Genomic DNA, 55,389 nt, shown 5'->3' with positions numbered 1-55,389 from the left:
GAGCACCATGCCCTTCCCGGCGCGCAGCTTCAGGACGGTCTCGCGGGCGACGGCCGCCGGGACGCGTTCGCCGACCTCGACACCGAGCGTGCGGGCCGTCTCCGCGTATCTGATCGGGGCGCTCATGCCGTCCGCGTCCTCCAGCGCGAAGCGCACGCGCAGGACCACATAGCGCTCGGGGTCGGCCTTGAAGCGGCTGTGGCGGTACGAGAATCCGCACTCCTCGTTCCCGAGGGTGACCGTCTCGTCGGTCCTGCGGTCGTAGGCGACCACTTCGGTGATCGTCTGGGAGACCTCCTGGCCGTACGCGCCCACGTTCTGGATCGGCGTCGCGCCCGCGGAGCCGGGGATCCCGGCGAGGCACTCGACACCCGCGAGGCCGGCCGCGACGGTCCTCTCCACGGCGTCCGTCCACACCTCGCCCGCCGCGAGCTCCAGCGTCGTGCCGTCGAGCGCGAAGCCGGTGGTGGCGATGCGCAGGGCGGTCCCGGCGAAGCCCTTGTCGCCGATGACCAGGTTGCTGCCGCCGCCGATGAGCAGCAGCGGCGTACCGGATGCGTCGGCCTCGCGGACGGCGGCGACCACCTCGGCGTCGGACGTCGCGGTGACGAGGCGGGTGGCGGGGCCGCCGAGCCGGAAGGTGGTCAGCGGGGCGAGGGGGGCGTCGTGAAGTACCTGCACGCACACCAGGGTATGCGGGCCCGCTCCGGCCCCCGGGCGCCGGGCCTCCGGGACGCGGGAACCCACCCGCCGGAAGGGCGGGTGGGTTCGGGGGAAGGCCTCACGCGGCGACCGGCACCCGCTCCTGCGCCGGAGCGGCGGCGTCCGTCCGCCCCGGCCGGCGGCGGGGCAGCAGCGCCGCGGCGGCGGCCGCGAGGGCGACGCCCCCCGCGCCCACCCACAGCGCGGGCTGGAGGCCGTCCACGAACGCCGACGGCGACGCGTATCCGCCCTGGGCGGAGAAGACGGAGGCGAGGACCGCGATGCCGAGCGCGCCGCCCACTTCGCGCAGCGCGTTGTTCGCCCCGGAGGCGATGCCCTGCTCGGAGGGCCGGACGCTGGCCATGACCAGGCTCGCGGCCGGGGCGAAGAACAGGGCCATGCCGATCCCGCTGATGATCAGGGCGGGGAGCTGGGCGGCGTACGACACGTCCGGGCTCACGATCAGCGCGAACCAGCCGAGGCCCACGGCCTGCAGTGCGAGGCCCGCGGTGACGATCGGGCGGCCGCCGATGCGGTCGGAGAGGTATCCGGCGATGGGCGCGACGATCATCGGCATGCCGGTCCAGGGCAGCATCCGGAGGCCCGCCTCGGTCGGCGAGTAGCCGAGCACGCCCTGGAGGAACTGGGCGAGCAGGAAGATCGAGCCGAACATCCCGACGAACATCAGCAGGCTGGCGGCGTTGATCGCGGAGAAGGCGCGGTTGCGGAACAGCCGCATGGGCAGCATCGGGGCCGGGTTCCGGATGCCGTGGTGCACGAATCCGGCGAGGAGTGCGCCGCCCGCGATCAGGCCGGTCAGGACGGGCGCGCTGGCCCAGCCGTCGATGTTGCCGCGGATCAGGGCGTAGACGATGCCGAAGAGGCCACCGCTGGCGAGCAGGGTGCCGGCGGCGTCGAGCCGGGCGCCGGTGCCGTGGGACTCGGTGAGGCGGAGGCGGGCGAGGGGCAGCAGGGCGATGCCCAGCGGAACGTTCAGCCAGAAGATCCACTGCCAGGACACGTGTTCGGTCAGGGTGCCGCCGATGAGCGGCCCGCTGGCGACCGCGAGGCCGTTGACGGCCCCCCAGATCCCGTACGCCATCCCGCGCTTGGCGGCGGGGACGGCGGCCGTGAGCAGGGTCAGGGTGAGCGGCATCATGACGGCCGCCCCGACGCCCTGCACCGCGCGGGCCGCGATCAGCTCCTCGATGCCGGGCGCGAGGGCGGCCGCCGCGGAGGCGCCGGTGAACACGGCGAGGCCGATGCCGAAGAGCTTGCGGCGCCCGAACCGGTCCCCCAGGGCCGCGCCGAACATCAGAAGCACGGCGAAGGTGAGCGTGTAGGCGCTCACCGTCCATTCCAGGTCTTCGAGCCCGCCGCCGAGGTCCTCGCGGATGGAGGGCAGCGCGGTGGTGACGACGAGGTTGTCGAGGGCTGCCATGAACCCGGCGACGCTGGTGATGACGAGGGCCCACACGAATCCCCCGCGCGGTGCTGCTTGCTGTTCCATCGCTCCCCCAGATACTGAGTGCTGGTTAGTAATTGATGACTAACTTTCCCGGACAGAGAAATGCCCGGGAACCGGACGATCGCTCTTACTGCGGCTGCTCCGCCGGGGGCCGACCCGCGGGCCGCGCATCCTCCGGCTGCCCCGCGAGCCGGGGCCTTCGGACCTCCTCCGGAGGCTGAGCCGATGCGTAGAACCCCTCCCACACCCGGTGCTCGGGCGGGAAGCCCATGGCCGACAGGGCGTTGACCAGCATCCCGTAGGCCAGGAAGGCCGTCGTCTCGCCCACGTCGGCGCCGAGCGGCAGGTGCACGGTCTCCCACAGCTCCATCCAGCCGGCGCGCACCATCTCGCCGAACTCGTGGTCCCCGGCCTCCTCGGCGGCGGACACGGCCACGTACGTCTGGAGCTGCATGTGCAGCTTGTCGGGGTCCTCCGCGATGAGGCGCTGGTACGCCCGGGCCATGGAGTGCAGGGCCTCTTCGCCTTCGAGCCCCTCGCTCGCGGTCTCGAACACCTTCCGGACCTCCTCGCAGCAGCGCGCCGACGCCGCGAGGAACATCGCCTTCTTGCCGGGGAAGAGGCGGAAGAGATACGGCTGCGAGACCCCGACGCGCTTCGCGATCGCCTCGGTGGACGTCCCGTGATAGCCGCCGCGGGCGAACTCGCTCATCGCCGCCCGGATGACGCTCTCGCGCCGCTCCTCCGCACTCATCCTGACCATGCGAGTAAGTTAGTACTCAATCACTAACTAGGTCAAGAGGGGTCGGGGCCCCATGCGTAAGGGGCGCCCGCAATGGAGGACGCCCCTTACTTCTTACTTCGTCACCTGGTCTCGCGGTCTCGCGGCCGGGCCTTCTCAGGCCAGCCGTACGACCGCGCGCGACATCCCGAGGACCTTCTGTCCGGCGCTGGTCGCCAGCAGGTCCACGCGGACCTTGTTGTCGTCGAGCTTGGCCGCGACCTTGGCGCTGACCTCGATCGTCGCGCCCTTGTCGTCGTTCGGGACCACGACGGGCTTGGTGAAGCGCACGCCGTACTCGACGACGGCGGCCGGGTCACCGGTCCAGTCGGTCACGACGCGGATCGCCTCGGCCATGGTGAACATGCCGTGCGCGATGACGTCCGGCAGGCCGACCTCCACCGCGAACTTCTCGTTCCAGTGGATGGGGTTGAAGTCCCCGGACGCGCCCGCGTACCGCACCAGCGTGGCGCGCGTCACCGGGAAGGTCCGGGCCGGCAGCTCCGTGCCGACCTCGACGTCGTCGTATGCGATCTTCTCGGTCATCGCCTCACGCCTCCTCGGTCCCGGCCGCCCGCGCGACGAGCTTGGTCCACGCGGTCACCACGTGCTCGCCCGCCTCGTCGTGGACCTCACCGCGGATGTCCAGGATGTCGTTGCCCGCCATCGACTTGATCGCCTCGATGGTCGAGGTGACGGTGAGCCGGTCGCCGGCGTACACGGGGCGCGTGTACGCGAACTTCTGGTCGCCGTGCACGACGCGGCTGTAGTCGAGCCCCAGCTGGGGGTCCTCGATGACCTGGCCCGCGGCCTTGAACGTGATGGCGAACACGAAGGTCGGCGGGGCGACGACGTCCCGGTGACCGAGCGCCTTGGCGGCCTCCGGGTCGGCGTACGCGGGGTTGGCGTCGCCCACCGCGACCGCGAACTCGCGGATCTTCTCGCGGCCGACCTCGTACGGGTCGGTGGGCGGGTAGGTCCGCCCGACGAAGGACTGGTCGAGCGCCATGGCTCGGCACCTCCTGCAGCTGGGTTCCAACGGGCTCGGATTCTCGCGAGCCCGGTTCCACCGGTGGCATGCCCGGACTGATCCACGACCTTGCCGCGCAGGGGCTGAGGCTGAGTTCCGGACCGGGCGGAGACGCTACCGGCGATCCACAAAGACTGGGTCCCGCAGATCTCTTCTGGATCTACTGGATCTACAAATGACTGGAGGCCGCCCCCGAATCAACGGGGGCGGCCTCCAGCTCTAGCCTGTGCTTTATCGCGTCTCGCGGTGCGCAGTGTGCGAGTTGCAACGCGGGCAGTGCTTCTTCATCTCAAGACGGTCCGGGTTGTTACGCCGGTTCTTCTTGGTGATGTAGTTCCGCTCCTTGCACTCCACGCAGGCCAGCGTGATCTTCGGGCGGACGTCGGTGGCAGCCACGTGAGTGCTCCTATGACGGACGGATGGACGGATGAACGCATAAAGAGTAGCCGATCGAAGGACCGACCCCGCAATCGGCTACTGTGTGTAGCGGTGACCGGACTTGAACCGGTGACACAGCGATTATGAGCCGCTTGCTCTACCGACTGAGCTACACCGCTGCGATGTGATGCAGATCCTCGCCGAAGCGAGGAACCTTTCACATCAGAGCCCCAAAACGGAATCGAACCGTTGACCTTCTCCTTACCATGGAGACGCTCTACCGACTGAGCTATTGGGGCGAGCGATGAAGACATTACACGGTCGGCAGCCGTTCGCCCAAATCCGTTTCGCGAGGCCCGTCCGGGGTCGTGGCAGCCGCCCCGATCAGCCCGTCTCGTACGCATCGCGACGCCCCGCGACCGGTCACGGCACACTCGCGCCACACCAGCTACGCGCGTCCTCTGGCGCCCCACCAGTAACTGTGCTCGCCGACCCCGCACCAGCACGCCCGAGCCACCTGAGCACGCCCGCAGCGGAGCGGCACGGCGCCCCGCACCACAGCGGTACGACTATTGCGCTCCTCCGCGAAGCGGGGCCACCGCCGTCCTAGGCTCGACTCACGCTGCGTGATCTTGCGCGCCTCGAAGCCGCGTCCGCGCCGCCCACGAGCCACAGGAGCGCGATGCCCGACAGTCAGCCGCAGCAGCCCCACTCCGCCGAGCCCGGCGCCGCGTCCGGAGCCCTGCTGCTCTGCGGGGCGCGACTCACGGACGGCAGGACCGTGGACGTCCGGCTCGGCGCCGGACGCATCGAGGCCGTCGGCACGGCGGGCAGCCTCAGCGCGCACGCCGCGCGCGTGGACCTGAGCGGCTATCTGCTGTTGCCCGCCGCCGCCGAGCCGCACGTCCACGGCGACACCGCGCTGTCGGCGCTCCGTGAGGGGCCCGTCTCGTACGACGCCCGGGACGTCCAAGCCCGCGCCACCGAGGCGGCGTTGCTCCAGCTCGGGCACGGCGCGACGGCGCTGCGCGCGCACGTACGCGTCGGGGACGTGCAGGGCCTGAGCTGTCTGGAGGCGGTGCTCAAGGCGCGCAGGTCGCTGCGCGGGCTCGTCGATCTGTCCGTCGTCGCGGTGCCGCGGCTCCTGACGGGCGCGGCCGGGGCCGACGGGGTCGCGATGCTGCGGGACGCGGTGCGGATGGGGGCCTCCGTCGTGGGGGGCTGCCCGGATCTGGACCCCGATCCCACGGGCTACGCGGAGGCGGTCCTCGACCTCGCGGCGGAGTACGGCCGCCCCGTCGACCTGCACACGGACGGCGGCGACCCGGCGCGCCTCGGCCGGTTCGCCGCGATGGCCGGTGGCCTGCGGCCCGGCGTGGCGATCGGCCCGTGCGGCGGTCTGGGGCGGCTGCCGTCCGACGTCGCGGCGCGCGCGGCGGAGCAACTCGCGGCAGCCGGGGTGACGGTCGTGTGCCTGCCGCAGGGCGGCTGCGGCACCCTGCCGGGCGACTCCGGCACGGCTCCGGCGCGCCTGCTGCGGGCCGCCGGGGTGCGGGTCGCGGCGGGCAGCGGCGCGCTGCGGGACGTCGCGAACCCGGTGGGCCGCGGGGATCCGCTGGAGGCGGCGTACCTCCTGGCCTCGCGCGGTGAGCTGCGCCCCGACGAGGCGTACGCCGCGGTGAGTTCGGCCGCCCGCGAGGCCATGGGCCTGCCTCCGGTCAGGATCGAGGCGGGCTTCCCCGCCGAACTCCTCGCCGTCCGCGGCGAAAGCCTCGAAGGCGCGCTGTCCCTGGCGTACAGCCGTGTGGTGGTGCACCGGGGGCGCGTGGTGGCCCGGACCAGCGCGGTACGCGAGTACTGCGACTCCGCGGCCTCGGTGGCGCTGGATCTGCCGCGGCAGGGCCGGGGGGCGTGACCGCGTACGACGGTGGCGGCGGGGGCGCCGTGAGCGCGTACAACGGGGGCAGCGGAGGCGCCGTGAGCGCGTATGACGGGGGCGCGGGGGTGCCGTGAGCGCCGTCCGAGGCCGAGCGGCCGGATCTGCCGTACCGTCGGAGACATGCGCATTGTCATCGCTGGAGGCCATGGACAGATCGCCCTGCGGCTGGAGCGGCTGCTCGCCGCGCGCGGGGACGAAGCCGTAGGGATCATCCGCAATTCGGCGCACGAGGCCGACCTGCGGGACGCCGGTGCCGAGCCGGTGCTGTGCGACCTGGAGTCGGCGTCCGTCGAGGAGGTCGCGGCGCACCTGGAGGGCGCGGACGCGGCCGTGTTCGCCGCGGGCGCGGGCCCGGGCAGCGACGCCGCCCGGAAGGACACCGTGGACCGCGCGGCCGCCGTCCTGTTCGCGGACGCGGCGGAACGGGCGGGCGTGCGCCGGTACATCGTGGTGTCGTCGATGGGCGCGGATCCGAACCACGCCGGGGACGAGGTCTTCGACGCGTACCTGCGCGCCAAGGGCGAGGCCGACGCGGCCGTGCGCGGCCGCTCGGCCCTCGACTGGACGATCCTGCGGCCCGGGATGCTCACGGACGACGCCGGCACGGGGCTCGTACGTCTGGAGGCGTCGACGGGGCGCGGTCCCGTCCCCCGCGACGACGTGGCGGGGGCCCTCGCCGAACTCCTGGAGACCCCGGCGACAGCGGGTCTGACCCTGGAACTGATCAGTGGTTCGACGCCGGTGTCGGTGGCCGTGAAGTCGGTGGCCGGAAACTGACCCGTCGACAGCGGCTGACGGGGCCTCAGAACAGCGGCAACTGCCCGGGGAACTCCGGCACCACATAGCCGTCGAGCGCGGGCTGCGCGGCACCGATCTGGGCGAACCGGCGCGAGCCGGGACACGAGACCAGGTCCTCCCCGCCGCGCGGCCCGGGCGGATCATGGCGGGCGAACCGCCCGCCGACAACGGCGATTTCGCGGCGGCACTCCGGGCAGTGTCTGCGGCGCGCTGAGCTGGACGACATGACACCAGTGTGCCCATGGGGCCCGCTTCCGCCGCGCACCACTCCCGGCTCCCGACTCCCGGCTCCCGGCGGCGCGCTTCGGCCGGTCGGGCCCGGAGTTGCTCTCCTACGGAAGGCCGCGCACGACGAGTTGTTCGTCGTCCTCGGGGTAGATGGCCACCCGCCCGTGGTGGTCCAGCCTCAGGGGCGCTCCGGGGCCCAGCGCCTCGAAGCCCATGTGCTCGTACCAACCGACCAGGCCGGGCTTGTCGAGGTCGACTTGGGCGAACACGACTTCGTACTGGGCCGCGGCGTACTCGTCGACGAAAGCCCGCACCAGAGCCGCTCCGATACCGCCGCCTTTGCGCTCCGGCGCGACGGCCACGGCCTTGAGCTTCCCGACGCTGCGGGCCACCCCGTTCACCGCCGATTGCGGGATTCCGGCCTCGCGGAGCCGGTGCAGGAGGGCGCCGGGCGGCAGTGCGAGCAGGGCGCCCACCACGCTCGGCCCGTCCGTGGCCTCCGCGACCAGGGCGCGGCGCAGGCCGGGCCCGGAGGTCTCGTAGACACCTGTGTCGATCCGGTCAGCGGCGTAGTCGAGATCTTCGTAGTCGGTGTCGATCGCCGACAGCACTTCTCGGATGCGGCGCCCTTCGCCACGCCGCGCCCGCCGCACCCGTACACCTTCGACGTGGCACTCGTAGCCGCCGCTCGGCCCTTGATCGACCGGGCGACGCCGACGCGGCTTGTTCTTCTTGGGCCTGCCCATGGCTGAGGAACGTAGGGGCGCAGGGTCGTCGGCGCCAGACCTTGGACAGCCTCAGAATCCAGGCGCCGCACTGTGTGGCAAGTCACCTGTTTTCGATTGCACCAAGAGGCTCCGAGAGACACGAAAAGACCCTCCCCGACCTTGCGTAATCGCAGGTCGGAGAGGGTCTCTCTCAGCGTGGCGGCGCCAGGATTCGAACCTGGGAAGGCTGAGCCGGCAGATTTACAGTCTGCTCCCTTTGGCCGCTCGGGCACACCGCCGGGTTTGCTGCCTCGCTCCGCTTTCGCGGCGCTCCGTGGCAACGACGTAAACGATACCTGATGCCCGGGGGTGCTTCGCCACCCGATTGATCGGCACCCCGCGCGGGGGCAGTGGCTAGGCTTTGCGGATGCGGTCGGCGACTGAAGGCCGTGCACCCGCTGAGTACGCAGTTACCGATACAAGGAGCCACAGGACATGGCCGACTCCAGTTTCGACATCGTCTCGAAGGTCGAGCGGCAGGAGGTCGACAACGCCCTCAACCAGACGGCCAAGGAGATCTCGCAGCGCTACGACTTCAAGGGCACGGGCGCCTCGATCTCGTGGTCCGGCGAGAAGATCCTGATGGAGGCGAACGGCGAGGACCGCGTGAAGGCGATCCTCGACGTGTTCCAGTCCAAGCTGATCAAGCGAGGCATCTCGCTGAAGTCGCTGGACGCGGGCGAGCCGCAGCTGTCCGGCAAGGAGTACAAGATCTTCGCGTCCATCGAGGAGGGCATCTCCCAGGACAACGCGAAGAAGGTGGCGAAGATCATCCGCGACGAGGGCCCCAAGGGCATCAAGGCGCAGGTGCAGGGCGAAGAGCTGCGCGTCAGCTCCAAGAGCCGTGACGACCTCCAGACCGTGATCGCCCTCCTGAAGGGCAAGGACTTCGACTTCGCGCTCCAGTTCGTCAACTACCGGTAGGTAGGGCGCAGGACGTCAAAAGGGGGCGGGCACCCGGATCGGGTGCCCGCCCTTGCTGCTGGCTGCGGTCTGTGTGGGGAACTCGTAGGTGTTCCGTAGGTACCGGTGGGGACGTCTTCGGGTGGTCGTCTACGGACGGTCGTCTTCGGGCAGTCGGCGGAGTCAGCGCCGGGAGTGGCCGAAGAGGATGCGGTAGGCGATGAGCAGGACGAGCGAGCCGCCGATGGCCGCCATCCAGGTGGCGCCGTCGTAGAAGTGCTCGGCTATGGGCCGGTCGAGGAAGCGCGCGGAGATCCAGCCGCCCACGAAGGCGCCCGCTACGCCGATCACCGTCGTGCCGATGAAGCCGCCCGGGTCGCGGCCCGGGAGCAGCAGCTTGGCGGTGGCACCGGCGAGGAGGCCCAGAATGATCCAGCTGATGACACCCATGCGGTGACCTGACCTTTCGTGCCTTTTCGTGCGTTGTTGTCCTGGAGGACGCCGCGCGGGCCGGGGGCGGTTCCCGCGCGTCGGTAGGGTGCGGGCCCATGACAAGGCGGACGGGGCGGCGGGGGCCGTCGGAGGCTGTTGGGCTGCGGCGGACGCTCGGGGTCCGCGACGCCGTGGTGATCGGGCTCGGCGCGATGGTGGGGGCCGGGATCTTCGCGGTCCTCGGGCCCGCGGCGGACGCGGCCGGGTCCGGACTTCTGATCGCGCTCGCGGTGGCCGCCGTGGTCGCGTACTGCAATGCTGTGGCCTCGGCTCGGCTCGCGGCGCGCTACCCCGCGTCCGGCGGGACGTACGTGTACGGGCGGGAGCGGCTCGGGGAGTTCTGGGGCTATCTGGCGGGCTGGGCGTTCGTCGTCGGCAAGACGGCCTCGTGCGCGGCCATGGCCCTGACGGTCGGGGCGTACGTGTGGCCTGCGCAGGCGCACGGCGTCGCGGTGGCGGCCGTGGTGGCGCTGACGGCCGTGAACTATCTGGGCGTACGGAAGTCGCTGTGGCTGACCCGGGTGATCGTGGCCGTGGTGCTCGCGGTCCTCGTGCTGGTCGTCGCGGTCTGCCTGGGCTCCGCCGAGGCCGACGCGGCCCGTGTGGACGTGGGGCTTTCCGGCGGCGGGGTCGGCGGGGTTCTGGAGGCGGCGGGGCTGTTGTTCTTCGCCTTCGCCGGGTACGCGCGCGTGGCGACGCTCGGCGAGGAGGTACGGGATCCCGCGCGCACCATTCCGCGCGCGGTTCCGCTGGCGCTGGGCATCGCGCTCGCGGTGTACGCGTGCGTGGCCGTGGCGGTGCTCGCCGTCCTGGGGACGGGAGGGCTCGCGGAGGCTTCGGCTCCGCTGGCGGACGCCGTACGGGCCGCGGGGGCGCCGGGCCTGGTGCCCGTGGTGCGGGCGGGGGCGGCCGTGGCGGCCCTCGGATCGCTGCTCGCGCTGATCCTGGGGGTGTCGCGGACGACGCTCGCCATGGCGCGCGACCGCCATCTGCCGGGGGCGCTGGCCGCCGTGCACCCCCGCTTCCAGGTACCGCACCGGGCGGAACTCGCCGTGGGCGCGGTGGTGGCGCTCCTAGCCACGACGGTGGACGTACGCGGCGCCGTGGGCTTCTCGTCGTTCGGGGTGCTCGTGTACTACGCGATCGCCAACGCGTCGGCCTGGACGCTGAGCCGGGCCCCACGCGCGCGCGTGGGGCCGGTGGTGGGCGCCACGGGGTGCGTGGTGCTGGCGTTCGCGCTGCCGGGGGATTCGGTGGTGGCGGGGGCGGTGGTGCTGGTGGTGGGGAGCGGGGTTTATGGGGTGCGGTGGTGGAGGGCGGGGCGGGGCTGAGGAGTCCGTCCAGCAGGCCGCCGCGACCCGCCTGGCCGCCTGGCCGCCTGGCCGCCTGGCCGCCTGGCCGCCTAGGCGATGGTGTCGCGTCGACGGCGCGGGGGCGCTCCTTCGGGGACGGTTACCAGCCCTGGTGACCGGCGGGTGCCGGGCGTACCGCGGGGGCGCCGAACGGCTCGTCCGTGGGCACGATTTCGCGGCCCAGCGGCATCAGGGAGATCGGGATCATCTTGAAGTTGGCGAGGCCCAGCGGGATGCCGATGATCGTGACGCACAGCAGGACGCCCGTGATGATGTGACCGAGGGTCAGCCACCAGCCCGCGAGGATCAGCCACACCACGTTGCCGATCAGGGACGGCGCGCCCGCGTCGGACCGCTCGACGGCCTTGCGGCCGAAGGGCCACAGCGCGAAGAGGCCGATACGGAAGGCGGCGAGGCCCAGCGGGATGCCGATGATCGTGACGCACAGGATCACGCCCGCGACCAGGTAGGCGAAGCACATCCACAGTCCGCACAGGATGAGCCAAATGAGGTTCAGGACTACTTTCATCGCGGGCGACCTGCCATCTTTTCGAGCCGGGCGATGCGCTCCGCCATCGGCGGGTGAGTGGAGAACATCTTCGACATACCCTGACCCGGCCGGAACGGGTTCGCGATCATCATGTGGCTCGCCGTTTCCAGCCGCGGCTCGGGAGGGAGCGGCAACTGCTTCGTACCGGCGTCGAGTTTACGCAAAGCGCTCGCGAGGGCCAGGGGGTCGCCGGTGAGCTGCGCGCCCGAGGCGTCGGCCTCGTACTCCCTGGAGCGGCTGATGGCGAGCTGGATGATGGACGCCGCCAGCGGGCCGAGCAGCATGATCAGGAGCATGCCGAAGATGCCGGGGCCGTCGTTGTCGTTCGACCTGCCGATGGGAATCAGCCAGGCGAAATTGACCAGAAACATGATGACCGACGCGAGGGCACCGGCGACCGAGGAGATCAGGATGTCCCGGTTGTAGACATGGCTCAGCTCGTGGCCGATGACGCCGCGCAGCTCGCGCTGGTCGAGGATGCGCAGGATGCCCTCCGTGCAGCAGACCGCGGCGTTGCGCGGATTGCGGCCCGTCGCGAAGGCGTTCGGCGCCTCGGTGGGTGAGATGTACAGGCGGGGCATGGGCTGGCGGGCCTGGGTGGAGAGCTCGCGCACCATGCGGTACAGCTCGGGGGCCTCGAATTCGCTCACCGGGCGGGCGCGCATGGCACGCAGGGCCAGCTTGTCGCTGTTCCAGTACGCGTACGCGTTCGTCCCGATGGCTACGAAGAGCGCGATGACCAGGCCTGTACGCCCGAAGAAACTGCCGATGACGAGGATGAGTGCCGACAGTCCCCCGAGGAGTACGGCGGTTTTCAGCCCGTTGGTTCGGCGGTGCACGGTACGCCCTCCTGGTGGTGCGCGGGGGAACCCTCTGTTTGCAGGTGCTTCCACTGTTCAGTGGACCCTCCCTTCCTGGTCAACGCCAGGCGGGAGGAGCTAGTTCCCTTGTGCGCGCCGGAGCCGCTGTGGGCCGCCCGGGTGACGCGTCGCGTCGGGGCGGTACGGCTCCCGTGAAGGCGTCAGAACGGACTGACGTCGGTGAACCTCAGGACGAGCTGAGGCGCTCCGGAGAGGGCGATGCCGAGCACCGCGGTCGCGGCGATGGCCGCGGTGAGGGGGGCGGGGACCCGGTGCCGTCCGGGCTCGCCCTCGGGGGCGCGGAACAGCAGCGCCGTCCACTGGAGGTAGTAGTACAGCGCGATCACCACGTTGACAGCCATGATCACGGCGAGCCAGCCGAGGCCCGCGTCGACGGCCGCCGAGAAGACGGTGACCTTCGCGAAGAGGCCGATGATGCCGGGGGGCAGGCCCGCGAGGCAGAGCAGGAAGAAGGCCAGGGTCAGGGCGGACAGCGGACTCTTGGCGTACAGACCCCGGTAGTCGCTGACGCGGTTCTTGCGCTTCGTGCGGCCGACGAGCGCGGCGACGGCGAAGGCTCCGAGGTTCACGACGGCGTACATCAGGGCGTACGCGACGGTGGCGCCGACGGCGTCCGTGGGGTCGTCCTCGCCCCTCCCGTTGTCGAATCCGGCCGACGCGATCGGCACCAGGAGGTAGCCCGCCTGGGCGACCGACGACCAGGCGAGCAACCGGACCGCACTGTACGCGCGCGTGGCCTGCTGCCGGAGGGCGGCGACGTTGCCCGCCGTCATGGTGAGCGCGGCAAGGGCCGCGATGGCCGGGCCCCACACGTCGTCGTACGACCGGAAGCCGACGACGGTGACGAGGATGAGGCCGGTGAAGCCGACCGCCTTGCCGACGACCGAGAGGTACGCGGCGACGGGCAGCGGCGCGCCTACGTAGGCGTCGGGTACCCAGAAGTGGAAGGGGACGGCCGCCACCTTGAAGGCGAATCCGACGAGGGTGAGCACGACACCGGCCTGGACGAGCGTCTCCAGCTCCCCGTCGACCTGCCCGAGCTTCTCGTCGAGCTCGGTGAGGTAGAGGGTGCCCGTGGCCGCGTACACGAAGCTCACGCCCAGGAGGGTCACCGCGGTGGCGGCGACCGAGGAGAGGAAGAACTTCAGGGCCGCCTCGGAGGACCGCTTGTCCCCGCGCTTGAGGCCGACCAGGGCGAAGGCGGGCAGGGACGCGACTTCGAGGGCGACGACGAGGGTGGCGAGGTCGCGGGACGCGGGCAGCAGGACGGCGCCCGCGACCGACGACAGGAGCAGGAACCAGAACTCCCCTTCGGGGAGTTCCCTCTTGGCGGCCCGCGCGTCCTTGAGGGTGCTCAGGGACAGGAGCCCGGCGAGCAGTGCGCCGCCGAGGACGAGGAGCTGGATGGCGAGGGTGAACTCGTCGACCGTGTAGCTGCACACGGTGCCGCCCGTGCCGACGACACAGAAGGTGTCGCGGTGGTGGGAGCCGGCGATCGGCAGCATGGAGACCGCGGCGGCGGCCAGGCCCGCGAGGGAGATCCAGCCGAGGAGCGCCTTGCGGTGCTCTCCTACGAAGAGGTCGATCACGAGCACGGCGAGCGCGACGACGGCCGTGATGGTGGGCGGCAGGATCGCGGGCCAGTCGACGCTCTGGACGACGCTGGCCGCGCTCTCGACGAAGGCGCTGTCGGTGGGGGCCACGGTCACGACTTTCCTCCCGCGAGGAGCTGCTGCACGGCCGGGTCGGTGAGGCCGAGGAGGGCCGCGGGCCAGAGTCCGGCGAGAACGGTGAGGGCGACGAGCGGGGTCCAGGCGGCGAACTCGTAGCCGTGGACGTCGGCGAGCCGGGGCGCGCCGGGCTCGGCGGCCGGGCCCATGCACACGCGGCGTACGACGACGAGCATGTACGCGGCCGTGAGGAGGGTGCCGAAGGCGGCGATCGCCATGAACGTGAGGTACGCCGGACGGCTGAGTTCGTCGGCCGGGTCGAACGCGCCGAACAGCGCGAGCATCTCGCCCCAGAACCCGGCGAGCCCGGGAAGCCCGAGCGAGGCGACGGCGCCGAAGGCGAGCAGGCCGCCGAGGCGCGGGGCCTTGCCGTAGAGGGCGGCGCCTGACCCCTCGGCGAGGGCGTCGAGGTCACTGGTGCCGGTGCGGTCCTTGAGGGCGCCGACGAGGAAGAACAGCAGGCCGGTGATGAGGCCGTGGGCGATGTTCGCGAACAGGGCGCCGTTGACGCCGGTCGGGCTCATCGTGGAGATGCCGAGCAGCACGAAGCCCATGTGGCCGACGGACGAGTACGCGATGAGGCGCTTGAGGTCGCCCTTCGCGCCGGGCCGCGCGAGCGCGAGGCAGGCGAGCGATCCGTAGATGATCCCGACGACGGCGAAGGCGGCGAGGTAGGGCGCGAAGGTCCGCATGCCGTCCGGCGCGATCGGCAGCAGGATCCGGACGAACCCGTACGTACCCATCTTCAGCAGGACACCGGCCAGCAGGACCGAGCCGACGGTCGGCGCGGCGGTGTGGGCGTCCGGCAGCCAGCTGTGCAGCGGCCACATCGGCGTCTTGACCGCGAGCCCGATCCCGATCGCCAGAACGGCGATGACCTGCACGGACTTGGTCAACCCCGAGTGATTGTCAGTGGCGAGTGCCACCATGTCGAACGTGCCGGACCTGAGACCGATGAGGAGGAGGCCGAGCAGCATCACGACGGAGCCGAGCAGCGTGTACAGGATGAACTTCCAGGCCGCCTGAGCGCGTTGGGCACCGCCCCAGCGGGCGATGAGGAAGTACATCGGGATGAGGACCATCTCGAACGCGACGAAGAACAGCAGCAGATCGAGGACGGCGAAGGTCGCGAGGGTGCCGGACTCGAGCACGAGGATCAGCGCGACGAATGCCTTGGGTGACGGGCCCTCAGGCATCTTGAAGTAGCTGTACAGCGCGCACAGGAAGGTCAGCAGCGCGGTCAGGACCAGAAGGGGGAGGGAAATGCCGTCGATGCCGAGGTGGATGCGCACGTCGAGTGCGGGGATCCAGCTGATGTCGGTCGTGGCCTGCATCTTCGACGGGTGGTCGTGGTCGAAGCCGAGCGCGAGGACGATCGCGGCGAGCAGGATGGCGCCGGTCACGGTCACGCCGTGGCGCAGCACGGCCTGGTCGGGCGACTTCCCCTTGAGGCCGGGCGGCGCCGGCAGGAGGGCGGCCACGGCGCCGACGAGCGGACCGACCACGATCAACGCGAGAAGGAACTGCATCACGGACTCACTGATACCGATCACGGCTGCTCACGCTCCGGCGGTGGCGACGAGGACGGCGGCGACCGCCAGGACGACAGTGCCCGCGAGCAGCGCGCTCAGATAGGTCTGCACGTTGCCGGTCTGCGCGCGCCGGACGGCGGCGCCGAGCAGGCGGGGTGCGGTGCCCGCGCCGCGTACGTACGTGTCGACGACCTCGCGGTCGAGGAAGCGGACGAGGCGCGCGGCCGCCTGGACGGGGCGGACGAACAGGGCGGCGTAGACGGCGTCCAGGTGGAAGCCTGCGGCGGCGTGGCGGTGCAGCGGGCCGAGCAGCAGTCGGCCCGGGTCCGCCGGGTCGGGGGCGCTCGCGATGTCGCCGTACGCGGGGGTGTGGGTGGCGATGGCCTCCGCCTCGACCTCGCCTCCGTCCGCCTGGGGGTGGGCGGCGACGGCACCGATCGGTACGCGCGCGGCGAGGGCCGTGGTGTGCCGCCAGGCGCCGTAGGTGACGAGGGCGCCGGCGAGGGCGAGGCCGGTGCCGAGGACGGAGGTGGTGAGCTTCGGGGCGAGTTCGTGGCCGTCGAACCAGTCCGGCAGGGTGCCGACGGCGAGCCCGAAGGCGAGCGAGGGGACGGCGAGCACCCAGAGCACGGCGGTCATCGTGACGGGCTGGCGGCCGTGGTCGGGGGCCTCCGCTCCCTGCCCGTGGAAGGCCAGCAGCCACAGGCGGGCCGCGTAGGCGGCGGTGAGGAGGGCGCTGAGGAGGCCCGCGACGAGGACGATCCAGCCCGCCGCTCCAGGGACGGAACCGGCGTGCCCGGTGGCCGCGTGCTCGGCGGCGCCGAGGACCGCCTCCTTGGAGAAGAAGCCGCTGAACGGCGGGATCGCGGCGAGCGCGAGGAGCGCCACGGTCATCGTCCAGTAGGCGTCGGGAACGCGGGCGCGCAGGTTCCGCATGCGGGACATCGCGGCCAGGGAGTTGGTGCCCGCCGCGTGGATGATCACGCCGGCGGCGAGGAAGAGGAGCGCCTTGAAGGCGCCGTGGGACAGGAGGTGGAAGACGGCGGCACCCCGGTCGCCGACGGCGAGCGCGCCGGTCATGTAGCCGAGCTGGCCGATCGTCGAGTACGCGAGGACGCGCTTGATGTCGTCCTGGGCGAGGGCGGCGAGGGCCGAACCGGCCATGGTGGCGGCGGCCATGACGGCGAGGACGACCAGGGCCGCCGACGAGGCGGCGAAGACCGGGAGGAGCCGGGCGACGAAGTAGACACCGGCGGCGACCATCGTCGCGGCGTGGATCAGCGCGGAGACGGGCGTCGGGCCCGCCATCGCGTCGGGCAGCCAGGTGTGCAGCGGGAACTGCGCGGACTTGCCCGCCACGCCCGCGAGGAGCAGCAGCGCGATCAGCGTCGGGTGGTCGAGGCCGCCGTCCGCGACGGTCGCGAGGACGGTGGTGATCCGGAACGAGCCCGCGTCGACGGCGAGCGCGAACAGGCCGATCAGGAAGGGGACGTCGCCGAGCTTGGTGACGAGGAAGGCCTTCAGCGAGGCGGCGCGGGCCTCGGGGGTCTCCCAGTAGTGGCCGACGAGGAAGTACGAGCAGATGCCCATGACCTCCCAGCCGACCAGGAGCACCATCAGGTCGCCGGAGTAGACGACGAGCAGCATCGCGGAGGTGAACAGCGACACGAGGGCGGCGTACGAGGGGTAGCGCGGGTCGTCGCGCAGATAGCCCGTCGAGTAGATCTGCACGCACGTGGCGACGACGCCGACGAGGACGGCGACGAGCGCGGCGAAGCCGTCGATGTGCAGGGCGAGGTCGATCGGCACCGAGCCGGTGGGCGTGAGCTGGGTGGCCGCGTCCACGGCGGAGTCGCCGCCCTGGCGGGCGGCGACGACGGCGGCCAGGACGAGCGACGTCAGGGTGGGCAGCACCGCGAGGGGCCGCACCAGGCCGGGGACGGTGCGGCCGAGCAGCAGACCGGCGCCGGCACCGAGGAACGGCAGGAGGGGGACGAGAACGGCGAGGGTGGTCGTGGTCACGCGGTGGCCTCGGCCTTCTGCGACTGCTGAGACGTCTGTGGCTTCTGGGATGCCTCGTCCGGGTCGGACCCGGGCTCGTCGAGGGCGGCTGCGTCCGTGCCGTCGCCGTCGTCGCCGTCGTCATCGTCGTCCGGGTCGTCGGGGTGCTCGGCGGTGTCGCGGAGGTCGTCGACAGCGGAGGTGCCCCGGTTGCGGTAGACGGCCAGGACGATCGCGAGGCCGATGCCGATCTCGGCGGCGGCGATGGCGATGACGAAGAGCGTCAGGGCCTGGCCGGAGTGCAGCTTGTCGCGCAGCCAGACGTCGAAGGCGACGAGGTTGAGGTTGACGGCGTTGAGCATGAGCTCGACGGACATCAGGACCAGGATCGCGTTGCGGCGGGCGAGCACGCCGTACAGGCCGACGCAGAAGAGGAGGACGGCGAGGACGGCGGGGTAGGCGAGGTGCATCAGCGGGTCCTCTCCTGCTGGGCCTGCTGGGCCTGCTGGGCCTGCTGAGCCGTCCGGCCCTTCGGTTCCTTCGGGGGCTTGCCGTCGGGGTCGTCCTTGGCCTTGCGGGACAGCACGATCGCGCCGACCAGGGCGGCGAGGAGCAGCACGGAAAGGGCCTCGAAAGGCAGCACCCAGTTACGGAAGAGGATCGCGCCGGTCACGTCGGTGGTGCCCTGAGGGGCACCGTCCAGGTCGATCCACTGCGTACGGAACGCGTCCACGACGACCCACACCAGGGCGGTGGCGGCGGCGAGGGCCACGGCGAGCGCGACCCAGCGGTTGCCGGAGTCGGCGTCCGGGGAGCGGCCGATGGGGGCCCTGGTGAGCATCAGGCCGAAGAGGAGGAGGACCACGACGGAACCGACGTAGATGAGGACCTGCACCCAGGCGATGAACTCGGCGGTCAGGAGCAGGTACTCGACGGCGAGCCCGCCGAGCGCCACGACCAGCCAGAGCGCGGCGTGGACGAGCTGCTTGGTGGTGACGGTGACGATCGCGGCGCCGAGGGTGACGAGGCCGACGAGGAGGAAGGCGATCTCGACGCCGATCGGGGACAGGAAGCCGTGGGGGGCCGCGGCGGCGACGGTGGCGTTCACGCGTCCCCCTCGGCCTTGGTGTCCTGCTGCTCGGCCGCCTGCTGTTCGGCGGCCTCGGCGGCCTGGGCTGCCTCGGCGGCCAGTTTGTCGGCGGTCTTGCGGGCGGCGCCCAGTTCCTTGGGTTCCTCGGCGGCGGGGTCGAGGGCGGGCGGGGCCGGGACGGTCCACATCCACTCGCGGAGCTTGTCGCGCTCGTGGGTGAGCTCGCGGATGTCGGTCTCGGCGTACTCGAACTCCGGGGACCAGAACAACGCGTCGAAGGGGCAGACCTCGATGCAGATGCCGCAGTACATGCAGAGGGAGAAGTCGATGGCGAAGCGGTCGAGGACGTTGCGGCTGCGCTCGCGGCCGCCGGGCGCCGCGGCCGGGACGGTCTCCTTGTGGGAGTCGATGTAGATGCACCAGTCCGGGCACTCGCGGGCGCAGAGCATGCAGACCGTGCAGTTCTCCTCGAACAGGCCGATGACGCCGCGGGTGCGGGGCGCCAGATCGGGCTGGACGTCCGGGTACTGCTCGGTGACGGACTTCCGCGTCATCGTGCGGAGGGTGACGGCCAGGCCCTTGGCCAGGCCGCTTCCAGGGACCGGGGGCATCAGTTGATCGCCACCTTCACGATTCCGGTGAGCGCGATCTGCGCCAGGGCGAGCGGGACGAGGAGGGTCCAGGAGAGCTTCTGGAGCTGGTCCTCGCGGAGCCGGGGGTAGGTGACGCGCAGCCAGATGACGACGAAGGCGAGGACGCCGGTCTTCAGGAGGGTCCACACCCAGCCGAGCCCTTCGGCGCCGCCGGGGCCGTGCCAGCCGCCGAAGAAGAGGACGGTGGTCAGACCGCACAGGACGACGATCCCGGCGTACTCGGCGAGGAGGAACAGCGCGAAGCGAAGGCCGGTGTACTCGGTGTACGCGCCGAAGATAATTTCCGAGTCGGCAACCGGCATGTCGAAGGGCGGGCGCTGGAGTTCGGCGAGCCCGGCCACGAAGAAGACCAGGGCGCCGACGATCTGCCAGGGCAGCCACCACCACTCGAAGGCGTTGAGGATGCCGGGCAGCGAGACCGTGCCCGCGGCCATCGCGACGGAGGCGGCGGCGAGCAGCATCGGCAGTTCGTACGCGAGCAGCTGGGCCGCGGTGCGCAGGCCGCCGAGCAGGGAGAACTTATTGGCGGACGCCCAGCCCGCCATCAGGGAGCCGAGCACGCCGACGCCCATGACGGCGAGGACGAAGAAGATGCCCGCGTCGACGACCTGGCCGACGGCGCCTTCCTGCGGGCCGATGGGGATGGCGACGAGGACCAGCAGGTAGGGCAGCAGCGCGACGGCCGGGGCGAGCTGGAAGACGCGGCGGTCGGCGTCGGCGGGGACGACGTCCTCCTTCTGCGCGAACTTCACGCCGTCGGCGACGAGCTGGGCCCAGCCGTGGAATCCGCCCGCGTACATGGGGCCGAGGCGGCCCTGCATGTGGGCCATCACCTTGTGCTCGGTCTGGCCGACGATCAGGGGCAGCGCGAGGAAGGCGACGAAGACGACGAGGAGTCGCAGGGCGACGTCGAGGGCGTCGTTCACTGCGGGTCTCCTTCACTGCCGGTGTCGCCGGTGCCGTCGGTGCCCCCGGACGTCCCGGAGTCCTCGCCGCTGGCCGCGTTCTCAGCCGGCGCTGCGTTCTCTGTCCGTGCCGTTCGGGGTTTCCCCTCCGGTTCCGGCTCCGGGGTGTCGAAGGCCGGGCGGGCGTGGTGCCACGGGGCGTCGGAGCCGCGCGGGGCGGGCTGCGGCTTGTCAGGGGTCGGTGCCGGGGCATCGGCGGCCGGGACGTCGGGGGTCTGCTCCGGGTCCGCGGGCGTACGCTGCGACGCCGATCCCTGGCTCGCGCTGCGCGCGCGGCGGGGCGGCCGGGCGGGCGGGGCGGCCTGGTCGACGGCCGGGGTGTCGACGGCAGGGGTGTCAGCGGCCGGGGCGGGGCTCTGGCTCGCCGAGCCCGCGCTCGCCGTACGCGTCCGCCGTGCGGGACGCTCCCCCGCGGCACCCGCACCCGCGCCCGCCGCGCGTCCCGCTCCCGCCGCGCGCCCCGCGCCGCGAGCGGGGCGGGCCGGGGCGGCCGGAAGCTGGCCCTTCAGCGGGCCCCACTCGTTCGGGTCGGGCACGCCCGGCGGCAGCATCTGACGCCGCTTGGGGCCGCCGTGCTCGGATTCCCCGGGCTCCTTCGCGCCGGGCCACGCCTTCGCGACCCGGGCCGCGAGCACGAAGTCCTTGCGCAGGGGGTGGCCTTCGAAGTTCTCCGGAAGCAGCAGCGGCACCAGATGGGGATGGCCCTCGAAGCGGACGCCGAACATTTCGTGGGTCTCGCGCTCGTGCCAGGCCGCGCCCGCGTAGACGTCGACCGCGGAGGGCAGGACGGGTGCCTCGTGCGGAACCGTCGTACGGACGAGGAGGCGCCGCACCGGGGACAGCGCCACCACGTGGGCGCTCACGCGAAAGCCGGTGCCCGGTTCGTCGACGGCGCTCAGCCAGTCGAAGTACGTGCAGCCGAGGGTGTCCCGGGCGGTGCGCAGGGCCTCGGGCCACGACGCGGACGGCACGTCCACGGTCAGGACCTCGTACGACTCCTCGGCGGTCGCCTCCGCGCCGAACAGCTCCTCCACGGGGGCGGACAGCCAGCCGGTCATCTGCCGTCCTCCTGTACCGAGGGCGCGGACGGTACCGAGGGCGCGGGCGGTGCCACCAGGTCGCTGCGCAGCGCGGCCGTGGAAGGCCGCGCCCCGTTGCCGCCGTACCGCTCGCTGAGCGACTCCCGCGCGATCTTCTCCTGGAGCTTGAGGATGCCCTGGAGCAGCGCCTCGGGCCGGGGCGGGCAGCCGGGGACGTAGACGTCGACGGGGATGATCTGGTCGACGCCCTTGGTGACGGAGTACGAGTCCCAGTACGGGCCGCCGCAGTTGGAGCAGGCGCCGAAGGAGATGACGTACTTGGGCTCGGGCATCTGCTCGTACAGGCGCTTCACGGCGGGCGCCATCTTGTCCGTGACCGTGCCGGACACGACCATCAGGTCGGCCTGGCGCGGGCCCGGTGCGAACGGGATGACGCCGAGCCGGATGAAGTCGTGGCGGGCCATGGAGGCCGCGATGAACTCGATGGCGCAGCAGGCGAGCCCGAAGTTGAAGACCCACAGGCTGTAGCGGCGGCCCCAGTTCAGGACCACCTTCATCGGCTCGGGGGCGAGCCGGGACAGGACGCCCAGCTTCTTCGGCTCCGGGAGGAGCACGGGCTCGGGCGGCCCCGCAGGCTCCTGGTTCACGTCCATGTGAGGACGCCCTTCTTGTAGGCGTACAGCAGTCCCACGGCGAGGAAGCCGAGGAAGATGAACATCTCGACGAGGGTCGTCGCGCCGTAGCCGGACTCGGCGAAGACCGTCGCCCACGGGAAGAGGAAGATCGAGTCGACGGCGAAGATCACGTAGAGGAAGGCGTACACGTAGTAGCGCACCTGGGTGTGCGCCCAGCCCTCGCCGACCGGGTCCACGCCGCACTCGTACGTGAGGAGCTTCTCGGGGGTCGGCACGACGGGCCGCAGCAGCCGCCCGGCTCCGAAGGCGACGGCGACGAACAGCACGCCGACCACGGCGAGCAGTCCGACGACGGAGTACGACTCGTAGTAGCTCGCCGCGACGTACGTCGTCCCTGGCACGTCAGCCCCTCGCTCCCTGCACTCCGCGTCTCGCCTGTTCGACGATCTGTACGCACGGGAGTCTAGGGCCTGCTAAAGGCGAGGTAAGCAGACCGTCACGGACCGGTTCGTCGCGGACCCGTCATCGGCCGGATCCACCGGATCGATCTGCGCGGGCACACCGGATCGATCTGGTGGGGTTATCCACAGTTCGGTTCGGCGGTCCCCCTCATGGCGCGCGGGACCGCGCTCCGGGCACTCTTACTCATATGACCCCACGTCCCACGTCTTCGCAGGCCACGCCGGAGCCACTGCCGCCTGCCCGGTTCGCGTACGACGCGCACACCTGGAAAGAGATCCTGCACCTTCTGGTGAACCTCCCGGCGGGTCTGGTCGGTTTCACATACGTGGTGACGGCGGGGTTCATCGGCGGATTCCTGTCGTTCACGGTCATCGGTCTGCCGCTGCTCGCGCTCGCGCTGTACGGGGCGCGGCTCTTCGGCAAGTTCGAGCGCGCGCGGGCGCGGACGCTGCTCGGGGTGCACATCGACGAGCCGAGCCCCATGCCGTTGAGATCGCGGCGCGGCGGCGGGGTGCTCACCTGGCTGTGGTCGACGCTGAAGGACCCGGTGGGCTGGCGAGCGGTGCTGTACGGCTTCATACGTCTGCCGTGGGGCATCGCGACGTTCACGCTGACCCTGTGCGGCCTGTTCGTGCTGTGGCCGGTGCTGCCGTTCGTCGTGCGGGCGCTCGCCAACGCCGACCGGGCGATGGCCCGCGGACTGCTCTCGCCGTCGGACGAGCTGGAGCGGCGCATCGCGGAGCTGGAGTCGGACCGGGGTGTCGTCGTGGACACCGCGGCGGCGGACCTGCGGCGCATCGAGCGGGACCTGCACGACGGCGCCCAGGCACGGCTCGTCGCCCTCGCCATGGGTCTCGGCCTCGCCAAGGAGAAGCTCCTGGAGGACCCGGACGCGGCGGCGGCGATGGTGGACGAGGCGCACGGCGAGGTGAAGCTCGCCCTCCAGGAGCTGCGCGACCTGGCCCGGGGCATCCACCCCGCCGTCCTCACCGACCGCGGCCTCAGCGCGGCGCTGTCCTCGGTGTCGGCCCGGTGCACGGTGCCGGTGAAGGTGACCGCCGACCTGCCCTCGCGGCCCGCGGCGGCCATCGAGGGCATCGCCTACTTCACGGTCTCCGAGCTCCTGCAGAACGTGTCCAAGCACAGCGGAGCCCGCACGGCGAGCGTCGAGGTGTGGCGCTCGGACCAGCGGCTGCTGATCCAGGTGCGGGACGACGGGCGCGGCGGGGCCAGCCTGGACGGCGGCACGGGCATGGCGGGCCTCTCGGAGCGGCTCGGCGCGGTCGACGGCCTGTTCGTCATCGACTCGCCGCAGGGCGGCCCGACGACGATCACGGCGGAGCTGCCGTGGCGGGACCGGACCCAGTGAGGCACGCGCGGCGCGCCCGGGCACGCCCCTTCGCGGACGGGGCCCACATCCCCCCGGAGGGTAGGGAAAACCCCCGGCCGAAGACGCCGACGCGCTCCATGGTCCGCCGCACGCCCCGGAGCGCACTCTGGAGGTACGAGAAGAGGTAGCCCGCGCCGGTCACGGAGGGCCGGGAACCGGGCGGGACGAGCAGAACGGACGACAGCGATGGCCACGGACTACGGACAGGGGTACGGACGCGTCATGAGGAGCGACCTCGACGGCCGCTGGACCGAGGACCGCGACGGCGACGGAGCGGTGACCGCGCGCCGCCACCGCCTCCCGGTGTGGCTGCGGGCACCCTTCGAGGGGCGCGCCCTGCGGGAGTTCGTGTATGTGCTGCTCTCGCTGCCGCTCAGCATCACCGGCTTTGTCTTCGCGGTCACGATGCTCGCGCTCGGCGCCGGCCTGCTGATCACGTTCATCGGCATCCCCGTCCTCGCCCTGGCGCTGACCGGCCTGCGCGGCTTCGGCTCCCTGGAGCGGGTGCGGGCGCGCTCGCTGCTCGGCGTCGACGTGAAGGATCCACACCCGCTGCAGCCCCGTGACTCGGGTCCCCTCGCGTGGATGGGCGCCGTCCTGAAGAGCGGCGTCTCCTGGCGGCACGCGGTGTACGCCCTCATCCACATGCCGTGGGCGATCTTCTCCTTCGCGGTGGCGGTGGTCTTCTGGACGTACGGCTGGGCGATGCTCACGTACCCGCTGTGGTTCTGGGTCTTCCCGGCCTACGCGGGCCAGGACGGCATCCAGCTCTACGGGGACGGCACGCACCACATCTATCTGGACAACCCCTTCGAGATCGGGCTCACCTCGCTCACCGGCCTCCTCGTCACGCTGGTCACGCCCTGGATCGTCCGGGCCCTGACCACGGTCGACCGCGGCCTGGTGCTCGGCCTGCTCGGTCCCTCGCGCCTGGTGTCGCGGGTCGTGGAGCTGGAGTCGGACCGGGGGGTCGTCGTGGACACCGCGGCGGCGGACCTGCGGCGCATCGAGCGGGACCTGCACGACGGCGCCCAGGCACGGCTCGTCGCCCTCGCCATGGACCTCGGCCTGGCCAAGGAGAAGCTCCTGGAGGACCCGCAGGCGGCGGCGCGGATGGTGGACGAGGCGCACGGCGAGGTGAAGGTGGCGCTCCAGGAGCTGCGCGACCTCGCGCGGGGCATCCACCCCGCCGTCCTCACCGACCGGGGCCTCGACGCGGCCCTCTCCGCCCTGGCCGCGCGGTGCACCGTGCCGGTGGACGTGGAGGTCGACCTGCCCTCGCGGCCCGCGGCGGCGATCGAGGGCATCGCGTACTTCACGGTCTCCGAGCTGCTGCAGAACATCAGCAAGCACAGCGGCGCCGCGCGGGCCTCCGTGGACGTGTGGCGGGTGGAGGACCGGCTGCTGCTCCAGGTGTCCGACGACGGGCGGGGCGGGGCCGATGTGACCGCGGGTTCCGGACTCGCGGGCCTCGCCGAGCGGTTGGACGCGGTGGACGGGATCCTCGTGGTGGAGTCCCCCGTCGGCGGGCCGACCCTGGTGACGGCGGAGCTGCCCTGGCGCGGCTAGCCCGCACCGGCCGCCGAGGCCCCCGCATCGGCCCCCGACACCCCCGCACCTCGTCTTCGAACACCGGAGCGGCTGGAATGCCACGCCCCGGACGGGCTTGATCTGCCCGTTCGGGGCGCTCCCCTTTTCGGACGTGGCCGGAGTCGGTCCCACGGGGGTCCGGATGCTGGGATGCTGGAGTCTGTCAATGGGGTGGGGACAGGCTGTGGGGGGCCGGAACATCGTGGAGGACAAGGTGCGGGTGGTCATCGCCGAGGATTCAGTGCTGCTCAGAGAGGGGCTGACCCGGCTGCTGACCGACCGCGGGCACGAGGTCGTCGCGGGTGTCGGGGACGCGGAGGCGCTGATCAAGACGATCACGGAGCTGGCGGCCCAGAACACGCTGCCGGACGTCGTGGTCGCGGACGTGCGGATGCCGCCGACGCACACGGACGAAGGGGTGCGCGCGGCGGTGAAGCTGCGCAAGGACCATCCGGGGCTCGGCGTGCTCGTGCTGTCCCAGTACGTGGAGGAGCAGTACGCGACGGAGCTGCTCGCGGGGTCGAGCCGGGGCGTGGGCTATCTGCTCAAGGACCGGGTCGCGGAGGTCCGCGAGTTCGTGGACGCGGTGGTGCGGGTGGCGCAGGGCGGGACCGCGCTCGACCCGGAGGTCGTGGCACAGCTGCTCGGGCGCAGCCGCAAGCAGGACGTCCTCACGGGGCTCACGCCGCGCGAGCGCGAGGTCCTGGGGCTCATGGCCGAGGGGCGGACCAACTCGGCGATCGCCCGTCAGCTCGTCGTCAGCGACGGAGCCGTGGAAAAGCACGTCAGCAATATCTTCCTGAAGCTCGGGCTTTCCCCGAGCGACGGCGATCACCGAAGGGTGCTTGCCGTGCTCACCTACCTGAATTCCTAATTCCGTATTTCCGGTGACCTTCCGGGAACGCCCTTCGCCATTCCGCGGCGTTTCCGGATTCACCACCCACCCACCGCGTCGACACCGTGTCAGGGGTGCTGGACGAGGTACTCCGACCACGGAGGGAGCGTCCCGGCAGCGGGACAGCGCCCGCCGTACGAAGGCGCCGGTCCTAGGCCCGGCGCCCTAGAACCAAAGGATGAGCGGAGAGCGTCTTCATGAGAGGCCGGGGGGCGAGGCAGAACGTGATAAATCAGGGCATCAAGCTGTCTCAAAGGTGCGTCCACCATGCGAGCGGCCCCAGGAAGGTACCCCTTACAGACGTAGGGTGGGCGGTGGGAGAGCAGGTCGCCTGCGACTCCCGCACAGTCGCCTCGAGGGAGGTCCAGTTCAGTGACCAGCCAGGTCAGTAGCCCGGCCGAGCAGGCCGACGAAGCCGTAGTCGGAGAGCAGCGCAAGCCCGCGGGCGAGAAGGACGTACGCCGTCTCGACCGAGTGATCATTCGTTTCGCGGGTGACTCCGGTGACGGCATGCAGCTCACCGGTGACCGGTTCACCTCCGAGACGGCGTCTTTCGGAAACGACCTGTCGACGCTGCCGAACTTCCCCGCGGAAATCCGCGCCCCCGCCGGCACGCTTCCGGGCGTCTCCAGCTTCCAGCTGCACTTCGCCGATCACGACATCCTCACCCCGGGCGACGCGCCGAACGTATTGGTCGCGATGAACCCGGCCGCGCTGAAGGCGAACATCGCCGATGTGCCGCGCGGCGCCGAAATCATCGTCAACACGGACGAATTCACCAAGCGGGCCATGCAGAAGGTGGGGTACGAGGCCTCGCCCCTCGAGGACGGCTCCCTCGACGGGTTCCAGGTCCACCCGGTGCCGCTGACCACCCTCACGGTGGAGGCGCTGAAGGACTTCGACCTGTCCCGCAAGGACGCGGGCCGCAGCAAGAACATGTTCGCGCTCGGGCTGCTCTCGTGGATGTACCACCGGCCCACCGAGGGGACCGAGCGGTTCCTGCGGACGAAGTTCGCCAAGAAGCCGGACATCGCGGAGGCCAACATCACCGCGTTCCGCGCGGGTTGGAACTTCGGCGAGACGACCGAGGACTTCGCGGTCTCCTACGAGGTGGCGCCCGCGGCGACGGCGTTCCCGCCGGGCACCTACCGGAACATCTCCGGCAACCTCGCCCTCGCCTACGGCCTGATCGCCGCCTCGCGCCAGGCCGACCTGCCGCTGTATCTGGGCTCGTACCCGATCACCCCGGCCTCGGACATCCTGCACGAGCTGAGCAAGCACAAGAACTTCGGCGTGCGCACCTTCCAGGCCGAGGACGAGATCGCGGGCATCGGCGCCGCCCTCGGCGCCGCTTTCGGCGGCTCGCTCGCGGTGACCACGACCTCCGGGCCCGGCGTGGCCCTGAAGTCGGAGACGATCGGCCTCGCGGTGAGCCTGGAGCTGCCGCTCGTCGTCGTGGACATCCAGCGCGGCGGGCCCTCCACCGGCCTGCCCACCAAGACCGAGCAGGCCGACCTGCTCCAGGCGATGTACGGCCGCAACGGCGAGGCACCGGTGCCCGTGGTCGCCCCGCGCACCCCGGCCGACTGCTTCGAGGCCTCCCTGGAGGCGGCCCGGATCGCGCTGACGTACCGCACGCCCGTCTTCCTGCTGAGCGACGGCTATCTGGCCAACGGCTCCGAGCCGTGGCGCGTCCCGGAGCCGGACGAACTGCCGGACCTGCGCGTGCAGTTCGCCTCCGGGCCGAACCACACCCTGCCGGACGGCACCGACGTCTTCTGGCCGTATCTGCGGGACCCGAAGACCCTCGCCCGGCCGTGGGCGGTCCCCGGCACCCCGGGCCTTGAGCACCGCATCGGCGGCATCGAGAAGCAGGACGGCACGGGCAACATCTCGTACGACCCGGCCAACCACGACTTCATGGTCCGCACCCGCCAGGCCAAGGTCGACGGCATCGCCGTGCCGGACCTGGAGGTCGACGACGCGAACGGCGACGCGAGACTCCTGGTCCTCGGCTGGGGCTCGACGTACGGGCCGATCACCGCCGCCGTGCGCCGGCTGCGCGCCGCGGGGCAGAGCGTCGCGCAGGCCCATCTGCGCCACCTCAACCCCTTCCCGCGGAACCTGGGCGACGTCCTGAAGCGTTACGACAAGGTGGTGATCCCCGAGATGAACCTCGGCCAGCTCGCCACGCTGATCCGCGCCGAGTACCTCGTGGACGCGGTCTCGTACAACCAGGTCAACGGAATGCCGTTCAAGGCCGAGCAGCTCGCCACGGCTCTCAAGGAGGCCATCGATGGCTGACACCACGATCGAGGGGCCCACCGGCTCCGAGACGCTTCTGAAGCTGGTGCCCAAGGCCGAAGCCAAGCAGTCCATGAAGGACTTCAAGTCCGACCAGGAAGTGCGCTGGTGCCCCGGCTGCGGTGACTACGCGGTCCTGGCGGCCGTCCAGGGCTTCATGCCCGAGCTCGGCCTGGCCAAGGAGAACATCGTCTTCGTCTCCGGCATCGGGTGCAGCTCCCGCTTCCCGTACTACATGAACACGTACGGGATGCACTCCATCCACGGCCGCGCCCCGGCCATCGCCACGGGCCTCGCCTCCTCGCGCCGCGACCTGTCCGTCTGGGTCGTCACCGGTGACGGCGACGCGCTCTCCATCGGCGGCAACCACCTGATCCACGCCCTGCGGCGCAATGTGAACCTGAAGATCCTGCTGTTCAACAACAGGATCTACGGCCTCACCAAGGGCCAGTACTCCCCCACGTCCGAGGTCGGGAAGGTCACCAAGTCGACGCCGATGGGTTCGCTCGACGCGCCCTTCAACCCGGTGTCCCTCGCGATCGGCGCCGAGGCCTCCTTCGTCGCGCGCACGGTGGACTCCGACCGCAAGCACCTGACCGAGGTCCTGCGCCAGGCCGCCGACCACCCCGGCACGGCCCTGGTGGAGATCTACCAGAACTGCAACATCTTCAACGACGGTGCCTTCGAGGTCCTCAAGGACAAGCAGCAGGCCGAGGAGGCCGTGATCCGGCTGGAGCACGGCGCCCCGATCCGCTTCGGCGTCGACGGTTCGAAGGGCGTCGTGCGCGACCCGGCCACCGGCGACCTCAAGGTCGTCCCCGTGACCGCGGCGAACGAGGGCGACATCCTCGTCCACGACGCCCGCGCCGCGTCCCCCACCACCGCCTTCGCGCTCTCGCGCCTGGCCGATCCGGACACGCTGCACCACACCCCGATCGGGGTGTTCCGGAGCGTGGAGCGGCCGGTGTACGACACGCTGATGGCCGATCAGCTCGACACGGCGATCGAGCAGCACGGCAAGGGCGACCTCGCGGCGCTGCTCGCCGGCGGCGACACCTGGACGGTCGTCGGCTAGCCGCCACCGCCCGCGTACGACGGGGCCCGGTCCTGATCCACCAGGACCGGGCCCCGTCGTCTGTGCGGCGGCTGTCAGGAGCGGGCCGCGTCGTACCGCTCGCGTGCCTTCAGTACGTCGTCCATGCGCCGGTCCGTCCACAAGGCGAGGGCCTTGACCTGCTCGGACGCCTCGCGTCCCAGGTCCGTGAGGGAGTAGTCGACGCGCGGCGGGATGACCGGCTTGGCGTCGCGGTGCACCAGGCCGTCGCGCTCCAGGGTCTGGAGCGTCTGGGTCAGCATCTTCTCGCTGACGGTCCTGCCGCCGGAGCCGCCGATCGCGCGGCGCAGCTCGCTGAAGCGGTACGAGCGCTCGGCGAGCGCGATCAGGACGAGCACGCCCCAGCGGCTCGTGACGTGCTCCAGGACCAGGCGGTGCGGGCACATCCGCTCGGCGTCGACGCTGCTGCTCCTTACGGCCATGCCAGTACCTTACTTCAAAGTGGGTACTTACGGATGGTTAGTGCCCTCGCTAGGGTGAGTGCCATACCTCATCCCACCAGGGCATAAAAGGAGAAATCCCCCATGAGCATCGTCGTCACCGGAGCCACCGGACACCTCGGCCGCCTCGTCGTCGAGGGCCTGCTCGACGCGGGCGTGCCCGCCGGGCGGATCGCGGCCGTCGTACGGAACGAGCAGAAGGCCGCCGACCTCGCCGCGCGCGGCGTCGAGCTGCGGATCGCGGACTACAGCGCGCCCGAGACCCTCGCGGGCGCCTTCGCGGCGGGCGACAAGGTGCTCCTCGTGTCCGGCAGCGAGATCGGGCGCCGGGTGCCGCAGCACCGGGCCGTCATCGACGCGGCGAAGGCCGCCGGGGTCGCGCACCTCGTGTACACGGGCGTCCTCGGCGGGCCCGACGCCGACTTCGACCTCGCGGCCGAGCACAAGGAGACCGAGCGGATGGTGCGCGACTCGGGCCTTCCGTACACGTTCCTGCGCAACGGCTGGTACCACGAGAACTACACCGAGCACCTCGCTCCCGTCCTGGAGCACGGGGCCGTCGTCGGCAGCGCCGGGCCCGCGGGCCGCGTCGCGTCCGCCGCGCGCACCGACTACGCCGCCGCGGCCGTCGCCGTCCTGACCGGCGAGGGGCACGAGGGGCGCGCCTACGAGCTGAGCGGGGACGTGGCGTGGAGCTTCCCCGAGTACGCGGCGGAGGTCGCGAAGGCCTCCGGCAAGGACGTGGCGTACGCCGAGGTGTCGCCCGCGGAGCACCAGGGGGTGCTGGTGGGGGCTGGTCTGCCGGAGCCGGTGGCGGCGGTTCTGGTGGATGTGGACGCGGCGATCAGGCGCGGGCGCCTGGCGGGGACCAGCGGGGAGCTCGCCCGGCTGATCGGGCGGCCCACCACTCCGCTTGCCTCGGCTGTTGCTGCCGCGCTTGCCTGACCGTCTCGTTTGCGGCTGCGGGTTGGTGGGTGGGCTGTGCCCACCCGTTCCGCCCTCTGGGCGGACCAGCTGCCCACAGCGGGCGGGGGAGAGTGTCATGACCGTATGGCGAAACGGGCATGACACGGAGGGCTCGTGGGCGCTACCTTCGGGATGCAGCGTGGGGCTGCCGGTACGGAGGAGGAACTGTGGGACCTGCGCAGGCGAAGGGGGAAGCCCGCACAGGCCTCCTGAACGGCATCGCCGCCTACGGCATGTGGGGCCTCGTCCCCCTCTTCTGGCCGCTCCTCAAGCCCGCGAGCGCGGGCGAGATCCTGGCCCACCGCATGGCCTGGTCCCTCGTGGTCGTCGCCGTCGCGCTGCTCTTCATACGCCGCTGGGCCTGGGCCGGTGAACTGCTCCGCCAGCCCCGCAAGCTGGGCCTCGTCACCATCGCCGCCACCGTCATCACGCTCAACTGGGGCATCTACATCTGGGCCGTGAACTCCGGCCACGTCGTCGAGGCCTCCCTCGGCTACTTCATCAACCCCCTGGTCACCATCGCGATCGGCGTCCTGCTGCTCGGCGAGCGGCTGCGGCCCGTGCAGTGGACCGCCGTCGGCGTGGGCCTCGCCGCCGTGCTCGTCCTCGCGATCGGCTACGGCCGCCCGCCGTGGATCTCGCTGGTCCTGGCCTTCACCTTCGCGACGTACGGCCTGGTGAAGAAGAAGGTCAACCTCGGCGGCCTGGAGTCCCTCGCCGCCGAGACGGCCGTGCAGTTCCTGCCCGCCGTGGCCTTTCTGGTCTGGCTCGGCACGCGGGGCGACCTCGTGTTCGGCACGGAGGGCGCAGGGCACGCCGCGCTGCTCGCCGCGACCGGCGTGGTGACGGCGGCGCCGCTGGTCTGCTTCGGCGCCGCCGCGATCCGCGTGCCGCTCTCCACGCTCGGGCTGCTCCAGTACCTGGCGCCGATGTTCCAGTTCCTGCTCGGCATCCTGTACTTCCACGAGGAGATGCCGGCCGAGCGGTGGGCCGGGTTCGCCCTGGTGTGGCTGGCGCTCGCGCTGCTGACCTTCGACGCGTTCCGCTACGCGCGGCGCAACGCGGTGCGGGCCGCCGCCGCGCGGGCTACTGCGACCACGCTCCCCGCGCCGCAGCAGCCTTCACGTACTCCGTGAAGTCGCGCGGCTCGCGGCCCAGTACGTCCCGTACGCCCGTCGCGAGCGGCGAGAGGTGGCCCTCGGCCGTGAAGGTGAAGACGGCGGTCAGTTCGCGCGCCAGCGGTTCGGGGACCTCCGCCGCGCTCAGCTCCGCCAGGAACTGCTCCGCCGTGACGGCCTCGAAGCGCATCGGGCGGCCCGACGCCGCCGCGATCTCCGCGACGGCCTCGGCATAGGTGAGGGCGCGCGGACCCGAGAGGTCGTACACCCGGCCGGAGTGGCCCTCCTCGGTGAGCAGCGCGACCGCGACGTCCGCGATGTCCTCGACGTCGACGAACGGCTCCGCCACGTCACCGACCGGCAGGGCCAGGCGGCCCGCGAGGAGCGGCGCGTGGGCGAAGTCCTCGTCGAAGTTCTGCGCGAAGTTGTTGGCCCGGATCACCGTCCAGTCGACGTCCGCCTCCCGCACCAGGCGGTCCGCGCGCGCCATGCCCGCGAGGAAGGACTCGCCGGACACCTCGATGCCGCGCCCCGACAGGACCACGAAGCGGCGCACGCCCGCGGCCTCGGCCTGGGCGACGAAATCGGCGACGGGCTCCGGCTCCTCCGGCGCGACCAGATAGAGGGCGGACACGCCGTCCAATACTGTTGGCCAAATAGAGCGTTCGTTCCAGTCGAAATAAGTTTCGCCGGAGCGGGAAGCCGCCCGCACGGCGTGGCCCGCCGCGCGCAGCCGGGGCACGATCCTGCGCCCGGTCTTGCCGGTGGCGCCGAGAACGAGGATCAGGTCGTCGGTGGTCCGGGGTGTTGTCGTCATGCGTCAAGCCAACTCCGGCGCCGCCCCTGGTGACATGGGCGTCCGTCTCGGCCCCATAGGCATCCGTCTTGCCGCTCCACAGGGCCGTCTACGGTGGGGGCATGGACGCTCTGGGGGATCTGCTGCGCGGCATCCGCGCGGACGGCGCGCTGTTCGGTCGTACGGTGCTGCGCGGGGCGCGGGAGCCGGAGCGGACGGAAGCGGCGGCGGCGCTGACCCTGGTCATGGTGTTGCGCGGGCAGGCCCACGTCACCGGGCCGGACGGGACGCGCGCCCTGAGGGCGGGCTGCGCCGCGGTCCGCACCTCGGGCCCGTTCGCCGTCGCCGCCGCGGACGGAGCGGAGACCGAGCTGGTCACCGGCACCTACCAGTGGGACGGCAACGGCGGGCGGCGGCTGCTCAGCGCGCTGCCGCCGCTGCTCGTGGTGCCGGGCGGCGAGGAGTGCCTGACGATCATCGAGCTGATCGCGGACGAGGTGGCGGCCGACCGGCCGGGGCGCCAGTACGTGATGGACCGGATGCTCGACTGGCTGCTCGCCTGCACCCTGCGCGAGTGGTTCGACCTGCCCGAGTCCTGCCCGCCCGCCTGGTACCGGGCGCTCGGCGACGACGTGGTCGGCCCGGCCCTGCGCGCCATGCACGAGGAGCCGGGCAGGGCCTGGACGGTGGCGGCGCTCGCCGCGCGCGCCCAGGTCTCGCGCGCGGCCTTCGCCCGCAACTTCACCGACCTCGTCGGCAGGCCGCCGATGGCGTACCTCACCGAGTGGCGCATGACGCTCGCCGCCGAGCTGCTCGCCGAGCCGGGTGCGACGGTGGCGTCCGTGGCGGGCCGTGTCGGGTACGCCGACGGGTTCGGCTTCAGCGACGCCTTCAAGCGGATCCGGGGGGTCACCCCGAGCGGTCACCGCGCCTCGCTGGTCGCGGGCAGAGCGGCGTCCGGCCCTTCGCTCAGGGCCGCGGGCTGACCCGCCCGCGCACCGCGCACCACCCCGGCGACGGCGACGGCCACGCCCACCAGGGCGAGGGCCACCGGCACCGTGAGCGCCGCGCGGAAGGCGGCGAGGGAGTGCTCGGCGCCGTCCGCGCCGCCGTGGCCCCCGGCGGCGAGCCCGTACACCGCCGTCACACCCGATACTCCGATCGCCGCTCCGAACTGCGTGGCGGTGTGCAGGATTCCGCCCGCGAGGCCCTGCTCCCGCGCGGCGACGCCGTCCGTCGCCGCGATCATCAGCGGCCCGTACGCGAGGGCGAAGGCCGTGCCCGCGATGAGGAGCGTGGGGAACATCGCCGCGTACGTCCAGTCCATGCCGACCGGCAGGAACAGCGCGTACGCGAGGGCCGCGAGCAGGAAGCCGCCGAGGATCACCCGGGCGTGGCCGTAGCGGTTCACCAGGCGGGGCGTGAGGGTCGGCGCGAGCACCACGTCGCAGCCCATCACGACGAGGGCGATCGCCGTCTGCCACGACGACCAGCCGCGCAGCTCCTGCAAGTACAGCGTGAGCACGAACTGGAAGCCCATGAAGGCGCCGAGGAACAGCATCGCGCCGAGCCCGGCCCGCACCACGGAGCCCGTACGGAAGATGCCGAGGCGCACGAGCGGTACGGCCGCGCGGCGCTCGACGGCGACGAAGGCCGCGCCGAGCAGCAGTCCGGCGAGGGCCGCGCCGAGGGTCGACGGCCAGCCGTCAAGACCGTGTTCGAGCCGTACGACGGCGTAGGCGAGCAGCAGCATGGCGCCCGCGGCCGCGGCCGCGCCCGGCAGGTCGAAGCCGCCGGAGCGCAGCGTCGCCGACACCTTCACCGCGGGCGCGTCGGACGCGGGGACGAGCCGGACGGCGGCGAAGAGGATCGCAGCGGCGAAGAGGACCGGCGCGAAGAACACCCACTGCCAGCCGAGTTCGGTGAGCAGCCCGCCGATGACCAGGCCGAGCGAGAAGCCGCCCGCCGACGTGCCCGCGAACACCAGCAGCGCCTTGTTGCGCTCGGGCCCCTCCGCGTACGAGGTGGTGATGATCGACATGGCGGCGGGCGTCATGAACGCCGCGGCCACGCCGGTCACGAACCGCGCCACGATCAGCATCCAGCCCTCGGTCGCGAGGCCGCCGAGCCCGGAGAAGACCAGGAAGACGCCGAGCCAGGTGAGGAACATCCGCCGCCTGCCGAGCAGGTCGGCCGCCCGGCCGCCGAGCAGTGTGAAGCCCGCGTAGCCGAGGACGTAGGAACTGATCACCCAGGCCGCGGTGGCCGTCGACAGGTCCAGGTCCGACCTGATCGTGGGGATCGCTATCGCGAGCATCGCGATGTCGGCGCCCTCCAGGAAGATCGTGCCGCAGAGGACGAGCAGCAGTGCCCAAGCGCGGGCGCCCATGGTGACTCCTCGATTCAACCCGTTGGTTACCCAACTGATGGCCGGTTCCTTCTTGTAACCACGGACAGCGTGCGGCAGCATCGACAGGCATGGAAGAAGGCACTTTGAAGTCACCGAGTAACTCGGGAAGCACCGTGCCCCGCGGCGACACCGAGGAGTACGGGAACGGGCTGGACTACGGGGACGCCGACCCCTTCCAGTGGGACACCCGCGAGGACTGCCAGGTGCGGCAGATCCTCGACCGGATCGCCGACAAGTGGTCGCTCCTGGTGATCGCGCTCCTGGACCGGCGGCGGCTGCGCTTCACCGAGCTGCGGCGCGAGATCGACGGCATCAGCCAGCGGATGCTCACCGTCACCCTGCGTCAGCTGGAGCGCGACGGCCTGGTCCACCGCACGGTGCACCCGGTGGTGCCGCCCCGCGTCGAGTACGAGCTGACGCCGCTCGGCGGCACCCTGCACCACACCATCCAGTCCCTGGTGAGCTGGACCGAGGAGCACCAGAACGAGATCGCGGCGGCGCGGTCCGCGTACGACACCCGCGCGGCGGCGGAAGCAGGTCCGGAGCCTAGCCCTCGCGCTTAACTGGATCGCATGACCTTGCACTGGAAGCTCGTCATCGACGCGCGGGACCCGCACGCCCAGGCCGCCTTCTGGGCCGAGGCGCTCGGCTACGCGGTGGAGGACAACGACGCCCTCATCGAGCGGCTGCTCGGCGTCGGCGCCCTGCCCGAGGCCGAGACCGTGGAGTTCCGCGGCCGCCGCGCCTTCCGCGACCTCATCGCCGTACGGCACCCCGACGACCCGTACGAGCAGGACAGCGGGACGGGGCTCGGCCGCCGCCTGCTCTTCCAGCGGGTGCCGGAGCCCAAGTCCGGCAAGAACCGGCTGCACGTCGACGTGCACGCCGCGCCCGGCACCCGCGACGACGAGGTCGCCCGGCTTCAGGGCCTCGGCGCGGCCGTGCAGCGGCGGGTGGAGGCCGCGGGCGGCGCGTGGGTGGTGATGACGGACCCCGAGGGCAACGAGTTCTGCGTGCAGTGAGGGCGCCCCGGGGCTCGCGGCCTAGGCCTTGAGGGCGTGGCCCGTGGTGACGTCCACGTGGTCGGGGACCTCGTCGTGGCGGTCCCCGACCGTCAGCGTGCCCGTGGGCTCGAAGAGCAGGATCCGGGTGCCGGGGCGCGCGGTCGGCTTGTGTTCGGTGCCGCGCGGGACGGTGAAGACCGACCCCTTCGGCAGGGTCACCGTGCGCTCCCCCGACGGCTCGCGCAGGCCGATCTCCAGCTCGCCGTCGAGGACGAGGAAGAACTCGTCGGTGTCGTCGTGCACGTGCCACACATGCTCGCCCTCGACCTTGGTGACGCGTACGTCGTAGTCGTTGACGTGCGTGACGACGCGGGGGCTCCAGTGCTCGTCGAAGGAGGCGAAAGCCTGGTCGAGAGCGATCGGCATACGCCTCTGAACTGCGGTTTCGATGGTCATGAGGCCATGGTGGCCCTTGGCTCGGGCGGTCACGAGTGCTAGAAATCGCATATGGCGCAAGGAAACTCTCAGGAGGGCGTGGGCGGGGCCGGGGCGGGGCCCTCGGCGCCCGCGGTGGGGCGGCCGCATCGGGTCGTCGTCATCGTCGACGAGAACTCCAATCCCTTCGAACTCGGCTGCGTCACCGAGGTCTTCGGCCTCCAGCGGCCCGAACTCGGCCGTGAGCGGCCCGCCCTGTACGACTTCGCGCTGTGCTCGCCCGAGCCGCGCACCCTCATGCGCGACGGCTTCTTCACGCTCACCGGGGTGGCCGGGATCGAGGCCGCCGACACCGCCGACACGCTGATCGTGCCCAACCGGCCCGACACCGAGGTGCCGCGCCGTCCCGCCGTCCTGGACGCCGTACGGCGCGCGCACGCGCGCGGGGCCCGGCTCGTCGGCTTCTGCAGCGGGGCGTTCACGCTCGCCGAGGCGGGGGTGCTCGACGGGCGCCGCGCCACCGCGCACTGGCAGTGGGCCGACGACTTCCGGGCCCGCTTCCCCGCCGTCCGCCTCGAACCGGACGTCCTCTTCGTCGACGACGGCGACATCCTCACCGCCGCGGGCAGCGCCGCCGCGCTCGACCTCGGCCTGCACATCGTGCGCCGCGACTTCGGCGCGGAGGTGGCCGTGTCCGTGTCGCGGCGGCTGGTCTTCGCCGCCCACCGGGACGGCGGGCAGCGGCAGTTCGTGGAACGGCCCGTCCCCGACGTCCCCGACGAGTCGCTCGCGCCGCTGCTCGCCTGGGCGCAGGAGCGGCTCGGCGAGCCCCTCACGGTGGCGGGGCTCGCCGCGCGGGCCGCCGTCAGCCCCGCCACGCTGCACCGGCGGTTCCGGGCGCAGTTGGGTACGACGCCCTTGGCCTGGCTGAACGGGGAGCGGGTGGGGCTCGCGTGCCGGCTCATCGAGCGCGGGGAGGAACGGCTCGACGTGGTGGCGCGGCGCAGTGGGCTCGGCTCCGCGGCCAACCTCCGGGTGCGCCTGCGGCGGGCCACGGGCCTGACCCCCACGGCCTACCGCCACCGCTTCGGCCCCTGACACGGCCGCCCTCCCGCCACGCGCCTCCGCCGGGCCGGGCCCCGACGCGTAGCGCTGCGGCTGACGCCCCACGCTCCCGCCGCTACCGCGGCGGTACTCCCCCACCCGCCCACCCGTACCGAGCAGCTTCGCCACGGCGGGCCCCGACGCGTAGCGCTGCGGGTGAGTGGTCAGCCGACACCCTTTGCCGGGGCGGGTGGGCGGGGGTGCGAAGCCGGGGTGGCCGGCGGGCGGCGCCCGCACGTGCCCGGGCGAAGGCCAGTGGGTGAGTCCGCACGGGGCACGGTGCCCCCCGCTGTGGGCAATCGTCCCGCAGGGCGGGACGGGTGGGCACAGCGCCCGGGCGCCGCCCAGCCGTCTGCCGGGGCTCAGCGTGGGCCCGCCCGCCGGGCACCCGGCCCGGGCCTGGCACAAGGCCCCCGAGCGCAGCGCCCCGCGCGGGCTGGGGCGCGGGTTAGCCCGCCCGGACCAGGGTCAGTACCCGGGAGCCCAGTTCAAGCGCCTCCTCAGGCCCCCGTACGCACTGCTGAAGATCCACGAAACACCCCTCGACCCCGGCCCCCCGGACCCCGCGCAGCACCCCCGCGATCTCCTCCGCCGAAGCCCCCGGCTTGGGGTTGTGGCGAAGCTCGCGGCGGAGCGCGTCGGGGTCGCGCCCGGCGTCCTCCGCGGCGCGGCGCGCGACGGCCCACAGCCCCGCGAGGGCCTCCGGCGGCAGCGTGACCCCGACCCAGCCCGCGGCGCGCCGGCCGACGCGCGCCATCGCGGCGGGGCTGAAGCCGCCCAGGTACACCGGAGGACCGGCCTGCCGGACGGGCCGCAGGCCCACGTAGGAGCGGGGAATCCGCCAGTGCGGCCCCTCGTGCTCGAAGGTCTCCTCGGTCCACATGCCCGCGAAGACGTCCAGGATCTCGTCGAGACGCGCCCCGCGCTTGCCGAAGTCCGCGTTCACGGCCGTGTACTCGTCGCGCAGCCAGCCGATGCCGAGCCCCACGTCGAGACGGCCGCCGCTGACGCGGTCGAGCGTGGTCAGGGAGCGGGCGAGCAGCAGCGGCGGGTACCAGGGGGCGTTGAGGGTGCTGGTGCCGAGCCGTACCCGGCCGGTCGCGGCGGCGGCGACGGTGAGGACCGTCAGGGGGTCCATGAAGGTCTTGTACTCGGCCGGGTAGGGGTTCTCCGGCGTGTGGCCCGGGTACAGATCGCTGGGCGCGACCGGCGTGAGCGAGCGGTCCCCGACCCACAGCGAGTCGAACCCGGCGGCCTCCGCGTCCCGGGCGAACGGGGCGATGGACTCCGCCCGGGCATGGGTGCCGTACTGCGGAAGGGCGATACCTATGTGCATGCGCCCATCCTGGACGGGCGGGCGGCCCCGGACCGCGTAGCTCCACGTGTGAGCCGCGCCACCAGCCGCCCGCCGAGCGCGCCGCCGTTTAACGGCCGTTGACCGGTTCTGTACCGGTCCCCTCCACAGTCTCCCCATGACCAACCGCACCCTGGCCTCCGCACCCGACCTGACCGGCATCCGCCTCGCCCACCGCGCGCTCACCGGCGACATCGAGCGGCTGAGCGCGCTGGTCGAGGACATCGCCGCGTCCGGCCGCCCGGTGTCCGGCGCGTGGGCCCGCTCGATCGCCGCGTACGTGCACCGCTACAACGTCGGCGTCCGGCACCACCACGACAACGAGGACGCCATCCTGTGGCCGGTGATCGCGGCCGCCGTCGAACAGGCCCTGACGGACGGCTCCTTCGTCGAGGGCCTCTCCCCCGAGGGCGTCGCCGACCTCGCCTCGCTGACCGAGGACCACACGGCCCTCGACCCGCTGCAGGACGCCTGCGACTGGGCGGCCACGCTGTTCGGCGAGGACCCCGAGCGGCACGCCCACCGTCTCGCCGACGCCCTCGCCGCGCAGCGCACGGCCCTCGTACGGCACATCGCCGCCGAGGAGCGTGAGTTGTTCCCGGTCATCACGCGACACGTCACCGCCGAGGCCTACGCCACCGCCGAGGCCAGGATCCGCGCGGCCACGCCGATCGAGCACGCGCCGTGGCTGCGGGCCTGGCTGCTGTCCTTCGCCACGACCGACGACCTGCGCGTCCTCACCCCGGGCGGCGCGACGTCCGCCATGGCCGACACGGTCTTCCGGGTCTACGCCGAGCACGAGGTGGAGGTCTTCGGCCCGGTCTCCTGACGGCCGGGGGGCGGCGCCGCGTTCACGCCAGCGCGAGCCACGCCCGGCGGCGGGCGCACTCCCGCCGGAATGCCCGCATTCCTTACGGTTGTCGAGTGGCGCTCGACTTGAGGAAACAGGAAGCACGGCGCTCCGCGCGTCGCGACCGCGAACAGCGTGCCCACCGGCTCCTGCTCGCCGTCTGCGCGCTGTTCGCCCTCACCTCGCTCGTCCTCGTACCGCTCGGCCTGCGGCTCGGCTGGGACGAGCTGGTCTACGCGAGCCGCTTCGGCCCCTTCGCGGGCCCCGGCGCCGGGGTGCCCTTCAGCGCGCCGCGCACCCGGGGCGTGCCACTGCTCCTCGCGCCCGTCGCCACCTGGAGCGACTCGGCCGTCCTGCTGCGCGCCTGGCTGACGCTCCTCGCGAGCGCCGCCCTCTACCTCGGCTTCCGCCCCTGGGTGCGGGCCGCGCCGGACCGCCCGGAGGCCGCACCGGTGGCCGCGGGCCTGTACGGCAGCCTGTGGATCGCCCTGTTCTACGCGAACGCCGCGATGCCGAACCACTACACCGCCATGGGTGCCACCGGCGCGGTCGGCCTCTTCCTGCACCGCCGCCCCACCGCGCGCACCTGCGCGGGCGTCGCGGGCGGCCTCGCCCTCGCCACCCTCATGCGGCCCAACGACGGGGCGGCCGTCGCCGGACCACTGCTGCTCGCCACGGCCCTGGTGCCGAGGTGGCGCTCGGGCGCCCGCGCGGCCGCGGCCCTCACCGGCTTCGCGGCGGGCTTCCTGCCCTGGGCCGTCGAGGCGCACGTTCGCTTCGGTGGCGTGCGCGAACGGCTCAACGCCGCGAGCGAAGTCCAGGGCGGCCTGCGGCTCACCGACTCCGCGCTGCACCTGTTCACCGTCATCGACGGGCCGCTGCTCTGCCGCCCGTGCTCCGGCGACGGGGTGCGGCCGATCGCCCTGGAGTGGTGGCTCCTGCTCGCCGTCCTCGTGCCGCTCGGCCTCTGGTCGGTGCGCGGGCTGCGGCGCACGGCCACCGGGGGCCTGCTCGCCGTGGCCATCGGGGTCTCGGTCGCGCTGCCGTACGTGCTCGTCGTGCCGTACACCGCGCCGAGGTTCCTGCTGCCCACGCACGCGCTCCTGTCGGTGCCCGCCGCCTTCGGGGTGCTCGCGGTGGTCCGGGCGGTGCGGCGGCGCACGCGGCGGCGGGCGCTCGCCGCGGGCGCGCTCGTCCTGGTCCTGGCGGCCCATCTGACCGTGCAGTTGACCATGGTCTCCTCCAATCACCACATCCAGGAGTCCGCGAGGCGCGACTGGGCGCGCGTCGCCGACGTCCTGCACGAGCAGGGCGTACGGGCGCCCTGTCGCCTCGGCGGCAACACCTCCGTGATTCCGCTCGCGTACGCGGCGGACTGCGAGCCCTTGCCCCACGGGGCCGATCGACAGCCGGACGCCCTGGTCATGCGGTCGGCACCGCCACCGGCATGGGCCCGCTCCTGGACCCGGGTGCCGGTTCCGGATACGTACTCGTCCGGCTGGGTGGTGTACGTACGGCCCTGACGGCCGCCCTGCGTCCTGACACCGGTTCCACCGCCGAGGCTCCCGCCGCACGCCCCGAACAGCGCACGGAATGCGGAACTACGCGTCCGGATCCCGCTCTTGACGTGAACTCAACACGCCTCCACCATCGGGCACTCCAGGCTCATTCGAAATTCAACTCGGGATGTGCGCCCCGGGAATCCACCCGGGGTTCACCACACAGAAGCCGGAGCCCCCCACATGAGACTCTCCGTACCCGGACGCGGCGCGACGGCGGCGGCCATCGCCGTCGCCGCGCTCCTGACGACCAGCGCGATATCCACCGCGGCCACCGGGACCACGGCGCCGACGCGCGCCGCCGCCCCCGACATCCCCGTGGCCAACGTCAAGGCCCACCTCTCGCAGCTGCAGTCCATCGCCTCCGCCAACGGCGGCAACCGCGCGCACGGCAGCGCGGGCTACAAGGCCTCGCTCGACTACATCAAGGGCAAGCTGGACGCCGCCGGATACACCACGACCGTCCAGCAGTTCACGTCCAGCGGGCGGACCGGCTACAACCTGATCGCCGACTGGCCCGGCGGCGACCCCAACCAGGTCGTCATGTCGGGCTCGCACCTCGACAGCGTCAGCCGCGGCGCGGGCATCAACGACAACGGCTCGGGCTCGGCGGCCGTCCTGGAGACGGCCCTCGCCGTGTCCCGTGAGCAGTACAAGCCCACCAAGCACCTGCGGTTCGCCTGGTGGGGCGCCGAGGAGCTGGGGCTCGTCGGCTCCTCGTACCACGTGCGGAACCTGCCCGCCGCCGAGCGCACGAAGATCAAGGGCTATCTGAACTTCGACATGATCGGCTCGCCGAACCCCGGCTACTTCGTCTACGACGACGACCCGACCATCGAGCGCACCTTCAAGAACTACTACGCGGGCCTGAACATCGGCACCGAGCCGGAGCGCGAGGGCGACGGCCGCTCCGACCACACCCCGTTCAAGAACGCGGGCGTCCCGGTCGGCGGCGTCTTCACCGGCGCGAGCACCGCCAAGACCTCGGCCCAGGCCCAGAAGTGGGGCGGCACGGCCGGCCAGGCCTTCGACCGCTGCTACCACTCGTCGTGCGACACCACGGCGAACATCAACAACACGGCGCTCGACCGCAACAGCGACGCCGTCGCGTACGCGGTGTGGGGCCTGTCGCAGTAGTCCCCAGCAGGGGCGGGTCACCCCTGGTCACCCCTGGTCACCCCTGGCCCCCCAGGGATGATCACCCCTGGACGGAGATCCTTGCGCGTGCATATAGTGCACGCGCAAGGATTCGCCGTACCGCCCAGGGGGCACCATGACCCGGAAGTTCCTGTTCGTCCTCGGCAGCGCCCGCCCCGAGGGCAACTCCGAGACCCTGGCCCGCGCGGCCGCCGAGCAGCTCCCCCCGGACGTCGAACAGCGCTGGCTCAGCCTCGCGGAGCACCCGCTCCCCGACTTCGAGGACCTGCGGCACCACGCGTCGGGGAACCGCGCCCGCCCGCTGCCCGTCGGCGACAACGAGGCGCTGCTCCTTCAGGCCACCCTCGACGCCACGGACATCGTCATCGTGTCCCCGCTGTACTGGTACTCGGTCTCGGCCTCCGTCAAGCGCTACCTCGACTACTGGGACGCCTGGCTGGAGGTCCCGGAGCTCGGCTTCCAGGACGCCATGAAGGGCCGCGCCCTGTGGGGCGTGACCGCGCTCGCGCACCGCGAGGAGGAGGTCGCGGAGCCGCTGATCGGCACGTTGCGCTACTCGGCCGCGTACTTCCCGATGCGCTTCGGCGGCGTCCTGCTCGGCAACGGCACCCGGCCCGGACAGGTGCTCGACGACACCGAGGCGCTGGCCCGCGCCAAGACGTTCTTCGCCCAGGAGCCGCCGCCGGCGCGCTACCCGTACGACACCCAGTGACCGGCCGCCGTCAGCTCGCGATGTCCTTCGCCCCGAACCGCGCCCACGCCGCCGAGCCGAACACGCCCGCGTACAGCGCCTGGAGGCCCAGGTTCCGCACCAGGTCGTCCCAGTAGACGGGGTCGCGCATGAGGTCGGCGAAGGACAGCCAGTAGTGCGGGAACAAGTACGGGTGGACGGCGTGCAGCTGCGGGATCTGATCGACGATCTGCACGGTGATGAGCAGTCCCACCGTCGTCGCCATCGCGGCGATCCCGCTGCTCGTCAGCGTCGACACGAAGAGCCCGAGCGCCGCCACGCCGATCAGTGAGGCGGCGACGACGAGCGCGATGAGCAGCGCGCGCAGCAGCCCGTCGGTGAAGCTGATGCGTGTCCCGGAGATCGTCGTGACCTCCCCCAGTGGGAAGAGCAGGGCGCCGACCGCGAGGGCCGACGCGGCCACGACCAGGGTCGCGACCACGCAGAAGGCCAGCGTGGTCGCGTACTTGGCGAGCAGCAGCCGGGTGCGGCCCGCGGGCGCGACGAGCAGATAGCGCAGCGTGCCCGCGCTGGCCTCGCCCGCGATCGCGTCGCCCGCGACGACGCCGACCGCCATCGGCAGGAAGAACGGCAGCGTCGCGGCGAGCGCCGTGAAGACGAGGAACAGGCCGTTGTTGGTGACCTGCGCGATGAACGCGGGGCCCTCGCCGTCCGGGCCGCCCGCGCCGACCGAACCGCCGTCGCTCGTCTCGATCTTCACCGCGATGCCCACGAGAATCGGCACGGCGGCCAGGACGGCGAGCAGCGCGAGGGTGCGCCAGCGCCGGAACGTCACGGACAGCTCGCTGCGGAACAGGCCGAGGCTCCACAGGGGGCTCGGCGTGCGCGGCTCGCCGCCCGCCTTGCCTCCACGGCTCTCGCCGGTCACGCCGGTCTCTGGTGTCACTTCAGCCCGCGACATCGAATCCCTCTCCCGTCAGCGCCACGAACGCGTCCTCCAAGGAGGCCCGTTCGACACCGAAGCCGCGGACGCGGACGCCCGCACCGACCAGGGCCGCGGTCAGCTCGGCGAGGTCCGGAACCCGGTCCGGGCCCGGCGGCTCGCCCGTCACCCGGTCCTCCTCGACGACGACGTCCGCGACGCCGTGCTCCTTCAGGACCCGGGCGGCGTCCGCGGTGTCCGGCGTCGTCACGACGAGCCGCCCCCGCGCGCCCGCGGCGAGCTCCGCCACCGGGCCCTGGGTGAGCAGACGGCCCTGCGCCATCACCGCCGCGTGCGTGCACACCTGCTCGATCTCGTCGAGCAGGTGCGAGGAGAGGAAGACCGTCGTGCCCTCGGACGCCAGCTCCCGCACCAGGGAGCGGATCTCCCGCATGCCCTGCGGGTCGAGGCCGTTCGTCGGCTCGTCGAGCACGAGCAGCTCGCGCGGCTGGAGCAGCGCCGTGGCCAGGCCAAGGCGCTGCTTCATGCCGAGCGAGTACGCCTTGGCCTTCTTGCCCGCGGCGGCGGTCAGGCCGACCCGGTCGAGCGCGGCCTCCGCGCGGGCGCTGCGGGTGCGGGGGTCCGCCGTCGGGTCGGCGGCGTCGTACCGGCGGAGGTTCTCGCGGCCGGAGAGGAAGCCGTAGAGGGCGGGGCCCTCGATGAGCGCGCCCACGCGCGGGAGCACGGTGCGCTGCGCGCGCGGCATGGGGCGGCCGAGCACCGAGGCCCGGCCCGCCGTCGGCTCGATCAGGCCCATCAGCATGCGGATGGTCGTGGTCTTGCCCGAGCCGTTGGGCCCGAGGAAACCGAAGACGCTGCCGCGGGGCACGACGAGGCTCAGCCGGTCCACGGCGAGGTGCTTGCCGTAGCGCTTCGTCAGCGCGGAGGTCTCGATCACGCTGTCGCCGTGAGCGCTGTCGCCGTGAGCGCTGTCGCCGCGTGCGCCGCCGCGCGGGTCCCCTTCGGTGCTCGGCACCCGTCTCCTCCTGTCGTCCGGCCGACGGCCGGTGGTCGTGCTGGTCCCGGCGCCGCCGGTGCGGTCAGGGGCCGGGCACCGCCGCGGCGGACCGGGGGGTGTCGCCCCCCGGTCCGCCGCCCGGTCGTCCGTCACAGGTCCACGCTCAGCGGTTGGCCGCCTTCACCAGGGCGTCCTTCGTCACCGCGCCCACGTACACCTTGCCGTCGTCCGTGATCAGGGCGTTGATCAGGCGGGTCTTGAAGACCGTGCCCGAGCCGAAGTCGCCGCTGACCTTGTCGCCGAGCGAGTCGAGGAACCGCTGGGCGTCCGCCGGGACGTCGGCGGAGCCGGACGTGGGCAGGCCCTGGCCGCCGGGCAGCTTCAGCTCGGCGACGGACGTCCAGCCCTCGCCGATGACGTTGACCTCGGGCTCCGCGCCCTTGAAGTCGCCTGCCCCGCGCTTGCCCGCCTTGCCGTCCTCCTCGGTGACCTTCGTGCCCTTGGCGGGCTTGAAGTCGAAGGTGGACGCGGACGGCTTGGCGAAGTCGACCTTCGTGAAGCCGACGTCGACGACCGCCGCGCCGCCGCTCGCCGGGGTGAGCGTGAACTTCAGCGGCGTACCCGTCTTCGCGTCGACCGCGATGGTGATCTGGCCGACCGTGGTGCCGGCGTCCTTCGGCTTGAGCACCAGGCGGTACGCGTCACGGCCCGCGACCTTCGCGCTGCCGTCGACCTTCACCGACGTCGTCTTGTCGGCCGCCTTCAGGGCCTCCCGCGCGAACTCCTTGGGCGTCGTCGGGACGTCCTTCGGCAGGTCGCCCTTCGCGCCGGACCCGTCGCCCGCCCTGCCGGTGTCCTTCGCGTGGTACGCCTCGTTCGACGCGCTGTCGTACGCCCATACGTCGTCGCCGTTGTGGATCACGCTGTACTCGGCGGCGTCGTCCAGGACGGAGAGCTTCTGCTTGTCGGGGCCGTCCGCCGCGACGCGCAGCGTGTGCGAGCCGGACGCCAGCTCCATCAGCTTGGCCGCCGGGTCGGCGGCCGAGCCCTCGCCGTCCTCGTCCCCGCCGCCGCCCGCGCCGCCCGGCGCGAAGGCCCCGCCGCCGCCGAACGACGGCAGGCCCAGATCCGTGTTGATCTTCACGGTGCCGGACAGCTGCTCGGTGTCCGACGCGGCGATCTTCTCGATGAGTTCCTGCGCGGTCAGCTTCGGCAGGTCCGGGTCGCCGCCCGACGCGAGCGCCGGGACCAGCCCGATGGTCGCGGCCGCCACCCCCGCCACCGCGACCGGGACGAGGTAGCGCGCCGCCTTGCGGCGGCCCGCGCTCAGCTCCTCGGCGTCGGTCGTGCCCTGCTCCGGTTCGTACGGTGCCATTGTGTGCCTTACCTCCGTGGTCGGCGGCGGCTTTCCGTTTCGTACACGCGCTCGTCCACCCCGCGCCGCCATTCTCACCCGAATTGGTCAGGAGTGGTGGTCAGTGTTCGCCTTTCGACTGTCTCCATCCGACCAAATCGGCCAGCGGGAAGCGTCAGACCCCGGGAGCAACTCCGCGTACTGCTACGGGATGACAAAAACGGGCGGCGCCTCCCCCGTCCCGTAAGGGGAAGCGCCGCCCTGGAGGTGACGACCGGCCCGCCGGGGGTCTGCCGGGCCGGTCGTCCGCACAGTGGTTCAAGGGGTCAGCGCTGCGGATCCAAGGAGCCAGCGCTGTGGTTCAAGGGGTCAGCGCTGGACGAACACGTAGTCCGCCCCGTACGGCACGGAGACGATCGCGCCCGGCCTGCACGCGCCCGCGGGCTGGACGCCGCCCACCGTGTTCAGGCGCAGGATCTCGACGGTCCTCGCGAAGAGGCCGCTGTGCCGCCCCGCCTGCTTGGCCTTGAGGTCCAGTTCGGGGATGTTCCGCGCGCCGTTCGGCGTCTTGGAGATCAGCTTGCCGGTGACGGCGCTGCGGTCCGGGGCGCGCCAGCGCGGCGTACCGGAGTTCGGGGCGACGAAGTCGTGCGCGATGCGGCCGGCGAGCGTCGCGCGCACGTCGCGCTGGGCGAAGGCGAACCTCCCGTCCGGGCCCTTGGCGCACTGGTAGATCTGCTCGCCCTTGACGACCGAGGCCTGGAAGCCGCGGGCGGCACCGGCGGTGACCCGGTGGAGCTGGCCCCGGACGGCTCCACCGGGGAACTGGGCGGTGTGCAGGTTGGCGTAGAAGGCGGTCGGCTTCGTCTTCAGGCGCTTGAGCAGGGCCGCGTCGCGCACCGTGACCGTGCCGGTGACCCGCCGGCGCTCGGCGTCGGCCAGGAGCCCGGTGAAGTCGACCTTGACGCCGCCGTTCGTTCCCTTCCCACCCTGGTGGATGTGGAGGGCGGTGGGCCTGGCCGTACCGCGCCACGTGGCGGTGACGGTGACCCTGTCGCCCTTGATCCGGACGAACTGGAGCGCGGCGCCGTCCTTGTCGCCGACGGCGGGGCCGCCGGACACGGGCACCTCGTTGGCGCCGTTCAGGCTCGCCACGAGGACAGCGGCACCGGTGCTGGTGACGTCCCCGGTCGCCGCGGTCACGGTCGCGGCCGTCGCCGGAAGCACGGCCGCGGCCAGGGCGCCGACGGTGGCCACCGTGACCCCGGAGGCGAGCAGCGCCCGACGACGGTTCTTCGCAGATGTGGTGACAGCGCCCATGACGTGACATCTCCCCGTTCCGTGGCCAACGCCCCCTGCGTCGGCTTCCGGGCATGAATACGGAACGGATCCGAGCCTGGACTCAATCCAGGCTCAGCCAATTGGTGTGACACGCGCCACAGGGGCGGAAGGCCCGGGGATCACCCCGCCCGGTGCACCACCAGGTCACAGAGCTCGACGAGGGCGGCCTTGGCATCGCCCTCCGGCAGCGGGGCCAGCGTGGCCCGCGCCTCCTGCGCGTACCGCACGGTGTCCCGCCGGGCCTGCTCGAGCGCGGGATGGGCCCGCAGCAGCGAGAGCGCCTCGGCGTGCCGGGCGTCATCCGTCAGGTCGGAGTCGAGCAGCTCGCTCAGGGCGATGTCCTCCGCGAGCCCCAGCCGCTCCACCCGCTCCCGCAGCCGGAGGACCGGCAGCGTGGGAATGCCCTCGCGCAGGTCCGTGCCGGGCGTCTTGCCGGACTCGGTGGAGTCGGAGGCGATGTCGAGCACGTCGTCCGCGAGCTGGAAGGCGACCCCGAGCCGCTCCCCGTACTGCGTCAGGACGTCCACGACCGTCTCGTCGGCCCCGGACATCATCGCGCCGAAGCGGCCCGCCACGGCGATCAGCGAGCCGGTCTTGCCGCCGATGACGTCCAGATAGTGCTCGACCGGATCGCGCCCGTCGCGCGGCCCCGCCGTCTCCAGGATCTGCCCGGTGACGAGCCGTTCGAAGGCCTCCGCCTGGATGCGGACGGCCTCGGGGCCGAGGTCGGCCAGGATGTGCGAGGCGCGCGCGAACAGGAAGTCGCCGGTCAGGACCGCCACGGAGTTGCCCCAGCGCTGGTTGGCGCTGGGCACGCCACGGCGGACCTCGGCCTCGTCCATCACGTCGTCGTGGTAGAGCGTCGCGAGGTGCGTCAGCTCCACGACCACGGCGGAGGGCACGATGCCGGGCGCGTACGGGTCTCCGAACTGGGCCGCCAGCATCACCAGGAGTGGCCGAAAACGTTTGCCCCCCGCGCGCACGAGGTGCTGCGCCGCCTCGGTGATGAAGGGCACTTCGCTCTTGGTGGCCTCGAGCAGGCCCTCCTCGACAGCCGTCAATCCAGCCTGGACATCGGCTTCGAGAGCCTGGTCCCGCACGCTCAGCCCGAAGGGCCCGACGACGGTCACGAGGGGTTCTCCTGTCTGCTGACGATCACAAGTCGATCACTCGGTCGATCATTCGTCGATGACACGGTTTGTCGATGTGTCGCTGCCATCACTCAAGTCAGCGTATCCGGTCGCCTTTCGATCACAGCCAGCGCCTGCCCGACCAGAGGGGGCCAGCCTGCCCGATAGACAGGAAATGACCGATTTACCACCTGGCGGGCGAAGCGCCCCACATGCCGATCGCCCTCCGTACGGCCGTCGCCACACCCCGGTGACACGGCCCGTCCCAGGCCGCGCCACCGGACCGCGCCGAGCGGGCCGACGGCCGCACAGCACCCTTCCGGGTACCCTCACGTGCGCCGCGCGCCACCCACCGCTTTCCGGCCATCGGCGCCCAGCATCCGCTCCAGGACGACGGCGATCCCGTCCTCCTCGTTGGACAGCGTCAATTCGTCCGCCACCGCCTTGAGTTCGTGGTGGGCGTTGGCCATCGCAACGCCGTGCGCCGCCCAGGCGAACATGGGGATGTCGTTCGGCATGTCACCGAAGGCGACCGTGTCGGCCGCCCGCAGCCCGAGCCGCTCCGCCGCGAGGGCGAGGCCCGTCGCCTTGGTGACCCCGCAGGGCTGGAGCTCCACCGTGCCGGGCCCGGACATCGTCACCGTGGCGAGCGACCCGACGACTCCCCGGGCGACCGCCGCCAACTCGTCGTCCGCCAGCGTGGGGTGCCGCAGGAGCACCTTGCTGATCGGCTCCTCCCACAGCACCGCACGGCCGGGGACCCGCATCGCGGGCAGGGTCGGGTGCGGCATCTCGTACCCGGGCTCGATCAGGGTCAGACCCTCGGCCCCGTCCTGGTCGACCGCCGCGAAGACCTGGCCGACCTCCGCCTCGATCTTGCCGAGCGCCACCTCGGCCAGCTCCCGGTCCAGGGTCACCGACCACACCATGCGGTCAGCCCCGGCGTCGTACAGCTGCGCGCCCTGTCCGCACACGGCGAGTCCGCCGTACCCGAGGTCGTCGAAGAGCGGGCGCACGCGGGGCGCGGGGCGTCCGGTGACGACGAGGTGCCGCGCTCCGCCCTCGCACGCGGCGGCCAGCGCCCGGCGGGAGCGGTCGGAGACCGTGTCGTCGCCGCGCAGCAGCGTTCCGTCCAGGTCAGTAGCGATGAGGGAATATGCGAGGGGAGCGGCCATGATCCGAAGAATACGGATCTGAGCCCGGCCGGTAAGCCGTGTGACAGGACCTGTGACGCTTTGGGTGCGCCCGGCGCACTCCCGGCATACACCTGGTCGCGCGGGCAACGTCCCCTGCTTGTACGCGCCGGGGGCGCAGGGACGCGCCGGGCGTGACCGCTCGCTCCTGGTTCACCGGAACGAGGCGGGCCGTGCGGCGGCCGCGGCGACGCGGGCGCCGGTTCGCCCCGCGGCCCGCCGTCCGTCCCGGGCGCCCCGTGCCGCCACCGGAAGCCCGCGCGCACCCCCGCGAGCCCGCTTGCCGAACTCGCTTGTGAACGCGGCGCCTTGGCCGCGGACCGCGCCCGCTCCGCCCGAGCCTTCGCAGGTGACGGAACCTCCGGGCGCCCGGCGACGTCACAGGAGTATCGAAACGCCAGGACCGAACACCGAGACACCGAACACCGAGACAAGGAACGACATGGCCCTCCCGCAGAACCGCAAGCTCGCCCTCGCCACCGCGACCGCCCTCGCGCTCCTCACCGCGGGCCTCGCCTGGCAGGCGTCGGCCGCGGACGGGACGGCGGCAGAGTCGGACACCGTGAGCAGCGAGCACGTCAAGCACGATCCGGCCCCGGCCGGGGACTACTGGACCCCGGAGCGCATGCGCGCCGCCGACCCCGCCCCGATGCCGGTGGTTCCCGGCGACAGCGCCCCTTAAGGGGCGCGGGGAACTGCGCGACCAGCCACAACGAACCCGCAGACGACACCGGCGGCACCGCGATGCCCGGCCCGGCGCTCAGCCGTAAGCCGCCGCCAGATGCCGAGCCAAACGCGGCGACGCGTACTCCGTGCCGCACACGAACCGCATCACCGGCCCGTACGACGACCCGGCCAGCATGCCCGTGAAGTAGAGCCCCGGGACCGAGGAGGCATAGCCGTCGCCGAGCCGGGGCGTACCGCGGCTAACGGCCATGCGGGCACGCAACCCGTGCCCGAGGAAGCTCAGGGCGGCGAGGTCGACGCGGTAGCCCGTGGCGGCGATGACGTGGTCGGCGGTGAGCTCCCGGGTGCGGCCGCCGAGCGACTCCACCGTCAGGACGGGCCGGCCGTCGTGGGTCTCGGCCCGCACCACGCGCCGCATCTCGCGCGCGTCGACCTGGTCCTGGAAGCGCTCGCGCAGCCACCAGGCGCCGAGCGGGCCGAGCACGCGGCGGGTGAGGAAGTGCCGGGTCCCGGGCGGGAGATGGCGGTACTGATCGGCGTGGTAGCTCAGCGCGTACAGCGTCCAGGCGCGGCCGAAGGGCGACTCCGGGCGCAGCCTGGGCTGCTGCCACGGGGGCGCGCCGAAGCCGATGGCGCCCCTGCCGCGGGCCACGAGCCGGACCCGGGCGCCCGCCTCGGCGGCGAGCACGGCCGTCTCCAGGGCGGACTGGCCCGCGCCGACGACGAGCAGGTCGGTGTCCGCGTACCGCGACAGGTCGTGGTGCTGGGCGCTGTGCGAGAGGGGGCCCGCGGGCGAGGGGCCGTCGGGCACGGCGGCGGCGAGGGCGGGCGGGAGCTGCGCGAGGCCCGTCAGACCGCTGGCGACGACGACCGCGGGGGCCGTGAACTGCTCCCCCGAGTCGAGCTTGAGCTCGAAGCCGCTCCGCTCGCCGCGCTCGACGGACACCACCCGCACCCGCTCGACGCCGGGCACGAGCTTCTCCTGGAACCACTGTCCGTACTGGGAGAACGTTTCGACCGGGATGATGTCCTCGTCCGTGAGCAGGCGCGGGATGCCCGCGTCCGCGCAGTAGTCGGCGAGGGTGTGGCCCGGCTGCGGGGCGTCGATGGTCGACGCGGCCGGGGTCGACTTCAGGAGCATGCCCGCGGGCATGTGGGAGCGCCAGCTGACCATGGGGTCGCCGAAGACGCGGACCGGTATGCCGCGGGCGCGGAGGTGGGCTGCGGTGGACAGGCCGTAGGGGCCCGCCCCGATGACTGCTACTGGTTGCTTCACGAAGTCCCTCCCCAGGACATCGCATGCACCGTGCCATTGCACGGCACACGGTCTTACCTCGTGGATGTTCCTTTTGCCCCCGTATTCGCCCCCGTGCTGCCCCCGTTTCCCCCGTGGTCCCCCTATTTCCCCGTGCTTCCCCGTCGGCTGGTCCGCCACAGCTGATACAGATGGATCGCACCCGGTCGGATGAAGCGCGCCAGCATCGTGAAGAACGGCTTCATGTCGTCGGCGGCGAGCCAGGCGAACTCCGTGCCGCTGGCCCGGGCGGGGGCGTGGGGCGTGAGGTATCCGCTGCGGCGGTAGGCGATGAGGGCGGGCAGGTCGATGTTCTCCACCACATAGCGGTGGCCTGCGCGCTGGTCGCCCTCCGGGACCTCGCGCCCCGTCAGATGCAGATGCATGGCCCGGACGACGTCGATGCCCGTCTCGCTCTCGAAGAGACGGAACTGGGCGCCCATGCGCGGGTTGAAGTCGAGCAGTTTGTACTGACCGTCGCGGCGGTCGAAGCGGAGGTCCAGGTCGATGATGCCGGTGAAGCCGATCTCTTTGATGAAACGCGCGGCGAGGTCGGCGAGTTCCGGATTGTCGACGACGTAGGCGCGGGCCGTCATGCCCGCGTGCGGCGGCCAGGAACGGACCTTCACCCCGGTGAACAGCGCGAGGGGCGCGGAATTCTCGTCGAAGTAGGCGTGCACCACCCAGTCCTCGGCCTGCTCGCGCGGCAGATACTCCTGGAGGATCACCCCGGGCCGCTCGCCCCAGTCCCGGGCCAGCTCGCGCAGGCCGTGGGCGGAGTCGATGCGGGTGGTGCCGGCCACCGCGGGCTGCTCGCGGCGCTGGAACGCCTCGCGGTTCTTCGCCACCACCGGGAAGGCCGCCGTCGCCGCGAACTTCTCGATGTCGTCCTGGCTCTGCGGGCACGCCGATGCGGGCGAGCTGAGGCCGTGCTCCACGCACAGCTCGTGCAGCCCCTCCTTGCTGGCGAGGCGGCGCGGCAGGGCGGCGTCGACGCGTGGGAACAGGAAGCCCCCGAAGTCCGTTTCGCTCAGCTCGCGCTGGTGCTCGGCGATGAGAACGGCCGCTTCCTCGTCGGTCGGGATGAGCACCGTCGGCCTGCCGATGCGCCGCCCTATCCGCAGCAGTCCGTCGATCAGATATCCCGGGTCCTCCGCTCCGGTGGTGCGCCACGGAAAGGCTCCGGTGAGATAACGGGACACGGCGGCGGGCGTGTGCCGGTCCTCCGTGATCGCGTACATCGGCACCCCGATGCGGCCGAGACTCCGGATCGCCCCGACACCGCCGTGGTGCAGTGGATAGTCACCGAACTTAACGATCAGTCCGGGCACTTCACGGTCGGGCGTGCATGGCACACCACCGCTGGAATTGGTCACGGGCCCCCACGCGTCCGCATCGCACTGACCCGGACCCACCCCGTCCGCGTCCCCCCGAGGAACCTAAGCCGGAACTGAACACTCCATGCGTGGTTTATCGGGACATTGCTAACTCTTTAGGCACTGCCCGAATACAGGGCTTCCACGTAACGTGTGGGGCACTCAGATTGGAAAGCGAGGCAGGAACGCATGTCCGAGCAGAATCCGCTCGACCTTCCCGAGGGCGACCCCTTCGGCCCGCACAATCTTCCGTACGGAGTCTTCTCCCCGGCCGGATCCGCCGACCCCGCGGCCGGTTCCGCTTCGGGCTCCGCGGCCGGTTCCGCTGCGGGCTCCGCAGCCGGGGCGGCGGGGGGCTCCGCGCCCGTCGCCGAGGGCCGTCGCGTCGGTGTCCGGCTCGGCTCGTACGTCCTCGACGCGGGGGCCGCCGCGGCCGCGCTCGGCTCGCCCTACGTGTCCCTGCTCGCCCAGCCCACCCTGAACCCGCTGCTCGCCGCGGGCCGCCGCACGTGGAGCGACGTCCGCCGCGCCCTGACCACCTGGGTGACGGTGCCCGCCCACCGCGACGCCATCCGCCCGCTGCTCCACCCCCTCTCCGACGTCACCCTGCACCTGCCCTTCGACGTCGCCGACTACGTGGACTTCTACGCCTCCGAGCACCACGCGTCGAACCTGGGCCGCATGTTCCGCCCCGACGCGCCGGCCCCGCTCACCCCCAACTGGAAGCACCTGCCCATCGGTTACCACGGCCGGTCGGGCACCGTCGTGGTCTCCGGGACGGACGTGGTCCGCCCCACCGGGCAGCGCAAGACGCCCGCCGACGCCACCCCGGTCTTCGGCCCGTCCGCCAAGCTCGACATCGAGGCGGAGGTCGGCTTCGTCGTCGGCGCGCCCTCCACCCTCGGCACGCCGGTACCGCTCGCCGACTTCCGCGAGCACGTCTTCGGCCTGTGCCTCCTCAACGACTGGTCCGCCCGTGACATCCAGGCCTGGGAGTACGTGCCGCTCGGGCCGTTCCTCGGCAAGTCCTTCGCCACCTCCGTCTCGGCCTGGGTCACACCCCTGGAAGCCCTGGACGCGGCCCGGGTCGCACCGCCGGAGCGCACCGAGCCGCTCCTGCCCTATCTGGACGACTCCGCCGAGTCCGCGTCCGACGGGCCCGGCGGCTACGACCTCCGCATCACCGTCACCCTGAACGGCGAGGTCGTCTCCAACCCGCCCTTCTCCACCGTCTACTGGACCGCCGCCCAGCAGCTCGCCCACATGACGGTCAACGGCGCCTCCCTGCGCACCGGTGACTTCTACGGCTCCGGCACCGTCAGCGGGCCCTCGCCCGACCAGTTCGGCTCCCTCATCGAGCTCACCTGGAACGGTCGCGACCCCCTTGAACTCCCCTCCGGCAAGCGGACGTTCCTGGAGGACGGCGACGTGGTGACCCTCTCGGCCTGGGCCCCGGGCCCGGGCGGCACCCGGGTGGGCCTGGGCGAGGTGACGGGCCGCGTGGCCGCATCGCGCTGAG

55 protein-coding genes and 3 tRNA genes (1 of these 58 running past the window's edge) are annotated in these 55,389 nt (G+C 72.2%); 21 read left to right on the top strand and 37 right to left on the bottom strand.

The annotated features are described in order from the left end of the window. The 8 genes from CP982_RS25060 to CP982_RS25025 form a co-directional block, all read right to left on the bottom strand. A protein-coding gene (locus CP982_RS25060) for a UDP-N-acetylmuramate dehydrogenase (protein WP_150512569.1) crosses the window boundary here: on the bottom strand, positions 1-681 show its 5' portion. The gene continues 375 nt to the left of window position 1, outside the view; the window shows 681 of its 1,056 coding nt (coding positions 1-681); its start codon is at positions 679-681; its stop codon lies beyond the left edge, outside the window. Between the two features lie 100 nt (positions 682-781). Then, entirely contained in the window at positions 782-2,212 is a 1,431-nt protein-coding gene (locus tag CP982_RS25055) for a DHA2 family efflux MFS transporter permease subunit (protein ID WP_150512568.1), read from the bottom strand. An 85-nt stretch (positions 2,213-2,297) separates the two neighbouring features. After that, positions 2,298-2,933 (bottom strand): TetR/AcrR family transcriptional regulator, encoded by a 636-nt coding sequence (locus CP982_RS25050; RefSeq protein ID WP_150512567.1) that lies wholly within the window; start codon positions 2,931-2,933, stop codon positions 2,298-2,300. Between the two features lie 135 nt (positions 2,934-3,068). Beyond that, positions 3,069-3,497, bottom strand: a complete 429-nt coding sequence (locus tag CP982_RS25045; RefSeq protein WP_150512566.1) for a MaoC family dehydratase — start codon at positions 3,495-3,497, stop codon at positions 3,069-3,071. 4 nt (positions 3,498-3,501) lie between these two features. Next, positions 3,502-3,960 (bottom strand): MaoC family dehydratase N-terminal domain-containing protein, encoded by a 459-nt coding sequence (locus tag CP982_RS25040; protein ID WP_144320439.1) that lies wholly within the window; start codon positions 3,958-3,960, stop codon positions 3,502-3,504. Between the two features lie 252 nt (positions 3,961-4,212). After that, entirely contained in the window at positions 4,213-4,377 is a 165-nt protein-coding gene (rpmG, locus tag CP982_RS25035; protein WP_003956487.1) for a 50S ribosomal protein L33, read from the bottom strand. An 88-nt stretch (positions 4,378-4,465) separates the two neighbouring features. Continuing rightward, positions 4,466-4,538: transfer RNA gene (locus CP982_RS25030), tRNA-Met, on the bottom strand. 47 nt (positions 4,539-4,585) lie between these two features. Continuing rightward, positions 4,586-4,658: transfer RNA gene (locus tag CP982_RS25025), tRNA-Thr, on the bottom strand. 383 nt (positions 4,659-5,041) lie between these two features. On the opposite strand from CP982_RS25025, the gene CP982_RS25020 reads away from it, so the two are divergent. Next, on the top strand, positions 5,042-6,274 hold the full coding sequence (locus tag CP982_RS25020) for an amidohydrolase family protein (protein ID WP_150512565.1): 1,233 nt from the start codon (positions 5,042-5,044) through the stop codon (positions 6,272-6,274). A 144-nt stretch (positions 6,275-6,418) separates the two neighbouring features. Continuing rightward, a complete protein-coding gene (locus tag CP982_RS25015) occupies positions 6,419-7,075 on the top strand; it encodes an NAD(P)H-binding protein (protein ID WP_150512564.1) in 657 nt (218 codons plus the stop codon). Positions 7,076-7,100: 25 nt separating this feature from the next. Here the strand turns inward: CP982_RS25015 and CP982_RS25010 are convergent, their stop codons facing one another. The 3 genes from CP982_RS25010 to CP982_RS25000 all read right to left on the bottom strand — a co-directional run bounded on the left by CP982_RS25010 (position 7,101) and on the right by CP982_RS25000 (position 8,330). Beyond that, positions 7,101-7,322: a hypothetical protein gene (locus CP982_RS25010; protein ID WP_030684982.1), complete on the bottom strand. Its 222-nt coding sequence runs from the start codon at positions 7,320-7,322 to the stop codon at positions 7,101-7,103. A 106-nt stretch (positions 7,323-7,428) separates the two neighbouring features. Then, positions 7,429-8,070 carry a GNAT family N-acetyltransferase gene (locus tag CP982_RS25005; protein WP_150512563.1) on the bottom strand — a complete coding sequence of 214 codons (642 nt, stop codon included), beginning with the start codon at positions 8,068-8,070 and terminating at the stop codon, positions 7,429-7,431. A 178-nt stretch (positions 8,071-8,248) separates the two neighbouring features. Then, a tRNA-Tyr gene (locus tag CP982_RS25000) sits at positions 8,249-8,330 on the bottom strand. 196 nt (positions 8,331-8,526) lie between these two features. Between CP982_RS25000 and CP982_RS24995 the strand changes: the two genes are divergently transcribed. Next, entirely contained in the window at positions 8,527-9,015 is a 489-nt protein-coding gene (locus CP982_RS24995; RefSeq protein WP_030684979.1) for a YajQ family cyclic di-GMP-binding protein, read from the top strand. Positions 9,016-9,177: 162 nt separating this feature from the next. On the opposite strand, the gene CP982_RS24990 is transcribed toward CP982_RS24995, so the two are convergent. Beyond that, complete coding sequence (locus CP982_RS24990) at positions 9,178-9,444, bottom strand: GlsB/YeaQ/YmgE family stress response membrane protein (protein ID WP_150512562.1); 267 nt, start codon at positions 9,442-9,444, stop codon at positions 9,178-9,180. Between the two features lie 98 nt (positions 9,445-9,542). On the opposite strand from CP982_RS24990, the gene CP982_RS24985 reads away from it, so the two are divergent. After that, positions 9,543-10,817 carry an APC family permease gene (locus CP982_RS24985; protein WP_150512561.1) on the top strand — a complete coding sequence of 425 codons (1,275 nt, stop codon included), beginning with the start codon at positions 9,543-9,545 and terminating at the stop codon, positions 10,815-10,817. 121 nt (positions 10,818-10,938) lie between these two features. On the opposite strand, the gene CP982_RS24980 is transcribed toward CP982_RS24985, so the two are convergent. The 12 genes from CP982_RS24980 to CP982_RS24925 form a co-directional block, all read right to left on the bottom strand. Next, the gene (locus CP982_RS24980) at positions 10,939-11,367 is read right to left on the bottom strand and encodes a YccF domain-containing protein (protein WP_150512560.1); all 429 of its coding nucleotides are present in this window, start codon (positions 11,365-11,367) and stop codon (positions 10,939-10,941) included. Further along, entirely contained in the window at positions 11,364-12,227 is an 864-nt protein-coding gene (gene htpX / locus CP982_RS24975) for a zinc metalloprotease HtpX (RefSeq protein ID WP_150512559.1), read from the bottom strand. Before htpX ends, CP982_RS24980 begins: the two co-directional genes overlap by 4 nt. 182 nt (positions 12,228-12,409) lie before the next feature. Continuing rightward, the gene (locus CP982_RS24970; protein ID WP_229879050.1) at positions 12,410-13,978 is read right to left on the bottom strand and encodes an NADH-quinone oxidoreductase subunit N; all 1,569 of its coding nucleotides are present in this window, start codon (positions 13,976-13,978) and stop codon (positions 12,410-12,412) included. Continuing rightward, on the bottom strand, positions 13,975-15,552 hold the full coding sequence (locus tag CP982_RS24965) for a complex I subunit 4 family protein (protein WP_150512558.1): 1,578 nt from the start codon (positions 15,550-15,552) through the stop codon (positions 13,975-13,977). Before CP982_RS24965 ends, CP982_RS24970 begins: the two co-directional genes overlap by 4 nt. Before the next feature lie 6 nt (positions 15,553-15,558). Next, entirely contained in the window at positions 15,559-17,553 is a 1,995-nt protein-coding gene (locus CP982_RS24960) for an NADH-quinone oxidoreductase subunit 5 family protein (protein ID WP_150512557.1), read from the bottom strand. Next, positions 17,550-18,002, bottom strand: a complete 453-nt coding sequence (gene nuoK, locus CP982_RS24955) for an NADH-quinone oxidoreductase subunit NuoK (protein WP_150512556.1) — start codon at positions 18,000-18,002, stop codon at positions 17,550-17,552. The genes CP982_RS24960 and nuoK overlap by 4 nt, the downstream gene beginning before the upstream one ends. Continuing rightward, positions 18,002-18,640, bottom strand: a complete 639-nt coding sequence (locus tag CP982_RS24950) for an NADH-quinone oxidoreductase subunit J family protein (protein ID WP_150512555.1) — start codon at positions 18,638-18,640, stop codon at positions 18,002-18,004. Before CP982_RS24950 ends, nuoK begins: the two co-directional genes overlap by 1 nt. Next, positions 18,637-19,233: a NuoI/complex I 23 kDa subunit family protein gene (locus CP982_RS24945; RefSeq protein ID WP_150512554.1), complete on the bottom strand. Its 597-nt coding sequence runs from the start codon at positions 19,231-19,233 to the stop codon at positions 18,637-18,639. The genes CP982_RS24950 and CP982_RS24945 overlap by 4 nt, the downstream gene beginning before the upstream one ends. Continuing rightward, the gene (locus tag CP982_RS24940) at positions 19,233-20,201 is read right to left on the bottom strand and encodes a complex I subunit 1/NuoH family protein (RefSeq protein ID WP_150512553.1); all 969 of its coding nucleotides are present in this window, start codon (positions 20,199-20,201) and stop codon (positions 19,233-19,235) included. Before CP982_RS24940 ends, CP982_RS24945 begins: the two co-directional genes overlap by 1 nt. Then, positions 20,198-21,298 (bottom strand): NADH-quinone oxidoreductase subunit C, encoded by a 1,101-nt coding sequence (locus CP982_RS24935; RefSeq protein WP_150512552.1) that lies wholly within the window; start codon positions 21,296-21,298, stop codon positions 20,198-20,200. Before CP982_RS24935 ends, CP982_RS24940 begins: the two co-directional genes overlap by 4 nt. Continuing rightward, positions 21,295-21,933 carry an NADH-quinone oxidoreductase subunit B gene (locus CP982_RS24930; protein WP_150512551.1) on the bottom strand — a complete coding sequence of 213 codons (639 nt, stop codon included), beginning with the start codon at positions 21,931-21,933 and terminating at the stop codon, positions 21,295-21,297. The genes CP982_RS24935 and CP982_RS24930 overlap by 4 nt, the downstream gene beginning before the upstream one ends. Then, positions 21,924-22,316, bottom strand: coding sequence for an NADH-quinone oxidoreductase subunit A (locus CP982_RS24925; RefSeq protein ID WP_030684951.1), 393 nt, complete (start codon positions 22,314-22,316; stop codon positions 21,924-21,926). The genes CP982_RS24930 and CP982_RS24925 overlap by 10 nt, the downstream gene beginning before the upstream one ends. A gap of 248 nt (positions 22,317-22,564) precedes the next feature. Between CP982_RS24925 and CP982_RS24920 the strand changes: the two genes are divergently transcribed. The 5 genes from CP982_RS24920 to CP982_RS24900 all read left to right on the top strand — a co-directional run bounded on the left by CP982_RS24920 (position 22,565) and on the right by CP982_RS24900 (position 29,631). Then, positions 22,565-23,746, top strand: a complete 1,182-nt coding sequence (locus CP982_RS24920) for a sensor histidine kinase (protein ID WP_150512550.1) — start codon at positions 22,565-22,567, stop codon at positions 23,744-23,746. Between the two features lie 207 nt (positions 23,747-23,953). After that, positions 23,954-25,336, top strand: a complete 1,383-nt coding sequence (locus CP982_RS24915; RefSeq protein WP_150512549.1) for a sensor histidine kinase — start codon at positions 23,954-23,956, stop codon at positions 25,334-25,336. Between the two features lie 235 nt (positions 25,337-25,571). Next, complete coding sequence (locus CP982_RS24910) at positions 25,572-26,231, top strand: LuxR C-terminal-related transcriptional regulator (RefSeq protein WP_280528674.1); 660 nt, start codon at positions 25,572-25,574, stop codon at positions 26,229-26,231. Between the two features lie 393 nt (positions 26,232-26,624). Beyond that, positions 26,625-28,556, top strand: coding sequence for a 2-oxoacid:acceptor oxidoreductase subunit alpha (locus CP982_RS24905; protein WP_150512548.1), 1,932 nt, complete (start codon positions 26,625-26,627; stop codon positions 28,554-28,556). Then, positions 28,549-29,631, top strand: a complete 1,083-nt coding sequence (locus CP982_RS24900; RefSeq protein WP_150512547.1) for a 2-oxoacid:ferredoxin oxidoreductase subunit beta — start codon at positions 28,549-28,551, stop codon at positions 29,629-29,631. Before CP982_RS24905 ends, CP982_RS24900 begins: the two co-directional genes overlap by 8 nt. A gap of 74 nt (positions 29,632-29,705) precedes the next feature. Here CP982_RS24900 and CP982_RS24895 read toward each other — a convergent pair whose 3' ends face one another. Beyond that, entirely contained in the window at positions 29,706-30,092 is a 387-nt protein-coding gene (locus CP982_RS24895; RefSeq protein WP_150512546.1) for a winged helix-turn-helix transcriptional regulator, read from the bottom strand. A 102-nt stretch (positions 30,093-30,194) separates the two neighbouring features. Between CP982_RS24895 and CP982_RS24890 the strand changes: the two genes are divergently transcribed. Both CP982_RS24890 and rarD read left to right on the top strand, forming a co-directional pair. Further along, complete coding sequence (locus tag CP982_RS24890; protein ID WP_150512545.1) at positions 30,195-31,055, top strand: SDR family oxidoreductase; 861 nt, start codon at positions 30,195-30,197, stop codon at positions 31,053-31,055. A gap of 254 nt (positions 31,056-31,309) precedes the next feature. After that, complete coding sequence (gene rarD, locus CP982_RS24885) at positions 31,310-32,212, top strand: EamA family transporter RarD (RefSeq protein WP_229879058.1); 903 nt, start codon at positions 31,310-31,312, stop codon at positions 32,210-32,212. Here rarD and CP982_RS24880 read toward each other — a convergent pair. Beyond that, positions 32,163-33,011, bottom strand: coding sequence for an NmrA family NAD(P)-binding protein (locus tag CP982_RS24880; RefSeq protein WP_150512543.1), 849 nt, complete (start codon positions 33,009-33,011; stop codon positions 32,163-32,165). The two genes, rarD and CP982_RS24880, sit on opposite strands and share 50 nt — an antisense overlap. 101 nt (positions 33,012-33,112) lie before the next feature. Between CP982_RS24880 and CP982_RS24875 the strand changes: the two genes are divergently transcribed. Continuing rightward, positions 33,113-33,976 carry an AraC family transcriptional regulator gene (locus CP982_RS24875; protein WP_150512542.1) on the top strand — a complete coding sequence of 288 codons (864 nt, stop codon included), beginning with the start codon at positions 33,113-33,115 and terminating at the stop codon, positions 33,974-33,976. Here CP982_RS24875 and CP982_RS24870 read toward each other — a convergent pair. Continuing rightward, positions 33,913-35,379 carry an MFS transporter gene (locus CP982_RS24870; RefSeq protein ID WP_150512541.1) on the bottom strand — a complete coding sequence of 489 codons (1,467 nt, stop codon included), beginning with the start codon at positions 35,377-35,379 and terminating at the stop codon, positions 33,913-33,915. The two genes, CP982_RS24875 and CP982_RS24870, sit on opposite strands and share 64 nt — an antisense overlap. Before the next feature lie 89 nt (positions 35,380-35,468). On the opposite strand from CP982_RS24870, the gene CP982_RS24865 reads away from it, so the two are divergent. Further along, on the top strand, positions 35,469-35,963 hold the full coding sequence (locus CP982_RS24865; RefSeq protein ID WP_150512540.1) for a winged helix-turn-helix transcriptional regulator: 495 nt from the start codon (positions 35,469-35,471) through the stop codon (positions 35,961-35,963). 9 nt (positions 35,964-35,972) lie between these two features. After that, complete coding sequence (locus CP982_RS24860) at positions 35,973-36,422, top strand: VOC family protein (protein WP_150512539.1); 450 nt, start codon at positions 35,973-35,975, stop codon at positions 36,420-36,422. Between the two features lie 21 nt (positions 36,423-36,443). Here the strand turns inward: CP982_RS24860 and CP982_RS24855 are convergent, their stop codons facing one another. Beyond that, positions 36,444-36,860: a cupin domain-containing protein gene (locus CP982_RS24855; protein ID WP_150512538.1), complete on the bottom strand. Its 417-nt coding sequence runs from the start codon at positions 36,858-36,860 to the stop codon at positions 36,444-36,446. A 51-nt stretch (positions 36,861-36,911) separates the two neighbouring features. Between CP982_RS24855 and CP982_RS24850 the strand changes: the two genes are divergently transcribed. Next, on the top strand, positions 36,912-37,937 hold the full coding sequence (locus tag CP982_RS24850; protein ID WP_221515894.1) for a helix-turn-helix domain-containing protein: 1,026 nt from the start codon (positions 36,912-36,914) through the stop codon (positions 37,935-37,937). 454 nt (positions 37,938-38,391) lie between these two features. Here CP982_RS24850 and CP982_RS24845 read toward each other — a convergent pair whose 3' ends face one another. Next, entirely contained in the window at positions 38,392-39,279 is an 888-nt protein-coding gene (locus tag CP982_RS24845; protein WP_150512537.1) for a TIGR03619 family F420-dependent LLM class oxidoreductase, read from the bottom strand. A 136-nt stretch (positions 39,280-39,415) separates the two neighbouring features. On the opposite strand from CP982_RS24845, the gene CP982_RS24840 reads away from it, so the two are divergent. The 4 genes from CP982_RS24840 (at position 39,416) to CP982_RS24825 (ending at position 43,576) form a co-directional block, all read left to right on the top strand. Then, entirely contained in the window at positions 39,416-40,126 is a 711-nt protein-coding gene (locus CP982_RS24840; protein ID WP_150512536.1) for a hemerythrin domain-containing protein, read from the top strand. Between the two features lie 95 nt (positions 40,127-40,221). After that, positions 40,222-41,670: a hypothetical protein gene (locus tag CP982_RS24835; protein WP_229879048.1), complete on the top strand. Its 1,449-nt coding sequence runs from the start codon at positions 40,222-40,224 to the stop codon at positions 41,668-41,670. Between the two features lie 219 nt (positions 41,671-41,889). Further along, the gene (locus CP982_RS24830) at positions 41,890-42,843 is read left to right on the top strand and encodes a M28 family metallopeptidase (protein WP_150512535.1); all 954 of its coding nucleotides are present in this window, start codon (positions 41,890-41,892) and stop codon (positions 42,841-42,843) included. A gap of 136 nt (positions 42,844-42,979) precedes the next feature. After that, the gene (locus CP982_RS24825; RefSeq protein WP_150512534.1) at positions 42,980-43,576 is read left to right on the top strand and encodes a flavodoxin family protein; all 597 of its coding nucleotides are present in this window, start codon (positions 42,980-42,982) and stop codon (positions 43,574-43,576) included. 10 nt (positions 43,577-43,586) lie between these two features. On the opposite strand, the gene CP982_RS24820 is transcribed toward CP982_RS24825, so the two are convergent. From CP982_RS24820 to CP982_RS24795, 6 genes are all read right to left on the bottom strand, one after another. After that, a complete protein-coding gene (locus CP982_RS24820; RefSeq protein ID WP_229879047.1) occupies positions 43,587-44,516 on the bottom strand; it encodes an ABC transporter permease in 930 nt (309 codons plus the stop codon). Further along, entirely contained in the window at positions 44,503-45,435 is a 933-nt protein-coding gene (locus CP982_RS24815; protein ID WP_150515692.1) for an ABC transporter ATP-binding protein, read from the bottom strand. Before CP982_RS24815 ends, CP982_RS24820 begins: the two co-directional genes overlap by 14 nt. 223 nt (positions 45,436-45,658) lie before the next feature. Next, entirely contained in the window at positions 45,659-46,870 is a 1,212-nt protein-coding gene (locus CP982_RS24810) for a LolA family protein (RefSeq protein ID WP_150512533.1), read from the bottom strand. A gap of 348 nt (positions 46,871-47,218) precedes the next feature. After that, positions 47,219-48,169, bottom strand: a complete 951-nt coding sequence (locus CP982_RS24805; RefSeq protein ID WP_150512532.1) for a CHRD domain-containing protein — start codon at positions 48,167-48,169, stop codon at positions 47,219-47,221. Between the two features lie 140 nt (positions 48,170-48,309). After that, positions 48,310-49,320, bottom strand: coding sequence for a polyprenyl synthetase family protein (locus CP982_RS24800; protein ID WP_150512531.1), 1,011 nt, complete (start codon positions 49,318-49,320; stop codon positions 48,310-48,312). Between the two features lie 329 nt (positions 49,321-49,649). After that, positions 49,650-50,495: an HAD family hydrolase gene (locus CP982_RS24795; protein WP_150512530.1), complete on the bottom strand. Its 846-nt coding sequence runs from the start codon at positions 50,493-50,495 to the stop codon at positions 49,650-49,652. Between the two features lie 460 nt (positions 50,496-50,955). Between CP982_RS24795 and CP982_RS24790 the strand changes: the two genes are divergently transcribed. Continuing rightward, the gene (locus CP982_RS24790; protein ID WP_150512529.1) at positions 50,956-51,195 is read left to right on the top strand and encodes a hypothetical protein; all 240 of its coding nucleotides are present in this window, start codon (positions 50,956-50,958) and stop codon (positions 51,193-51,195) included. 78 nt (positions 51,196-51,273) lie between these two features. On the opposite strand, the gene CP982_RS24785 is transcribed toward CP982_RS24790, so the two are convergent. Continuing rightward, positions 51,274-52,476, bottom strand: a complete 1,203-nt coding sequence (locus CP982_RS24785) for an FAD-dependent oxidoreductase (RefSeq protein ID WP_150512528.1) — start codon at positions 52,474-52,476, stop codon at positions 51,274-51,276. Between the two features lie 122 nt (positions 52,477-52,598). Beyond that, positions 52,599-53,849, bottom strand: a complete 1,251-nt coding sequence (locus tag CP982_RS24780) for a carboxylate--amine ligase (protein ID WP_150515690.1) — start codon at positions 53,847-53,849, stop codon at positions 52,599-52,601. Between the two features lie 210 nt (positions 53,850-54,059). Between CP982_RS24780 and fahA the strand changes: the two genes are divergently transcribed. Then, the gene (gene fahA, locus CP982_RS24775) at positions 54,060-55,388 is read left to right on the top strand and encodes a fumarylacetoacetase (RefSeq protein ID WP_150512527.1); all 1,329 of its coding nucleotides are present in this window, start codon (positions 54,060-54,062) and stop codon (positions 55,386-55,388) included. Position 55,389: the final 1 nt, after the last annotated feature.

Source organism: Streptomyces spectabilis, assembly GCF_008704795.1.
GTDB lineage: Bacteria > Actinomycetota > Actinomycetes > Streptomycetales > Streptomycetaceae > Streptomyces > Streptomyces spectabilis.
Note: the sequence above shows the minus strand (reverse complement) of the source record. Positions and strands in the feature narration are given on the sequence as shown.

Bases quoted from the DNA above. Each gene is read 5' to 3' on its own strand.
- fahA (WP_150512527.1), top strand. From the start codon at position 54,060: ATGTCCGAGCAGAATCCGCTCGACCTTCCCGAGGGCGACCCCTTCGGC.
- CP982_RS24880 (WP_150512543.1), bottom strand. From the start codon at position 33,011: ATGACGACAACACCCCGGACCACCGACGACCTGATCCTCGTTCTCGGC.
- CP982_RS24980 (WP_150512560.1), bottom strand. From the start codon at position 11,367: ATGAAAGTAGTCCTGAACCTCATTTGGCTCATCCTGTGCGGACTGTGG.
- CP982_RS24855 (WP_150512538.1), bottom strand. From the start codon at position 36,860: ATGACCATCGAAACCGCAGTTCAGAGGCGTATGCCGATCGCTCTCGAC.
- CP982_RS24830 (WP_150512535.1), top strand. From the start codon at position 41,890: ATGAGACTCTCCGTACCCGGACGCGGCGCGACGGCGGCGGCCATCGCC.
- CP982_RS24945 (WP_150512554.1), bottom strand. From the start codon at position 19,233: ATGCCCCCGGTCCCTGGAAGCGGCCTGGCCAAGGGCCTGGCCGTCACC.
- CP982_RS24820 (WP_229879047.1), bottom strand. From the start codon at position 44,516: ATGTCGCGGGCTGAAGTGACACCAGAGACCGGCGTGACCGGCGAGAGC.
- CP982_RS25045 (WP_150512566.1), bottom strand. From the start codon at position 3,497: ATGACCGAGAAGATCGCATACGACGACGTCGAGGTCGGCACGGAGCTG.
- CP982_RS24935 (WP_150512552.1), bottom strand. From the start codon at position 21,298: ATGACCGGCTGGCTGTCCGCCCCCGTGGAGGAGCTGTTCGGCGCGGAG.
- CP982_RS25050 (WP_150512567.1), bottom strand. From the start codon at position 2,933: ATGGTCAGGATGAGTGCGGAGGAGCGGCGCGAGAGCGTCATCCGGGCG.
- CP982_RS25005 (WP_150512563.1), bottom strand. From the start codon at position 8,070: ATGGGCAGGCCCAAGAAGAACAAGCCGCGTCGGCGTCGCCCGGTCGAT.
- CP982_RS24870 (WP_150512541.1), bottom strand. From the start codon at position 35,379: ATGGGCGCCCGCGCTTGGGCACTGCTGCTCGTCCTCTGCGGCACGATC.
- CP982_RS24895 (WP_150512546.1), bottom strand. From the start codon at position 30,092: ATGGCCGTAAGGAGCAGCAGCGTCGACGCCGAGCGGATGTGCCCGCAC.
- CP982_RS24865 (WP_150512540.1), top strand. From the start codon at position 35,469: ATGGAAGAAGGCACTTTGAAGTCACCGAGTAACTCGGGAAGCACCGTG.
- CP982_RS24850 (WP_221515894.1), top strand. From the start codon at position 36,912: ATGGCGCAAGGAAACTCTCAGGAGGGCGTGGGCGGGGCCGGGGCGGGG.
- CP982_RS24900 (WP_150512547.1), top strand. From the start codon at position 28,549: ATGGCTGACACCACGATCGAGGGGCCCACCGGCTCCGAGACGCTTCTG.
- CP982_RS24930 (WP_150512551.1), bottom strand. From the start codon at position 21,933: ATGGACGTGAACCAGGAGCCTGCGGGGCCGCCCGAGCCCGTGCTCCTC.
- CP982_RS24790 (WP_150512529.1), top strand. From the start codon at position 50,956: ATGGCCCTCCCGCAGAACCGCAAGCTCGCCCTCGCCACCGCGACCGCC.
- CP982_RS24920 (WP_150512550.1), top strand. From the start codon at position 22,565: ATGACCCCACGTCCCACGTCTTCGCAGGCCACGCCGGAGCCACTGCCG.
- CP982_RS24915 (WP_150512549.1), top strand. From the start codon at position 23,954: ATGGCCACGGACTACGGACAGGGGTACGGACGCGTCATGAGGAGCGAC.
- CP982_RS24805 (WP_150512532.1), bottom strand. From the start codon at position 48,169: ATGGGCGCTGTCACCACATCTGCGAAGAACCGTCGTCGGGCGCTGCTC.
- CP982_RS24990 (WP_150512562.1), bottom strand. From the start codon at position 9,444: ATGGGTGTCATCAGCTGGATCATTCTGGGCCTCCTCGCCGGTGCCACC.
- CP982_RS24795 (WP_150512530.1), bottom strand. From the start codon at position 50,495: ATGGCCGCTCCCCTCGCATATTCCCTCATCGCTACTGACCTGGACGGA.
- CP982_RS24875 (WP_150512542.1), top strand. From the start codon at position 33,113: ATGGACGCTCTGGGGGATCTGCTGCGCGGCATCCGCGCGGACGGCGCG.
- CP982_RS24890 (WP_150512545.1), top strand. From the start codon at position 30,195: ATGAGCATCGTCGTCACCGGAGCCACCGGACACCTCGGCCGCCTCGTC.
- CP982_RS24985 (WP_150512561.1), top strand. From the start codon at position 9,543: ATGACAAGGCGGACGGGGCGGCGGGGGCCGTCGGAGGCTGTTGGGCTG.
- CP982_RS24845 (WP_150512537.1), bottom strand. From the start codon at position 39,279: ATGCACATAGGTATCGCCCTTCCGCAGTACGGCACCCATGCCCGGGCG.
- nuoK (WP_150512556.1), bottom strand. From the start codon at position 18,002: ATGCACCTCGCCTACCCCGCCGTCCTCGCCGTCCTCCTCTTCTGCGTC.
- CP982_RS24840 (WP_150512536.1), top strand. From the start codon at position 39,416: ATGACCAACCGCACCCTGGCCTCCGCACCCGACCTGACCGGCATCCGC.
- CP982_RS25040 (WP_144320439.1), bottom strand. From the start codon at position 3,960: ATGGCGCTCGACCAGTCCTTCGTCGGGCGGACCTACCCGCCCACCGAC.
- CP982_RS24825 (WP_150512534.1), top strand. From the start codon at position 42,980: ATGACCCGGAAGTTCCTGTTCGTCCTCGGCAGCGCCCGCCCCGAGGGC.
- CP982_RS25010 (WP_030684982.1), bottom strand. From the start codon at position 7,322: ATGTCGTCCAGCTCAGCGCGCCGCAGACACTGCCCGGAGTGCCGCCGC.
- rarD (WP_229879058.1), top strand. From the start codon at position 31,310: ATGTGGGGCCTCGTCCCCCTCTTCTGGCCGCTCCTCAAGCCCGCGAGC.
- CP982_RS25055 (WP_150512568.1), bottom strand. From the start codon at position 2,212: ATGGAACAGCAAGCAGCACCGCGCGGGGGATTCGTGTGGGCCCTCGTC.
- CP982_RS24860 (WP_150512539.1), top strand. From the start codon at position 35,973: ATGACCTTGCACTGGAAGCTCGTCATCGACGCGCGGGACCCGCACGCC.
- CP982_RS24995 (WP_030684979.1), top strand. From the start codon at position 8,527: ATGGCCGACTCCAGTTTCGACATCGTCTCGAAGGTCGAGCGGCAGGAG.
- CP982_RS24810 (WP_150512533.1), bottom strand. From the start codon at position 46,870: ATGGCACCGTACGAACCGGAGCAGGGCACGACCGACGCCGAGGAGCTG.
- CP982_RS25015 (WP_150512564.1), top strand. From the start codon at position 6,419: ATGCGCATTGTCATCGCTGGAGGCCATGGACAGATCGCCCTGCGGCTG.
- CP982_RS25020 (WP_150512565.1), top strand. From the start codon at position 5,042: ATGCCCGACAGTCAGCCGCAGCAGCCCCACTCCGCCGAGCCCGGCGCC.